This window comes from Blautia sp. OF03-13, assembly GCF_003460685.1.
Lineage (GTDB): Bacteria > Bacillota > Clostridia > Lachnospirales > Lachnospiraceae > Fusicatenibacter > Fusicatenibacter saccharivorans.
Window position 1 is genome coordinate 230,686 of the sequence record NZ_QTVR01000001.1, and the last position, 57,671, is coordinate 288,356.

Sequence of the window (57,671 nt, forward strand, 5' to 3'; positions counted from 1 at the left end):
AACGTTGTAACCCTGCATTCTGCGCTTTCTGGCTACGATGTCCAGTGCAGTGTACGGACGCGGATGGCCTACGTGAAGTCCCTGTCCTGACGGATACGGAAACTCAACGAGTGCGTAGTATTTCGGTTTTGTATAATCATCTGTGGCGGCAAAGGCTTTTTCATCCTGCCAGATCTTCTGCCACTTTTTTTCAATGTCCTGTGGCTCATATCTTTTACTCATAGGTAACCTCCTGCATGTTCAAGTTCAAAGTTCTTTTTTCTCACACCGCCGCATAGGACAGCATGCACATTTGAACATATAGCTGTATTCTATCACTCTTTCCCTGTTTTTACAATTTATTTTTTCCTATATCCTCCGTTTTTCTTCAAAAACCGCAGAAAAATCCGGTTTCCGGGCGAATTCTGCTCCCGAAACCGGATTTTCTCTGTTTTATCACACTATCTTATAAAGCTTTATTCTTCTGCTTTTTCAACCTTCGAAGCTCTTGCCTCAATCTCTTTTGCCTGGATATCGGACGGAGCCTGCTCATATCTCGCAAACTCATAGGAGAAATCACCGCTTCCGCCTGTCATGGAGCGGAGTGTTGTGCCGTATCCGTAGATCTCAAGTTCCGGAACATCAGCCTCGATAATCGTATGGCCCTTGTGATCCGGATTCATGCCGAGCACACGGCCGCGGCGTTTGTTGAGATCGCCCATGATATCGCCGGTGTATTTATCGTCTACAGTGATCTTCATCGAAACGATCGGCTCAAGGAGAACCGGGGATGCTTCCATAAAGCCTTTCTTGAACGCCTGGATCGCTGCGGTCTTGAATGCCATCTCGGAGGAGTCTACCGGATGATAAGAACCATCATACAGAACGGCTTTGACGCCGACTACCGGATAAGCAGCCAGAGGGCCTTTCTGTACGGCTTCCTGGATACCTTTTTCAACAGCCGGGAAGTAGTTCTTCGGAACGGCGCCGCCGACAACTTCCTGCTCGAAAACGTATGGTTTCTGGAGATCTCCGGAAGCGGAGAAGCGCATTTTTACATGACCGTACTGGCCGTGGCCGCCGGACTGTTTTTTGTATTTTGCTTCTACATCCGAATTTTTGCGGATCGTCTCGCGGAAGGCTACCTCGGACGGGACAGCTCTACTTCTACTTTGTAGCGCTCCAGCAGCTTGCTGACGATAATATCGATGTGCTGGTCGCCCATGCCGTACAGCAATGTCTGATGGTTTGCAGAATCATTGACTGCCTTCATAGTCAGGTCTTCCTGCATCATCTTGGCAAAGGCCTGGGAGATCTTATCTACATCGGCTTTGTTCTTCGGTTTATATCGTTTTGCGGTGTACGGAGTCGAAACATCCGGTTTTCCGTAGCGGACCTGATTGTTCTTTGTCGCAAGGGAATCGCCGGTTCTTGCATCGCCGAGTTTTGCGATGGCACCGATATCTCCTGCATGAAGCTCCGGTACTTCGATCGGCTTGGAGCCTTCGAGCACGTACAGCTTGCTCAGTTTTTCTTCGGATTCCTGATCTACATTATAGAGCACATCATCGCTTTTAATAACGCCGGAGCAAACCTTAATCATTGAATATTTTCCAAGGAACGGATCCACGATCGTCTTGAAAATGGTCGCGCTCTTCGGTTTCGCGAAGTCGTAATTTGCCTCGAAAATTTCGTTCGTATTGAGATTGATGCCGGCACACGGACGGGTGGACGGATCCGGGAAGTATCCGCAGATATCATCAAGAAGGTTCGATACGCCCTGCAGATTGACCGGGGAGCCCATGCATACCGGAACGATGGTGCCGTCTCCTACGTTCATGGCAAGCGCTGCGGAAATCTCTGCTACCGAGAACTCTTCTCCGCCAAAGTAGCGGTCCATAAACTCTTCACTTGTTTCTGCCACGGATTCCATCAGGGTTTCACGGTACTTCTCCAGATATTCTACGGAGTAATCCGGAATCGGGCATTCTTCTTTTTTATCTTTTTCGATATATCTGCGGCCTTTGTTCTTTACAATATTGATATATCCTACAAATTTACCGTTTTCACGCAGAGGCATATGAAGCGGTGCGATTCGTTTTCCGTACAGTTCGGTGAGCTGCTCAACGACTTCTCGGTAGCTGACATCGTCCTGATCCATTTCCGTTACGAAGATCATACGCGGAAGATTGTATTTCTCGCAGAGTTCCCATGCTTTCTGGGTTCCGACCTGCACGCCGGCCTTTCCGGATACCACGATTACAGCGGCATCTGCTGCGGAAGCGGCTTCCTGTGCTTCTCCTACGAAATCAAACATTCCAGGAGTATCCAGAACATTGATCTTATTTTTTCCCCATACGACCGGGACAAGCGTTGTGGAAATAGAGCATTTGCGCTTGATTTCTTCTTTGTCAAAATCGCTGACGGTATTTCCGTCCGTCACTTTTCCGAGACGGTTTGTCATACCGGAAAGATAAGCCATAGCTTCGGTCAGACTTGTCTTTCCGGAGCCGCTGTGCCCCAGCAGCACCACATTTCTGATTCGGTCAGTTCTAAAAACGTCCATATGTAATACCTCCCATGTAAGTAAATTTGCAGATTGCAAGGCCGCTCTTATTCGCCTTTCTGCTTTTTATCAAGATTCACGTCTTCCGTTCCTCTTATCATAGTCACTATTCTACTAAAGTTTTTGCTTTTTTGCAAGTATATTATTCATATTTCACAATATATTTCTGAATTTTTAAATTTTATATGTATTTTAGCTGGTTATTCTGCCTTTCTTCCGCTTTTCTGTCTGGCTTTTCTGTGGAATCTGCCGGATTTTGCAAAACAAGCAAAATTGCTGCCTTTCAAAAATACTTTGTCACTTTAAAGCAAGAAATCTTTGACATTTGATTTCAGATGCTTTACAATGTCTTTTATACGATTTACCTACGAAAATTGTCAGAAAGGACTACTTGAATTATGTGTGATACATCCGAAAAAATCTGTATCGGCTTTATCGGCCTTGGCCTCATCGGCGGCTCCATTGCAAAAACCCTCAGAAAGGTTCACCCGGAGTATAAACTGATGGCCTACTGCCGCACCAAAGCGACGATCGAAGAGGCAATTCAGGAAGGCGTGATTGATATCGCGCTGGAAGAACGGGACGACCGCTTTGCCGACTGTGACTATATCTTCTTATGTGCTCCTGTCAGCACCAACATCTCCTATCTTCCGTTCGTGAAAGGCATCGCAAAACCGGGCTGTATCATCACAGACGTCGGAAGTGTAAAAGGAGAAATCCATCAGGCGGTTGAGACCCTCGGCATGACGCACCAGTTTATCGGCGGCCATCCGATGGCAGGCTCCGAAAAGACGGGATATTCCAGCGCCACCGATTACCTGCTGGAAAATGCTTACTATATGATTACACCCGGACCAGATGTTGAGATCGCGACAGTTTCCGCTTTCGTTGATCTTGTCCAGTCCTTAAAGGCGATCCCGATGGTTTTAACATACGAAGAGCACGACTACATCACCGCAGGTGTCAGTCATCTGCCGCATATCGTTGCCGCTACCCTGGTCAATGCACTCGCATCCCTGGACACACCGGAAGAGCAGATGAAAACCGTTGCTGCAGGCGGCTTCAAGGACATCACCCGCATCGCTTCCTCCTCCCCGGAGGTATGGCAGCAGATCTGTCTCTCAAACCAGAAGCAGCTCTCGAATGTGCTGGATTCCTATATCCGCCTTCTCGTCCAGGCAAAATACCTGGTTGACAACAAAAAAGGCCACGAGCTCTACAATATGTTTGAAAGTTCCCGCGAATACCGGAATTCCATGGAAGATTCTTCCTATGGACCGACAAAGAAAGAATACGTCGTTTACTGCGACCTGCTCGATGAAGCCGGCGGAATCGCAGCCGTTACAACAATTCTTGCCATCAACCAGATCAGTATTAAAAATATCGGCATTACGCATAACCGCGAGTTCGAAGAGGGTGCTCTCCGCATTGAATTTTATGAAGAGCAGGCAGGCATTCTTGCCCGGAAGGTCTTAAAAGACCATGGCTATACCATTCATATCCGCAATTAAAAGCGCGTATATCTTGACAGGAGGAAGTTACGTTATGCAGTTCCAGAAAGCAGTACGTCCTCTGCGCGGAGAAATCTCCGTGCCGGGCGATAAATCCATTTCCCACCGCGCCGTCATGTTCGGTGCCATTTCAGAGGGAACCACAGAAGTTACAAACTTTTTACAGGGTGCCGACTGTCTCTCCACCATCTCCTGCTTCCGCAGTATGGGCATTGAGATCGAGAACACACCGGAGCGCATCCTCGTTCATGGAAAAGGCCTGCACGGGCTTTCGGCTCCGTCCGCCGTTCTCGACTGCGGAAACAGCGGAACAACGACACGCCTGATCTCCGGCATTCTTGCCGGCCAGAACTTTTCCAGTACACTGACCGGTGACGCCTCCATTCAGAAACGGCCGATGGGACGCATCATCAATCCGCTGACCCAGATGGGCGCTTCCATCCGCAGTATTCCGGAAAACGGCTGTGCGCCGCTTGCAATCAACAGCCATCCGCTCCACGCCATCTCCTATCTTTCGCCGGTCGCATCCGCACAGGTCAAATCGTGTGTCCTGCTTGCCGGACTGTATGCTGACGGAAAAACAAGCGTTACCGAACCGGCTCTTTCCAGAAACCATACGGAGCTGATGCTGAAATTCTTCGGCGCCGACGTTGCCTCCGAAGGGCTGACCGCATCGGTTCTGCCGGACCCGGATCTCCATGGAAATCTCGTCCGTGTGCCGGGAGATATTTCCTCCGCCGCCTACTTCATCGCCGCCGCGCTGATAGTTCCAGGCTCTGAGGTGCTCCTGAAAAATGTCGGCATCAACCCGACCCGCGACGGTATGCTCCGCGTCTGCCGCGCCATGGGTGCTGACATCACACTTCTGAATGAGCAGAACTCCGGCGGAGAACCGGTTGCAGACCTTCTCGTGCGCTATACGCCGTCTCTTTCCGGCACTGTCATCGAGGGCGAACTGATCCCGACCCTGATCGATGAAATCCCGATCATCGCGGTTCTTGCCGCCACAGCGAACGGTACAACCGTGATCCGGAATGCGGAGGAGCTGAAAGTCAAAGAATCGAACCGTCTTGATATCATGGTAAACGAACTCACCGCGATGGGTGTTTCCCTGGAAGGCACGGACGACGGCATGATCATTGAGGGCGGAAAACCGTTCCACGGCGCCCAAATCGACAGCCGCCTCGACCACCGCATTGCGATGTCGTTTGCAATCGCTTCGCTTGCCGCAGAGACACCGACGGAAATCCTGCGCGCCGGCTGTGTGGATATCTCGTATCCGACATTCTACCAAGATCTGGCACGGCTGCAGGCATAAAAAACGTTTAAACAAAAATGGATTGTGAAGATCATTTCCTCACAATCCATTTTTTTGCTTTTACCCTGTTCTTCCGGCCGTTCCAACCGTTTCTCCCTGCCGTACCCGCGTTTCGATTCCAAGCCGCGAATAATTCCAGATCCGTTTTTCCGGCACTGCGCTTCCCTTCTGTGCCAGAACGATCACTGTCGAACCACCGAAGGCAAAATAGCCTTTCTCTTCGCCGCGCTGTACACGTCTCGCCGCTCCGGCATTTTCATTGACAATCTTTCCGACCATCATCGCGCCGACCTCCATCTGCAGCAGTGTGCCGAAATTTGCGGACTGCAGCAACGTGTAGGTTCTCGTATTTTCTTTATAGATCGGGCAAAAATCATTCGCCGCCGGATTGACCGTGTGGAGTACGCCCTCAATCCGCCGTTCCGTCGAGCAGACGCCGTCATCAACAAAGAGATACCGGTGATAATCGTCCACGGAAAGCCGAAACAGAAATAACGTTCCGCCCTCATACCGTTTTGCCAGCTTCCTGTCGCGCAGAAGCTGTTCCAGCGTATATTCTGTGTTCTTGATCTCAAACTTCCCGTTCTCATGAATCGGATAAACCGTAAGCCGCGCATCACACGGGCTGATAAAATCCTGCGGCGCATTGGAAAACGGACGTGCATCCATTTTCAGCTTCCGCACAAAGAAATCATTGAACGAGATAAACTGCTTTGCGGTACATTCCTTCAGTGAAATATGATTTTTCTTTACAAACGGTGCAACCAGCGGCACCGATAAGCGGCTGTCCAGAAAGCAGCCTGCCGCACGAGATACAAATGACTGAACCAGCGGCTGCATCGCGGCTCTTCCGGCGGCATGGCTGTACATCATGTGTAGAAAACGGTCCTGCAGATCATTTTCCTCGCGGATCAAATCAAGCTTTGGATAATTTTTCCCCTGTTTTCGGTAAGGATAAGCGCAGAGTCTCAAACCGTTCTTCCTCCCTTCCAGATCAGAAGTCCGCGGAGCACAGCCACTCCAACGACCGCTACCAGCACAGCAAGCTCTTTATTCGTCGGCTTGCGGAAGCGGAAATCCGTGATAAACAGAACGCCGACCGCCAGCACCAGCAGATGCAGCCAGATCAGAAAGTATCCGCGGCAGAGCGGTGCAAAGACGAACAGCAGCGGCAGAGCTACTGACATCGAGGTAATCGGCAGTCCCTGGTAATATTTCCGGTTCTCCGAAGTTTCATTCTGACGCTTCTCTTCCATCACGTTAAAATATCCCAGACGGATCACGCCCGCAAGACCGTAGAAAACAAGAATCGGAATGCTGTAAAAATGTGTCATGCCAAGCTCATAGCAGAGCACGATCGGAAAGACGCCGAAACAAACCACATCGCAGAGCGAATCGATCTGAATGCCGAACCGCTTTTCATCTTCGGTCCTGTTTTTCTTCGTCCGCGCAATTTTTCCATCGAACATATCGCACAGTCCGGAAAAAGCAAGACAAAAAATCGCCCAGTTAAAGTGTCCCCGCGTTGCAAGAAAAATGCCGCTGATGGACGATGCAAAGCTGATATATGTTAATATTACGGTATAATCATAGAACCCTATCATATGTAGTTCCCCCTCTTTTTTCTCTTTTCGTATTCCCGATCGTAAGCTGTGCGACGATGGTAAAGACTGCACTCACCAGCAGTTCCCCGTAGTAGCCGAGCCCTCTGGAAAGCACCATTGCCGGAAGAAGCAGCGTGCTTCCAAAGACCGGCGGGAAAATTTTCAGGAACAGTGTCTCGCTGATTCCCATTCCTCCCGGAAGCGGCAGCATGTCAACCGATACGGAAATGACCGCCTGCAGCAGCACAATGGTGATAAAGGAAATGCCTGATAAATGGAAGGCGCGGTATACAAACCATGTTGCTGCAAATAAAGCAAACCTCTGTGCAAAGGTAATCGCAAGGACATTGACCAGCACCATTTTGTGGGTGCCAAGATACGCTGCCGTATTCTGGTAGACTTCCATGGAAGCTTCCAGTTTTTTCAGGCGGCTTTCTTTTCGTTTCATCAAATGCAGTTTTTCCACGATTTTCAGTCCCAAAACCAGAATTGTCCGCGCAAGCGCCGGATGAAAAACCAGAATAAGCATGGCTGTGACACAGAAGACATTCAGACCGATTCCCAGATAGAAAACCGGAAGGATTTCCGTCAGATACCGGTGCAGGAAGCCCTGTCCGAACAGAACAAGCCCAAGTCCCACCACGACCAGCACCGCTTTGTAGGTGATCGTGACGATCATCAGAATCACCGTTGATACCGGAAGAGATATTTTCTCCTTTTTCATATAGTAAAGCTGCATCGGCTGGCCGCCGCTTGCGGACGGTGTGATACAGCTGAAAAAGAATCCGACGGAAGAAAACAGAAAACATGTCCGCTTCTTCACCGGAATCTGGAAGGAATGCATCATGTACCAGATGATGATCGATTCTCCCCAGATAAAAAACACGACACAGAACAGTCCCGGCAACAGCCACCGCACATCTGCCCGCCGCATTGCTTCCATCATTGCGCCAAGGTCTTCGCCGTGGAAAACACCGTATATCGTCAACGCAAAAATCACAACGAGAAAAACGGTATTCACGATCATTTTTTTCTTACTCTGCACGGCGTTTCCACCTCCTTCGTTCCAATATCATGCCATACCATGCACCAAGATGCGTGCGTCCCGCGATCTGCCACGTCACTTCTGCCAGAAGCGCTCCGCCAATCACATCTGCAATCACATGCTGCTTTGTTGTCAGCGTAGAGACAAACACGGCAAGTGCCGCCCAGAAAGAGAACCGCTGATACCAGCGCGGAATCTCCCGTCTGCTGCGGACTGCGATATAGCAGAACCAGCTGTTCAGGCAGTGAATCGATGGGAACAAATTGTCCGCCGCATCCATCTGGTAGAGCAACGCAAGCATCTGATTCCAGAATCCCTGTTCCGGGATCGACGGCCTTACGTTCGTTGTCGGCAGCAGCAGATAAAATGCCATACAGACAAGCCGCGCCAGAACATCTGCTGCAAAGAACCGCCAGACAAATTCTTTCTCTCTGCTTGCGGCAATCAGATAATTTACAATCCAGACCAGATAACAGCCAAAATAAATCACGATCGTCCACGGGATCACCGGGATCTGCTGGTCCAGCACCGTTTCTATATTGTAATGTTTCCACGAACTGGTAAACGGCCGCGTTCCAAAATAAGCGATAAAATTCGCTGTCAGCGTCAGAATTAGCGGCAGGATACCATAGTATGGAAACTTTCTTCTCTCGTCTCTCTTCAAAATCCGTCCTCCCTTGTCTCAAACACGTATCAGTATACGCAAAAACATTCCCTGACACAACCCAGTTCCGCTCGTTTTCAGAAACCTTAATAAAATCTTCTGTTTTTCGGCAGGGAAAAAGAAAGATTTAGAAGATTCGCTGGACAAAAAGCGACCATATAGGGCTTCGCTGGTGTTCCTATATGGTCGTTTTCTTTCAGCATCGTATTTTTGTCATAAACGAATTTTTTATTCAATCATCATGGCATCGCCGAAGGAGAAAAAGCGGTATTTTTCTCTCACAGCCTCTTCATAAGCTGCCATAATATGCTCTTTTCCAGCCAGTGCTGATACCAGCATCACCAGTGTGGACTCCGGCAGATGGAAATTGGTGATCAGTCCGTCGATCATCTTGAAGCGGTAACCCGGATAGATAAAGATCTCGGTCCAGCCGCTTCCGGCTTTTAAAATGCCGTCCTCACCGGTTGCCGACTCCAGAGTACGGCAGCTCGTTGTTCCGACTGCGATCACACGGCCGCCTGCTGCTTTCGTATCGTTGATCAGTTTTGCCTGATCTTCTTCTACCACATAGAACTCAGAGTGCATGTGATGCTGGGTGACATCCTCCACTTTCACCGGACGGAAGGTGCCAAGGCCGACATGCAGGGTTACATGGGCGATCTTTACACCGGCATCCTGTACCTGCTGCAGAAGCTCTTTTGTAAAGTGCAGTCCTGCGGTCGGAGCGGCTGCGCTTCCCTCGTGTTTCGCGTATACCGTCTGATAGCGGTTCTTGTCCTGCAGTTTGTGTGTGATATACGGCGGCAGCGGCATTTCACCAAGCTGATCCAGAATTTCTTCAAAAATGCCTTCATAGTGGAACTGGATCAGGCGGTTTCCTTCATCCACGATATCGACTACTTCGCCTGTCAGAATTCCGTCTCCAAAGGATATTACGGTTCCGACCTTGCATTTTTTGCCCGGTTTTACCAGCGTTTCCCAGATGTCATTTTCTTTTCTCTTTAAAAGAAGAATCTCAATTGCCGCATCCGTTCCGACCTTGGAACCATAAAGACGCGCCGGAATTACCTTCGTATCATTGATAACCAGACAGTCGCCTGGTTTCAGATACTGCAGAATATCACGAAAATGACCATGCTTATATTCACCTGTCGTTTTATCCAGATGCATCAGGCGGGAAGCGCTGCGGTCTTCCAATGGATCCTGTGCAATCAGTTCTTTTGGCAGATCATAATAAAAATCTGATGTTTTCATTTGTTTCCTCCATTCTATGGCAGCCGGCATGATTCGCCGGATTTGCTCTGTTCATTCAACTTTTTTTGCCCAACGGATCCATTATAGCATTTTCCGTACTTTCTGACAAGGAATTCTCTCGAATCCCAATCATCTCCTGTGTGGTCTACTCGATCACTGCCCGGCTTCCTACACCATCCCGGCTTCGATTTTTCGTCACAATGATTTTTTTCTCAATCCGCTCTTTTAACTTGGGCACATGAGAAATAATTCCGACCAGACAGTTTCCATCCGCCAGACCTTCCAGTGCTTTCACCGCCTGATTCAGGGACTCTTCATCGAGAGAACCAAAACCTTCGTCCACAAACATGGAATCTAACCGGATTCCTCCTGCATACGACTGAATTTCATCTGACAGGCCAAGTGCCAGCGAAAGCGATGCCTGAAACGATTCGCCGCCGGAGAGCGTGCGGACACTCCGCTCCGTTCCGTTATAATGGTCAATCACATTCAGTTCCAATCCGGCTTTTTCTTTCTTATTCGTGCCGTCTTCCTGCCGTTTCAGCTCATACTGTCCCTGGCTCATCGTCAGGAAACGCACATTGGCTTTTCGCAGAATCCGGTCAAAATACGCCATCTGCACATACGTTTCCAGTTCAATCTTTTGCTTTCCGCTCACATTTCCACATGCGGTATCCGCAAGCGCATTGACCCATTTGTACTCTTCTTCCACGGTCTGCATCTGACTTTGCTGATTCCGAATGGCATCATATGTGTTCTGATTCGTATTTGCCGCGTGATACTGCTCGTTATAACGCTGATCCAGAACCTGTTTCTGTTCGGAAAGTCCCCTTAAATCTTCCTGTAATTCTATTTCTGACGGGAGTGGCTGTTCCTGTGAATCCGCTGTTTCTAACGCCTGAATCGCCGTAAGCGCCGCCTGTACTTCCGTCAGTTTTTTCTGTATGGCATCCAGTTCCTCTTTTGCTGTTTTCTGTGCTTCTTCCAGCCGTTCTTTCTGTGCTTCCCAGGCTGCAATATGTTCCAGAAGTTCTGTTTCTTCTTTTCCCGCAAGCTGCGCCTCTTTTTCCCGGATCTTTTCCAGCAGTGCTTTTCTTTCAGCCTTTTGTTCCGTTTCCCGCAGCTCTTTTTTGCGAATTTCCTGTTCTCTTTGCTCCGTTTTCTGTGTTTCTTCCTGGATTTCCTGTCGGATCTTTTTCAGTTCCTCCTGTTCTGCAAGAATACATTGTTTCTGTTCTGTCAGTTCTTTTCGCTTTTGTTTCAGCCAGTGCTGTTCCCATACAGACCGAATCCACAGCTCTCTTTCCGCATCTGCAAGTTTTTCTGCGATTTCCGATCCCGTAAATTCATTTATCTGTTTTTTCACCGTTTCTGCACTTACCAGATCCTTCAGCTGCTCCTTCCCATCTCCAGGCCTGCCTTCGGATTTCGCTCCTGTTTTCTGCTGATCCTGTTCTGCCCAGATCGCTCTCTGCTCTTCCAGATTTTCCAGCAGTTTCTCTTCTTGTTCCTTCCATCTCTTCCGATCGCTTTGCAGTACTTCAAGACGGCTCCGCACCTTCTGCAGCCGCTCATGATCCTCTTTCCGCTCAGCTTCCGCTTTTTTCTGCCGTGCGATACATTCTGCACGGCGGCTCACCTTTGCCCGCGTGGCAGCAATCTCTCCCTCACACTGTTTCTGTCTGTTTTTCCGGAAGGAAATCACCTGGCAATCTGATCAGCCAGGGAGTTTCTGTCCTCGCTCTCCCCCGGACCCTTTCTTTGCGCAGGATTCTTTTTCTCCATAAAAGCAGTCGTTTTTTGTGCCTCCGCAATTTCTTTTTCCAACTGTTCTTCCAGTGCTCTTTTGGTTCCTTCTGCCCGGCCAAGCTGTGTCTGTTCCGCTGCAATGGTCTTTTTTATGCTTTCCAGTCTTTTCTGCCGTTCTGTCTGTCTTTTTTCCAGTTCCGCATATTCCATCTGACGTACTTTCTGTGTTTCTTCTTCCTTCCGAAGCTGCTCTGCCTTCTCGACCGCTTCCTGTTGAAATAAAACATCCGGCATCTGTGAAAGTCGCTTCTGTTCGTGTTCTTTCTGACTCTCGGGCAGTTCTCTTAACAGCCATTCCGTTAGCTGTGCACGTTTTTCCTTTACCTGTCTGCGGCAGCTGCCCGCAGCCTCGCTTTGTCCCGCAGCTGCTTCCTCCTGCATCCGAAGTTCTTCTTTCTTGTGATCCAGCGTTTCTTTATCTGGCGTATGTTCTGCTCGTCTGGCAGGCTGCGGATGATGAATAGCGCCGCAGACCGGGCATGGTTCTCCCTCTGTCAGTTTTTCTGCCAGAATTCCCGCCTGTGCATCCAGAAATAAAGATTCCATCGCCTGATATGTTTCCCGTAAAGCATCTCTCTTTTTGATTTCACGCTGGTATGCACCTTGCTTTTCTTCCAGTTCTTTGCGTCCCTGCTCCCAGCTTTCCAGCAGATTTTCCAGCGTTTCCAGCTTCTGGTGGTATTTTTCCTGCAGCAGCGCGGCTCCGTCTCTTTCGGCCAGATGTTCTGCCGTTGTCGCGATATCCGCCTGTAAGTTCTCTTCTTCCTTTCGCAGTTGTGTCACCTGCGCGGCAATCTGCGTCCTTTCAGCCGTCGTTCTCTCCAGCTGTTTTTTCGTTTCTTCTAAAGTGTGGATTTTCTGTTCCAGATTTTTCTTTTCATCCAGCAGTTTTTCGCAGACCTGATCCTGCCCGGCCAGCCTTTCTGCCTCTTCGGCTGCCCTGGCCGCTGTCTCCTCTGTTTCTTTTATTTTTTTACAAAGAACGCTTTCCTCTTCTTTGTTTGCCGTTTCCTCTTTGACTGCGCCTGCAATTGTCTCGCAGTATGCTTCCATCTGCTGTATCTGCTCTGCGGCATACGCTTCTTTTTGTTCCGTCCGTGCAAGTTTCACCTCCGCATCAGAGAGACGTTCTTCCCGTGCTTTCTTCTGTTCCAGGACTTTTTTTGCACGCTCCTGCTCTGTCTGAAGCTGTTCTTTTGCTTCTGTTGCTGCCTGCAGTTCCTTTTGCAGCTGTGTCATTGCACTTTGCTCCTGCTGCACTTTTCGCAGCAGTTCCAGACACACTTTTTCTTCCCGAATCTGCTCTTCCAACTGCTTACAAATCTCTGCCTCTTTCTCTGCCTGCTCACTTCTCTTTTTCTTTTCTTCTTCCTTCGGAAGCAGAGTCTCCCATTCTTTTTCTTTCTGCTCTTTCTCTTTTTGTCTCGTCTGTCGCTCTTTTATTTTTCCCAAAAGCTGGTTTTTCTTTTCGATCTCTTCATTTAGCGTACTCTGCTCGTCTTGCAACGCCTTTAATTTCTCATCGTCCCATTCGATGCAGCGTGCAAGCAGTTCCATACCGCGCATAACCTGGCCGTCGAATTTATTTTTCTTCAGCCGGTCAAACTCTGTTTTCCATTCTGCCTCTTCCGGGCAGACAACATTTTCCAGATACTGGCTGATGCTGCGTTTCTTTTCATCGTATATTTTCCAGCGCTCCTTTGCTGCTTCCCGCAGGCGCTTCTGCAGCTCCTGATAAATCTCTGTGTGAAACATTTTCCGGAAAATTTCACTCCGATCCGCTGTTCCTGTCAGCAGAAGCTTCTGGAAATCTCCCTGCGCAATCATCGCAATCTGTCGGAACTGACGCTGATCCAGCCCGAGAAGTTCTGTCACTTTCTTTGTCACTTCCGAAGTTTTCGTAACCGGCTGCCGCTCATCCGGAAAAATCAGTTCTGCATTCGCTTTCTCCATCGTCATGCCCTGTCCGCGGTCCTTCGGGCGCAGATATTCCGGGTTTCTCTTTACCGTATAGTCCTTTCCCTGATACGTAAACGTAAGCTCTACGAAGGTACGCACCTCCGGTTTTGCATACTTACTGCGGAACATTTCGCCTTTCCGAATTTCACCGCTCGCTTCCCCGTAAAGCGCAAACGTGATGGCATCAAAAATCGTTGTTTTTCCAGCGCCGGTGTCCCCCGTAATCAGATACAGACCGCCGCCCAGCCGGTCAAAATCAAGTTCTATCCGGTCCGCATACGGTCCGAATGCACTGATGACTAATTTCTTTGGTTTCATGCCTTCATCCCCCGTAACAATTCTTCCACCAGCGCTTTCTGCTGTGCGGTCATGCTCTGATTATTCTGTAATTCATAAAATTCCCGGAACAGTTCCAGTTCTGATTTTTCCTCCACTCGTTCCGCCGTGCCAATGTCTGCAGCAGACCGGGTTCTTTTGTTATCGTACTCCAGGCGCATCAGGTTCGGATAGATCGTTCGGAGTTTTGCCATTCCATCCGGCACATCTTCTTCATCCGTCAACGTCACCAGAAGGTAATCCTCGCAGTCGCTGTTCTTATAAAATGTTTTTGCCGTGACTTCCAGATACGTCCCCCGGATTTTCCTGAGATCGTGCAAGGGCTTTAATGGAATTGTTCTAAGCTCCACCGTTCCTTTTTCTTTTAATTCGATCACCGTAATCGATTTTTCCTGTCCTGCTTCCGAAAAAGAATATTTCAGCGGCGAACCGCAATAGCGAACCGTATCTCTTTCCACCTTCTGTGGGCTGTGGATGTGCCCCAGTGCAGCATAATCAAACTTTTCAAACAATTCTGCCGGAATCTGATCCAAGTCGCCAACCTGCAGTTCTTCTGCATCACATCGTTTTGCCCCGGTTACGAACTGGTGGGCCAGAATCACATTTCGATCCTGTTCATCAACCAGATCCTGTTCCAGTGCAATCCGAACTGCATCCGCTGTACACATTACTTCTTCCGCACGCTCCGGCAGGGCATGGCGCACCACCGCAGGCCGTAAAAACGGAAGCAGATGAATCCACACCGTGCCATACGCATCCTGCAGCGGAATTTTCTCTATCGTTCCATTGTATACCTTTGAAAAATAGATCCCGCTTTTTCCCATCAGGCTGGATCCAAATGCCAGACGCTCGGCGGAATCATGGTTTCCACTGATAATAAAAGTGGGAATCCGATTGGTGGAAAGCTCTGTCAGAAACGCGTCAAAAACCTGAACCGCTTCTGCACTTGGAATCGTACTGTCGTAAATATCTCCGGAAAGCAGTACGCCATCTGGTCTCTCTCTTTTTGCAGCATGCAGAATCTGCGACAAAATGTACTTCTGATCCTCGATCATCGAAAATTCATTGACTCGCTTTCCGATGTGGAGATCGGATAAGTGGAATAATTTCATAAGCGCCTCCCTGTCATTTTCCATGGTATTGTAATCTGCCGGGCCCGCCACTGGCAGCCCCCTCCGAACGTAAAACAACAAAAGCCCCTGCTTTCGCAGGAGCTCTCTCTTTCGTAGCGAGAGGGGGATTCGAACCCTCGACACCGCGGGTATGAACCGCGTGCTCTAGCCAACTGAGCTATCTCGCCATACTATATTTTTAGAAGTATGGGGCCTACAGGGCTCGAACCTGTGACCCTCTGCTTGTAAGGCAGATGCTCTCCCAGCTGAGCTAAGACCCCATATCTGTTTTCTAGCAGTTCTTACGTCCTGCTGACAATATGTATATTAGCACGTTTTGTTCTGTTTGTCAACGATATTTTTTGAAATTTTTCAAATTTTTTCTTTTGTTTCTACAATACCAGCGATTTCATGTCCTTCCGGCATACGCTGTCTTTAACTATCCATTCTTCTAACAGATCTTTCAGGGCATTTGCACTGACCGGTGCATAAGCACTTGGCTTTACCACCGCAGTATTTCCTGCCGCAATGGCATCTACCAGCGGTTCTAACGTCAGCAGAACAGGGTAATTCCACGGGCTCATAATCAGCACATTGCCATAAGGAGAAGGGCTTTGATAACTTTTTGCAGCGAACTGCGCCAGCGGTGTTCTGACATGTTTTGGTCTGCAAAGCCGCCCTAAGTGCTGCTTCATCCAGCGGATTTCCCCCTGCACCAGTCCAATCTCACACATCACACTCTCCGTCTTGCTCTTTCCAAGATCCGTATGCAGCGCTTTGCAGAGGATCTGCTCCTGTTTTTGCAAGGCCATTTCCAATCTGCTCAAAGCCTCCATCCGCACATACAAACGCCCATTTAATGCGGTACGAACCGAAACAATACGATCCGCATTTACAATCGTTGTCTTTGATGCACGCTTCATACATTTTCTTGTTATTTTCTCTTCCAGCTGATACAGTCTGCTTTTAATTTCATAAAACTCATTTGACGTATAAGCAAACACCTTGTTTTCCACTGCCTAGAAATATAAAATATCTTCTGTTCTTATGGAAACACATTCTTTCTTTTCTGTGTATCCCCGGATAGATTCCCCTTTGCTTCTTACATACTCTTTTATTTCTGCAAATTCTTTCGTAAAATTTACATATTCGAGTATAACGCCCTCTTTTTCCGGGTCATCGATCTCTCTTTCTGCAATATTCATAACTGTCTCTTTTCTCATTTTTTATTCATTCTATAGTCGAAGGATATATTTACTTCCCATCTTTCTCCGGAAGAGCTGTCATGCACAAAAAAATAATTCCAAATACCACAACACATCCCACCATAAGCATCACCATCTGATTTACACTTACTACAGACCCCTGGAACTTCGGGTTACAATCCAGTGTATCACGAATCGCAGTAATCATTTCTTCTGGCAGCTGATTGTTCTCCATCTCTTCGAAGATTCCACGGAGCATATGATTTTTCAGCAGGGAAGTTCCGTAGGTACTTGGCAGATACGACAGTACTTTCTGCAGGCCGCTGCCGAAATTTGAAATCGGCATGTAAGCTCCGCATAAAAATCCATACCCGGCACTTACGATCGTTCCCACTGCGGATAACTGACCCTGGGTTGTCAGTGGAAAACTGACGATGCTTGACAACGTGCTTCCAAAGAGTACCAGTAAAATTTCATCGAGAAGAACCCAGAGTACATCTACAGCGCTCATATACCAGCCCATTTTGTACATATAGCCAAAGCATAATACAAGCGCAAGCCCATTCACCAGCAGGGAATTGACTACAGTAGATAAAAAATACCCAAGATAAAGCTGTGCTTTGCTGATTGGCGATACATTAAAATCTTTCCTTGTTCCGTTTGCCCGGTCCTGTACCATCGTAAGATTCACGCAGAATGTCACAGTCACACAGCTGACTGCCAGAAGAGCCGCGGCAAGCTGTGCGGCCACCGTTCCATCGATCAGTTTGTCTGAGATTGTAATCATGTCCGGGATCGCGGACACAAAGGAATCTCTGTATACGTTTGCCAGAAATGTAGCATACAGCAAAATCAGAATTCCCGGAGTAATTAAAGCCGAAAAAAACATTCCTCTGTCTTTAAAAAACAATTTTCTGTTTCGACTTATAAGTGCAAATACTGCCTTCATCTGTGCTCACCTCCCAATGTTTTTCCGGTTACAGCAAGAAATACATCATCCATTCTGCCCTTTACCACTTCATAATCACGGAATATTTCCTGATGTTCCACGATCAGCCGGGTAGCCTCTGCGGTATTTTTTACTTTTAACTGATAGCCATCCCGGATCTTTTTATACTCTCTGCCCAGTGTTTTGATTTCTTCTTCTGTCACACCATAAACAGACATAGTGTCCTGCACATACTCATTTTTCAGCTCAAAAGGAGTTTCTTCTGCCACGATGCTTCCTTTATCCAGAATCACCACATAACCGGCATTTGCAGCTTCTTCCATGTAGTGCGTAGTCAGAAAAACTGTCAGCTTTTCTTCCACTCGAAGTTTTTCAATGATATCCCAGATCAAAAGCCGCGTCTGTGGGTCAAGTCCTGTCGTTGGTTCATCTAAAATCAGAAGTTCGGGCCGATGCAGCAAGGCTCTTGCAATATCAATTCTTCTTCTCTGTCCGCCGGACAGTTTTCCGACCGGCCGGTTCAGATAATCTCCGAAATCAAAAATCTCCACCAGTTCCCGCAATCTTTTTTCAAACGCTTTTCCTGTTATTCCATAAAGCGCTGCTCTGTTTTTCAGATTTTCCCTGACGGTAAGTGGCTTGTCCAGCACACTGTCCTGAAATACCACGCCAAGCATTGTTCCAACTTTCCTTCCGATCTTATCCAGATCTGTGCCCTGGATCTGAACCGTTCCGCTGTCTTTGCGAAGCTGCCCGCAGATGATCGAAATCGTTGTGCTCTTCCCTGCCCCGTTTACACCAAGGAATGCAAAGAGCTCTCCTTTTTTCACCTGAAAACTCAGATCATTGACTGCTTTTACATCACCAAAGCTTTTCTTTAAATGAGTGATTTTAATCATATCTGTTTCCATTACGCCTGCCCTCTCCTTTGATTTCTTTGCTGTTCCACATAAAAAATATCAGACAATTTCAATTGATACAAAACGTGATTTTTATATCCACATACCGATGTTTGTCCAAATACAGCTTCCCGAACATTCTGCACCCAGGATGCTTCCCTGTTGTGGCAATATACCATAACATGTTCTTCCTGCTTTGGATCAATCTGTTCCACCTCACATGTCATCCATCTCACCCCCAGTTATTCCTATTTCTTTTATATATGATTTTACAGCATTCGTCCAGTCTGCATGATGTAAAATGCAGAAATTCGCGGGTAAGATGCCAATTTCTGTTGTCTGCTCGTCTGGCGCATAGGAATTCATAAAAATAAGTGGAAAGCCATGTCAATGGACATGCAACTTTCCACTTATTCATTTTCATAAATTTTTTAATCACTTGAAACTCCACGTCATGAATTCCCGCTTATCTTAATACTTCATCTTTGATCTGTTGTCCTTCCATCTTTTCAACATTCCTCTTCTCAAAATGAGTTATGAATACGAAATCCTAAAATAGTCTAAATATTCCTTATACCGATCCTGCGCTGTCAGACAGGTATCCATCAGATAACCTTTTTCATTGTTCCATTCTTTCAGACCACGATAATAAAACATCTTCAGATCCTCTTCGATCATGAACGGAACGATATTGTACTTCAGGCATTCCTTGAACATAAGCAATCGGCCTACACATAATTTCTTCTCATCTTCAACAACTAATAATCTCAATTTATTTTTCTCCATTTTCTTAACAGGAATTTTACGCCCTCTATTGTATAATGCAAACATCGAAAGGTCAATAAACGGACTTTGAACATTGAAAGGAGTATTTTAATGAAATCTGAACAAGCAACACAGATTCTTTTACTTGCAGCCGGTCTGGTGTTTTTCCTTGTCGGGATCTTCCGCGGAGAAGCAGCGGTTGTTCTTAGCAAGGCAATAAAATTATGTATGGAGTGTGTAGGAATTGGATAAGAAAATGAAATCAAACAAAAACTTTCTGGCCCGCTTCCGCGGATGGATTCAGGCAGTTGCTACACTGCTGACCAACATTCACATCCCGAATCTGTTTAAAGGGAAAATTTATCAGGGAAATGTAAAAACGATGTGCGTCCCGGGACTAAACTGTTACTCTTGTCCTGCCGCCACAGGTGCCTGTCCGATTGGAGCTTTTCAAGCCGTGGTCGGTTCTTCAAAATTCAAATTTACCTACTACATCACCGGATTTTTCATCCTGTTAGGTGTTCTGTTAGGGCGGTTTATCTGTGGATTCCTCTGTCCGTTTGGATGGTTCCAGGATCTGCTGCATAAGATTCCGGGCAAGAAACTTTCCACCGCAAAACTGAAGCCTCTGCGGTATCTGAAATATGTGATTCTGGTCGTCTTTGTTATACTACTTCCGGCATTTGTAACCAATTCACTTGGTATGGGAGATCCTTTCTTCTGCAAATACATTTGCCCACAGGGCGTACTTGAAGGCGCAATTCCGCTGGCACTTGCCAACTCAGGAATCCGTGCCACACTCGGACATTTATTTACATTTAAGTTCACAATCCTTGCGCTTTTCATCATCCTGAGCATCTTGTTTTACCGTCCATTTTGTAAATGGATCTGCCCGCTGGGTGCTATTTACTCACTGTTTAACAAGGTATCTTTTCTTAAGATTCAGGTTGATCATGAGAAATGTGTTGGCTGCCAGAAATGTAGTCGTGTCTGTAAGATGGATGTCAATGTAGTAGACACACCAAACCATCCGGAGTGTATCCGATGCGGAGAATGTATGAAAGCCTGTCCGACTGATGCAATCTGCTATCATTACGGATTTTCAACTAAGAAACAGGCTGAAAATAAAAACTAATAAAACGTAATTTAAAGGAGATTTAAAATCATGAAAAACAAAACACTTAGAACAAACTCAATGAAATTAAAAACGGTAATTGCTGCATCCCTTGCCATTTCTGTACTTTTTGCGTTTACAGGCTGCGGAAATTCCTCCTCAACAGACAATACAAACACAAAACAGGAATCTTCTTCCACAACAGAAACGGGCAGCGCAGACGAGCTGAACGAAAAACGGAATGACCTTTACCAGCAGGAAAACCAGCTTTTTGTTGATCACAAAGATGCATGGGACAAAGCCTTTGGTCTTATGAACAAGAACGCTGCCGGTGATGCCATGAGCGAAAACTATGCTGATTCCCTCGCAAGCACAGTGGAATCTAACAAAGACTCTTTCTCTGAAGAAGAATATGAAACTCTGTGCAAAGACATCGAGACAATCCGCGGAATTGAAGAAGAAATTGCCAAGCTTGAGAAGGAGATTGCTGCATCCGATTCCTCTGACAGCTCTTCCTCCAAATCAGACGAATCCACAGCTGTATTCAAAGGTTTCAAAGGAAAAGATCTGGATGGAAACGATGTAGATGACAGTCTTTTCGCTAAAAATAAAGTTACCGTTGTAAATTTCTGGTTCAGTGGATGCAAGCCATGTGTCGGAGAGCTCTCTAAGCTGAATGAATTAAATGAGAAACTCAAAGAAATGGGTGGCGAAGTTGTTGGTATCAACATGGATACTTTAGACAACAATGAAGCCGGAATCAAAGAGGCAAAAGAAATCCTGAAAGCTCAGGGCGCTTCCTACAAGAACCTGACTTTCGATTCTAATTCAACAGTTGGAAACTATGCTGGAAAAGGAAACATCATGGCATTTCCTACAACCGTTCTTGTAGATAAAGACGGAAATATCGTTGGGGAACCTTTCATGGGTGGCATTGACGATCAGTCAAACTACGATCAGCTGATGAAGCAGATTCAGTCCGTACTGGACCAGAAATAATTACATAAATATCCTAGTTAGGGGGCAGTTACTGTTTGCAGTAACTGCCCCCTAACATCATTGAGAATTTCACTGCACTGCTCAATGCTCCTGAAATCAGTTCTGACTTACTTCCGGCAAAACGGGAACCTGTTTCAGTCACAAGAGATAAATAAGATTGCACTGAACATCTCAATTATTCTCTTCCAAATCTTCCCAAGGTTTCAGACCCATTTCCTCCCAGGTGACACCATACGGTGCATCTCCGGAGGTGTAACCGGCAATAAAGAAAAATCTGTCATCTTGCAAGATTTCTTCTTTAGCCAGATTATCACTTGTTTCTTTTTTCCGTCTTGCTCGCCTCTGCTGCTTCTTTTGTATCGCAACAGCTGCTTTTTCTTCTGGAGTTTTCTTATGTTTTTTTGCCATAAGTGTTTCCAGTGTAATTCCATTCTGAATGTCTCTCAGGATACGTTCTTCATAACTCTTTTCACGCTTTTCTACAATTTTATAACTTTCTTATAATATCTTTTATTTCACCAATCTATGAATTACTTTTATCAGTAATTCCATATCAACAGGCTTAGCAACATGTTCATCCATTCCTGCTTCTTTTGCTTTTATTCTGTCCTCCGTGAAGGCATTTGCTGTCATTGCAATGATCGGTATTGTCTTTGCATCCTCTCTGTTCAGAGACCTGATTGTCTTTGCAGCTTCATAACCATTCATTACCGGCATCATAATGTCCATAAGAATGACATCAAATTCACCGGGTTCACTTTTTCTGAACAGCTCAACCGCTTCCTGCCCATTCCATGCTTTGGTCACGTCAGCGCCCTCATTCTGAAGCATAAATTCAGCGATTTCCATATTCAGCTCATTATCTTCCGCCAGCAGAATATGCAATCCCTTTATAGATTTTTCGGATACCTCCTTCTGTTCTTCACGTTTATCCGCATCCGGATCTATTTTAAATGGAACCCGGATCACAAATGTCGTCCCTACGCCTTTTTCACTTTCAAAAGTAATGGTTCCACCCATTTTCTCGACCAGCTTCCTTGCAATGGCCATTCCCAGTCCGGTTCCGACAAACTTTGTGCGGCTTCCCGTATATTCCTGTGCAAATGGTTCAAAAATATGTTTCTGGAACTCCTCAGTCATTCCGATTCCTGTATCCCGGCAGATAAATTCCATTGTCGTCATTCCTGGCTGTTCGGATGGGACTTCCATGCAGCTAAGATAAATATGTCCATTTTCTCTGTTATATTTCACTGCATTGGACAGGATATTCATCATCACACGTTTTACATACCCCGGACTTCCAATAAGATCACGGTATATGATTTCTTTTTTCTCCCATACAATCCGGATATTCTGTTCTGCAGCAATCTGTTCAATTACAACAAGCACTTCCTCAGAAATTTTGCTCAGATTAAATGGACTCTCTTCCAGAACAACTTCACCCGACTCCAGCTTACTCATGTCCAGAACATCATTTACCAGTTCCAGCAACAGATTGGATGCCGCTTTAACCTTTGTTCTGTATTCCTTCTGCTTCTCCATATCATCTGCATAATGGTCTGCCATATTAATCAAACCGTAGATTCCATTAATCGGAGTCCTGATATCGTGGCTCATACGATGAAGGAACTCTGTTTTTGCCTCATTGGCGGCTTCTGCCTTTTTTGCTGCTGTCAGAAGTTCTGCTTTATATTTTTCATCTTTTTCAAATTCTTGTTTCCGGTGCGCCAGATTGGTTCTGTATGTCCAGAACCAGAATATGCCGAACATCAGAAAATAAAGAAAAATAACACCTATAACACTTAATGGAAGATTACGAAACACTTCCGTATCCGGAAGATATGCGTAGATATAATAATCACGCTGCTTCAGCATGATTCCATAACATCCAATTCCTTCCTTTCTAAAATGATAGATATGCTGACTGTCTGTATGCTTTTTCATTGCCTGAACAACTTCGTTGTCGGCTGTATTCTGTCCCAACAGACTCTCATCATTGCTGGCAACAACGATCCCATCGTCTGCAACAATAATCGTTCCATCTTTCTGGATGCTATAACCATTTAAAAGCCCCTGTATCGTCAGTGTATAGTTTCTGGCAAATTCAGGAGATGTGTAGTAATAGATTGCAACGATACCCAGTGCATCTTTTCTGGCACAGGCTGCAATGTCAATAAAGGATCCATCTTCCCTGGTAAACCGTTCCGAATAGCTTCTTTCTTCATATCCGGCAAAATTCATGATAATTTCTTTTTGCAGATACTCCGTAATCTCATTAGCCAGAGACTCATCCGTGCTGTATTCACAGTCCGTCTTTCCTTCTGCATCCAGTACAATGATACCATCCACCCATAGAGTCTGCAGGTTTTCCTTCAGGAAATCCCGGCTTAGCTGACCGCCGTTTTCTATTTCCATTTTAATATTTGTACTCATCTGTCTAGCACTTTCAATGGCACGGAGGAGGCTTTTTGATTCCGAAGATTCATTAAAATGGGTGTAGGTGGAGCACTGCACTTTCACATAGTTTACAATCTCCACCATTCTTTTCTCTGCTTCGGCTTTTTCTGCGTGGAAGAAATAAAACAGAGAGGCTACAGCCACACAGACTCCAATCAGACCGCCGAACAGCTGGATCCGTTTTTCTTTTTTCTTTCTCTTAATATCCAAGATCATCCACCTCCAGATACTTCTGGGGATCATCCAGATATTTTTCAATGATTTTCAGAGATGTGCCATCCTGACGCATTTCTTCCAGCGTCTGGCTCATCTGCTCACAGATTCCTCTGTCATCCTCTTTTGCAAAAGCAACACCTATTCCAGTGATCATCAAAGGTTCTTCCAGGATACGAAAGCTTGCGTCATAATCCTTCATATACTGGACAACAGATTCCTCGTGTGCTGCAACTGCATCTACATATCCTTTTCCCAGAAATGTATAGATCAGCTCCCTGTGTCCCAGGCTGATCAGATTGCCCAGCTTTGGGATTCTCTCATCCGTCCGGTTCAGAAAGATACCTTCCGGTTTGGTTGTGGACTGAACAGCCAGGTTCTTACCCTCCAGATCACTCAGTTTATAGATATCACTATTCTCATTTACAGCAACCACCTGACGGCTTGCTACATATGGTCCCGCCCAGCGGTAATCATCAAGACGCCCTTCCATGGAAAAGCAGCCCATGATACAGTCAATCTCTCCGCTCTCCACCAGTTCTTTTTTCTTCTCCCAGTTGATCCGGACAACGTCCACCTGATATCCCATTCTTTTGAAAGCTTCTGTAGCCAGTTCTACATCGATTCCCGTCGGTACACCATCCTCATTCAGATAATTGTATGGTGGATAGTTGTCACTGCCGAGGGTAATAACAGGCCTTTCGGTTTCTTCTTTCGTGTTATCTGTGTTTTACACCCTGCCAGGGTGACTGCTAAAATTCCCGCAAGCAGAATGCCTGCAATCACTCTTTTTCCTTTCATTTTCTGTCCATCCCTAACTATCCTTTTTGATTCTTCTATGTCCGGTTACTTTCCATTCGTCACTGTACAGTGACCTGCGGTTCGGTACCCCCCCCCGCCGGATTTTATGCTTCTAATCGTCTTTTCCAGCACCTTCATCTCAACCGGTTTTGAAACATGTGCATTCATGCCAGCCGCAAGGGAATGCTGAATGTCTTCTGAGAATGCATTGGCAGTCATGGCAATAATCGGTATCGTCTTTGCCAGTTCATGGGAACTTCTGCGGATTGCCCTCGTCGCCTCATAGCCATTCATAACAGGCATCTGCACATCCATCAGGATCATGTCATAATCACCTGGAGCAGACTGTTCAAATGCTTTCAAAATCTCTTCGCCATTTTCACAGATGGTACATTCCGCACCTTCAATCTTTAACAGTTCCGTCAGGATCTCCGCGTTCAGCTCATTATCCTCTGCACACAGGAATCTCATTCCTTGAAGGATATTACCATCCTGTTTATCTGTTTCTTCTTGTGCCGCCAGAGCAACTGTTCTATCCTCTGCAATTTTCAGATCCATGAGAACCTCAAAACAGCTTCCCTGTCCCAATTCACTCTCCACATCAATGGTACCTCCCATTGCCTCAACCAGATTCTTAGTAATCGCCATTCCAAGTCCGGTTCCCTGTATTTTATTTGTAATGGAACTTTCCGCACGGGTAAACGCATCAAAAATTGTATCCTTGAAATCTGCCGACATTCCCATACCATTATCGCTAACTAAGAAACGGTACTTTGCATAGACAGATGACTTTGTCTCACATTCTTCTACAAAGAACTGAATTTCCCCACCTTCCTGGGTATACTTCACTGCATTGGAAAGCAGGTTGCTGAAAATCTGTATCAGGTGAACCTGATCCCCATTCACCCACTCATGCTGAATATTTTCTTTTATGATTGTAAGGGTCTGCTGCTTTTCATATATTTGAGTATGAAATATAGTGTTAAGTTCCTGTACAAGATCCAGAATAGAAAAGTCAGAATATTTGAAGACTGTTTTTCCTGCCTCAATCTTGCTCATATCCAGAACGTCATTGATAATTCCCAACAGATGCTGCGATGAAATATCTATTTTATCTGCATACTCTATAACTTTTGCTTTATTACCTGCATCATGTCTGATCAAAGATGTGATACCAATGATTGCATTCATAGGTGTGCGAATATCATGTGACATATTAGACAGGAAATCCGTTTTCGCCTTATTTGCATTTTCAGCTGTCTGTAAAGCCTCTGTTGCAACGTTCTTTGCCTTTTTCAGTTTTTGATTGACTACTTCCATTTCCTTCATTGTTTGTAAATGAAGTTCATTATTTCTTTTTTCATATTCTGCTTTTTGATCTGCAAGACTAAGTCTGGAAATACTGTAGAATAATCCGGCAAAAAGTAAAAGTATAAAACCTGCCATGAGTATTGTTGTAAACAACACCGTTTTCTGGTAATCCATCAGCACATTGTCCACAACTCCCTTGGCCACAATGCACACCAAAATGGTGTTGTTGCTTTCTATCGGGCAATACCCCAGATAATAGGGGTTCTGTTTTCTCAAAAGTGCAACTCCGGATTCTCTGTTATCAAACTTCTTTTTGAACAAATCCGCCTCTTCTTCTGTAATAGCCTGTTCCCCTTTTAAATGTTTTAACAAAGAATAATTACGCAGGTATTTATCTCCACTCTGGTTCGTATACGTAATATTTCCGTCATGATCCAGCATGAACAAATATGCTTTTCCATGATAACCTTTCAATTTTAACATGGAATCCAGTTTCGAATGATCATACACAGTTCCAATTGCCGTATAAGTTTCTCCATTGATCGTGTATTCCTGACATGGAATCGCAACCAGATAACCGTCTTTTTTCTTCTGATCATAATCAAGACGCACCAGTTTTCCAATATTGTATCCGTTCTTTAAGTCCAGCAGAAGTTTACTTGGCATATCAATCCGCATTTTTGTTCCACCTGCTGATATTGCCTGACCATTTTCCTGAAGGAATATAAGAGTACTTTCCGATTCTTTTTCCCATGCTTCAAAGAAATTTTTGTTCGTATCCGTTTCAAGAGACAGTTCCCTCTCATGAAGTAAGAATTCCTCAACCAACTGCAGCTGGCTGTAGTATCCACTCACCTGAAGATCATAGGTCTGCTGTATCTGTTCAACAACAGCTCCCATACTGCTTTTTCCATTTTCGCTGATATACTTATTAGACTTACTTATAAGATACTTGATACAAACTAAGCTTAAAAGAATCATAAGTAGTATAAGCAACAGCCTTGTTATTTTTTTTCTTTTATTTACCGCTTGTTCTATCTCCACTTTTACTGTTCAACCTCTATATAGTCTTCCGGTGCTGACGGCTGCTGTCCTTTTGACATTGCTTCGATCCATGCACTTGATAATGTTGTATCTTTAAGCTGCTCAATCTCACATTTCGGATTTATTTTTTTCAAAACGGACATTGTGGTGTCTGTAAGAAGAATCGAGTATTCCTTTTCTTTGTCTATTTTCTTATCATTAACTGTTAAGTCCTTTAACGAAAATCCACTTTCCTCTTGATTGACGATCATTTTCATACCGGATGCAATTGGTAATTCGTATTTATTGGTTACGTAAAAATTCTCATCCGCATCGGCGAGATAATTTTCCACGAGTTCACAAACCTGTTTACCATTGATTTTTGTAAAATATAATGCTGTATCTGAACTCTTCGCTGTCATCATGCCAACCCGGCTGCTGGTGCATTCTCCTTTGTACATAGAGGAAGTGAAATAATAATATGGTGCCAGAGCCAGCTGTGCATCATTTTCTTCTCTGATCGTAGTTAAAATGGAAGATGCTGCATCACGGCCACTTCTATCGTTCAGTGAAATGGAATATTCATTTTCAAAATTCATCATTGCTTTTTCTTCTGGATCTTTACGATTCATTACACTGCGAAAAGTATCATAAGCCTGTGTTTCATCCATTTCCCCTGACAGTAATCCGTGAACAGCCTCAAGACTTGCATCAAATGATTTTTGGGCGGAATATCGGATATAAACAGCATTATGATTAATTTCCTCTTCCAGTCCAGGCACATCCTGCATCATGGTTGGAACATCTGTATTCAATGAAATAACACCGCTTCCATCCGCAATCAGCTTTTGCCCCTCTTCTGAAATCATACAATCCAGCACATCCAGTGCAGTATCCAGTTTCTCCCGGTCTTTTTCCAGGTTTTTGTTAAATGCAATGTTTAAGGACGGAGTCATATACACATAGGATTCATCCGATGTCTGTGAAAAGTAAGGAATACGGGTCAGCTCCGCATCCATCTGTTTCTGCAGCTGCTGCATAACCGTCGGATGTCCATGAAACATTGCTGATTTTCCCTCGACAAACATCTGGATTCCTGTATCGACGTCAATATTGATATCTTCTTTACCAAAGTGCGAGTCCTTAAGAAACTGACTGGTTTCTGAAAAAATACGTTTCCATAATGTATCATCAAACTTCACTTCATCCGCTGCAGTCTCTGCACCGTTTCGCCATTCAATACCATCCAGGCTTGTAAACTCACCGATTGCTGCAGCCTGGATGATTTCATTATTAGACCAGTCTTCACCAAGATCCATGGAATACGGTTTTATGCCATTATCATAAAACTGCTGACAGGCCTGTACATATTCCTCATAATTTTCTGGAATCTTTACGCCATACTGATCAAACAGTGTTTTGTTGGCAATGATCGTCTGCGGAATACCACAGATTGGCAGCCACTGGATTTCATCCTCCTCATTCTTATAATATTGCACCGCATAAGAATAATACTTGGAAACAACATCATAAGAAGCAAAATCCATAAGATAAGGCTGTAAGTCCTGTGCATCTGTTCCAGAAAATCGACGTACTGTTATAATATCCGGTAATTCATCATGTTCTTTAAAATAACTGTATAAATCGGTATCATTGTTACCTATAATAAATTCAATATCCTGATCTGGAAACTGTTCATGGATATAGGGTGCAATATTTTTCATCAAACGATTTTCCCACAGATAAACGGTAAGATGATCATCATTTATAGATACTTCTTTCTTTGACTGTCCACATCCAGACAAGACAGCAGTTGCTGCAAGCACACCTGACACCACTGCTGTCAGACAACGTTTTGCCTTTTTCATACTTTTATTTTCCTCATTTTTTCCTGATAAAATCCTTATTGTTACGTCTATGAAATAACACCGTAAAAAAGCACCGTCAGACAGACAGTGCACCTCATTTTATGCAACTGGCTGCCATTTTACAGGCCCTGTAGCTTTGCGTCCCAGACTTTCATCTGGTTTGCCAATTTCCTTATTATAGCTTTAATCTTATGCAAAAAACTGATTTTATTATACTTTAGTGTTCTACTATACGCAAGAAAAAGATTAACATTTTAACGTTCAAAAGCAAAAAAAGAACAGCCGATACATATACCCGAACTGTTCTCCTACTATTAAGTACGTTACATTATTTTACAACAAAACTTCCAGAAATATGATATCTATCATATTTTCTGGAAGTCCTGTCTTTGAGCAAGTGGCAAACTCGGTTAAAAAAGCTTTCAATCCTTGTTTCAATCCCTCTGAGTTCATCATACAATCTGTCGTTTCACCCCTTATTTTCTGACATTTCTGTGGAAATATACTTTTTTCTTCCTCCTTCATTGCGAATCTTTCCGGGAAATGCTATAATAGCCAAAGTTGAAAGCGCGAAATCCGAAGCATTTGCAAGCTGCTCCGGAAAAAAAGACCATCCCCCGGACAAAAAGAGAGGGGATATGTCCATCCTACGGGACATAAGAAAGGAGTTATTCTATGCCTTATGATGACGTACAAAAATTTTCAGAGGCAGCCGTAAACAAAGCAAAGCTGCTGAAAGAACACCCGGGGAAATACTTTCTCCGTGCAGTCATGGCCGGTTTCTTTATCGTGGTTGCCATGATTTTCTCCAACGTGGTAGGCAATACGTTCCAGAGTACAGATCCTGCCTGGGGAAAACTGCTTGGCGGTATTGTGTTTGCCATTGCGGTTCTGCTGATCGTTTTTATCGGTGCAGAGCTTTTCACCGGAAACAATCTTGTTATGGCATTTGGGGCCTATGACAAAAAAGTCTCCTGGGCACAGGTTGGAAAAGTATGGCTGGTAAGCTACATCGGAAACTTTGTCGGATGCCTGATTCTCTCCGTAATTTTCGTACTGGCAGGTGCTTCCGGTACTGCCGATTATTACGCAGGATTTATTGGAAATAAACTTTCCATTCCTGCCGGAGAAATGTTTTTCCGTGCCATTCTCTGCAACTTCTTCGTCTGCCTCGCCGTTGCCTGCGGCATGAAATGCAAAAATGAAGTTGCCAAATTTTTCATGATTATACTTTGCATCGCCGGATTCGTTGTTGCCGGTTTTGAACACTGCGTTGCCAATATGGCCACCTTTGTTACCGCTGCACTTCTGGTCCCAGGCGGCATTTCTCTGACTGCCGCATTGAAAAGTATGGTCATTGTAACTATAGGAAACGCAATAGGAGGCGGTGTGCTCCTTACCTGGCCGCTTCGAATGATGAGTGCAGATAAATGACAAAATCTTTATACATTGCGGAAAAACCGAGCGTTGCTCAGGAGTTCGCAAAAGCGTTAAAACAGAATATGCAGCGCAGGGATGGATACTTAGAGTCGGATCAGTCCGTCGTAACCTGGTGCGTCGGTCACCTGGTTACGATGAGTTATCCGGAAAAATATGATCCTGCGTTAAAAAGGTGGAGTCTCGAGACCCTGCCTTTTTTGCCTGAAAACTTCAAATATGAAGTTATCCCGGAAGTAAAAAAGCAGTTCACCATTGTGAGTAACCTGCTCCACCGGGAGGATATTGAAACCATTTATGTCTGTACCGACTCCGGGCGGGAGGGAGAATACATCTATCGTCTCGTCGCGCAGATGGCCGGTATCAAAGACAAGAAACAGAAGCGTGTCTGGATCGACTCGCAGACAGAAGAAGAAATCCTGCGCGGTATCCGCGAAGCGAAGGACGAAAGTGAATACGACAATCTTTCGGCATCCGCTTATCTCCGCGCCAAAGAAGATTACCTGATGGGCATTAATTTTTCCCGTCTTCTCTCGCTCAAATACGGAAGCGCTGTCGCATCGTATCTCGGCACTAAATATCAGTCTATTTCCGTCGGCCGTGTTATGACATGTGTGCTCGGCATGGTCGTACGCCGGGAGCGCGAAATCCGCAGCTTTGTGAAAACACCATTCTACCGTGTCATCGCCGGTCTTTCCTTAAATGGACGCAATTTTGAGGGGGAATGGCGCGCCGTAAAAGGCAGCCGCTACTTCAACTCTCCGCTTCTCTATAAGGAGAACGGCTTCCAGAAAAAAGAGGACGCACAGAAACTGATCGAGGAATTAAGCATGCAGAATCCTCTGATCCCGCATGTCCTGAAAATGGAGCGAAAAAAGGAAAATAAAAATGCGCCACTGCTTTACAACCTTGCGGAGCTGCAAAATGACTGTGCCCGCTTTTTCAAAATCAGTCCGGATGAAACGCTGAAAGTTGTTCAGGAGCTTTACGAGAAAAAGCTGGTTACCTATCCGCGAACCGATGCCCGTGTGCTTTCTTCTGCCGTTGCCAGGGAAATCAGCAAAAACCTGCGCGGCCTGCAGCAGTACGGCATCTGCAGCGGCCTTGCAAATGAAATTTTGCAGGGTGAAAGCTGGAAAAAGATTGGTTCCACCCGCTATACAAACGATAAACAGATTACCGATCACTATGCGATCATTCCGACCGGACAGGGCCTTAACAATCTGCGGAACCTCTCGGAACTCTCCGCAAAAGTTTATGAGACGATTGTCCGCCGTTTTCTCGGTATCTTCTATCCGCCGGCGGTCTATCAGAAAGTTGCTCTTGTCACCGAAATCGGCGGCGAGCAGTTTTTCTCCAACTTCCGTGTTCTCGTGCAGGAGGGCTATTTAAAAGCCATGCAGTATTCTTTCTTCCGTAAGAAAGAGGAGGACGACGAGGGCAGAAAGGAGGACGAGACGACTTGCGATCCCTCTTTTCTTGCAGCGCTGTCCCAGCTGCAGAAAGGCAGCGAGCTGAATCTTCTCGGCCTTTCTATCAAGGAAGGAGAAACCTCTCCGCCAAAACGCTACACCTCCGGTTCGATGATCCTTGCAATGGAAAATGCCGGACAGCTCATTGAAGACGAGGAGCTGCGCGAGCAGATTAAGGGAAGCGGCATCGGAACGAGTGCGACGCGTGCTGAGATTCTGAAAAAGCTTGTCTTTATCAAATATCTTGCTCTGAACAAAAAGACGCAGGTTATCACCCCGACACAGCTTGGCGAAATGATCTACGACGTCGTACACCAGTCGATCCGCCCGCTTCTGAATCCGGAGCTGACGGCAAGCTGGGAAAAGGGACTTACCTATGTAGCGGAAGGCTCCATTACCTCCGAGGAATATATGGGAAAACTGGAAACTTTGTTACACGCCACACGGTAAATGTGAAGCAGCTGCGGAATCAGTTCCAGCTAAAGAGCAGCTTTGATGCGTCCGCGCCGTATTACAGAAAAGCCTCTTCCACGCGCTCCCGTACCGGGAAACGTACCGCTGCAGAAGACTCCTCTGCAAAGTCCTATTCCACCGCCAGAAAAAAGGGCGCACAGAACTCCTGAAATGTGGTAAGATAAACAGGAACTAAAACAAGAAAGGATGAATCACGCATGAAAGATGCAACCATTTCTGAACTTTATGATTTAACCCAGACCATTGCCGCAAAAATCTTTGAAGGCAAAACGTATCCATGGGAAGTGCTTCCGCTCATTAAAGATTTTATTCTTGAACTCGGCGAAACACTCGATCCGGCAGAATACGAAAAACGCGGCGAAAATGTCTGGATCGCAAAAGATGCCGTGATCGCACCGACCGCTTCCATTAACGGCCCATGCATCATTGGAAAAGGCGCTGAGATCCGTCAGTGTGCCTTTATCCGCGGAAACGCCATCGTCGGCGAAGGCGCTGTCGTTGGAAACTCCACCGAACTGAAAAATGTCATTCTCTTTAATAAAGTACAGGTTCCGCATTACAACTATGTCGGCGACTCTGTTCTTGGATACAAAGCCCATATGGGTGCCGGTTCCATTACTTCCAATGTAAAATCCGATAAGAAGCTCGTTGTTGTCAAAGGCGCAGATGAACAGATCGAAACCGGACTGAAAAAATTCGGTGCGATGCTCGGCGATGAAGTTGAGGTCGGCTGTAACAGCGTATTGAACCCGGGAACGGTTGTCGGAAGAAATTCCAACATTTATCCACTCTCCTGTGTTCGCGGTGTGATCCCGTCAGGTCATATTTTTAAGAATGCGAAAGAAATTGTCAAAAAAATCTGATAATTAAAAAAATTCTCTTTTATCGAGAGAAAACCAAACCGATTGATTTAAAAGACCGCCGGAAATTTTATCGTTTTCCGGTGGTCTTTGCAATTTTTTATCAAAATATGCTGGACGAATGACCAATTTTGTGAGACAATAACCATAGGTCTGTGAACAGGCTGGAAACAGTCCGTTCGAAAGACAAAAGCTCAAATAAGTACATATTTGAAAGGAGTTTAACAATGACTTATTCACACGAAGTAGAATGATGTGTCCGGTTGCCCAGGGCGTGCATCACGGTGCAGCTCCGATTCCGGAGGAAGCAAAATGGGTAAAAGCAAAAGAAATCAAAGACATTTCCGGATTCACTCACGGTATTGGCTGGTGCGCACCGCAGCAGGGTACCTGCAAGCTGACTCTGAACGTAAAAGAGGGCGTTATCCAGGAAGCTCTCGTTGAGACCATCGGATGTTCAGGAATGACTCATTCTGCAGCTATGGCATCTGAGATTCTGCCAGGACTTACCATCCTTGAGGCACTGAATACTGACCTTGTGTGTGATGCTATCAATACTGCTATGAGAGAGCTCTTCCTGCAGATCGTTTACGGAAGAAGCCAGAGTGCATTCTCCGAGGACGGACTGGTTGTAGGCGCAGGCCTGGAAGACCTTGGTAAAGGACTTCGTTCCCAGGTTGGTACCATGTACGGAACTCTTGCAAAAGGACCTCGTTATCTGGAGATGACCGACGGTTATGTAACAGGTATCGCTCTGGATGCAGATGATGAGATTATCGGTTACAAATTCATCAACTTCGGAAAGATGATGGACTTCATCAAAGCCGGCGATGATGCAAACACAGCTTTCGAAAAAGCAAGCGGACAGTACGGACGTGTTGCTGATGCTGTTAAGATCGTTGACCCGAGAAAAGAGTAATCAGATAATTTAGGAGGATAGGAAAATGGCTTTATTTGAATCATATGAAAGAAGAGAGAAACAGATTCTGGCTAAGCTTGCTGAGTACGGAATCAACTCCATCGAAGAAGCTGCAGAAGTTACAAAAGCTGCTGGCCTTGATGTATACAAAATGATCGAAGGCATTCAGCCAATCTGCTTCGAGAATGCAAAATGGGCTTACACTGTAGGCGCAGCAATCGCAATCAAAAAAGGATGCCGCAAAGCTTCTGAAGCTGCTGCAGCAATCGGTGAGGGACTTCAGTCCTTCTGTATCCCGGGTTCTGTAGCAGATCAGCGTAAAGTTGGTCTTGGCCATGGTAACCTTGGTAAAATGCTTCTGGAAGAGGATACCGAGTGCTTCGCATTCCTGGCTGGACATGAGTCCTTCGCAGCTGCTGAGGGTGCTATCGGTATCGCTGAAAAAGCAAACAAAGTACGTCAGAAACCTCTGCGTGTTATCCTGAACGGTCTTGGAAAAGACGCTGCTCAGATCATCGCTCGTATCAACGGCTTTACTTATGTAGAGACTGAGTATGACTACTACACCGGAGAACTGAAAGAAGTATTCAGAAAAGCATACTCCGATGGACCGCGTGCGAAAGTTAACTGCTACGGCGCTAACGACGTTCGTGAAGGCGTTGCTATCATGTGGAAAGAGAACGTTGACGTTTCCATCACCGGAAACTCCACCAACCCGACTCGTTTCCAGCATCCAGTTGCAGGTACCTACAAAAAAGAGCGTATCGAAGCTGGTAAAAAATACTTCTCCGTTGCTTCCGGCGGTGGTACAGGACGTACTCTTCACCCGGACAACATGGCAGCAGGTCCTGCTTCCTACGGTATGACCGATACAATGGGACGTATGCATTCTGACGCTCAGTTTGCAGGTTCTTCTTCTGTACCGGCTCACGTAGAGATGATGGGTCTGATCGGCGCAGGAAACAACCCGATGGTTGGTATGACTGTTGCTGTTGCTGTAGCTGTTGAAGAGGCAGCAAAAGCTGGCAAATTCTAAAGTTATCCAATACTTGCGTAAATAGAATTATTTGAGCAGAAAAGAAGCGCCGCGGGATTTTCCGTATGGCGCTTCTTTTTTGCTGCTTTCGATACCCTGCAAAATTGGGCGTGCAGATTGCAGGAACGATGTTTCAAACACATGCTATGTTATTTTGATCCATGCACAAAAAACGCCTCTGAATCCAAAACGTTTCAGAGCGTTTTTTATATCATTCTAAGCATTATTTTGCAGCGATAAACTTCTTTGCAACCAGTGTCTCTGCACAAAGTACTGCTCCGCCTGCTGCGCCGCGGACCGTGTTGTGGGACAGACCTACGAATTTCCAGTCGTAGATGGAATCCTCTCTTAAACGGCCTACGTTGATTCCCATACCGTTCTCGTAGTTGACATCCAGTGTTACCTGCGGACGGTTATCTTCTGTCATGTAACGGATGAACTGTTTCGGTGCGCTTGGCAGATTCAGCTCCTGCGGAAGGCCTTTGAAGTTCTCCAGTTTTTCGATCAGCTGCTCTTTCGTCGGTTTCTTGCGGAATTTTACGAAAACAGCTGCGGTGTGTCCGTTTAATACCGGAACACGGATACACTGACAGGTGATCTTCGGCTCAGTTGCTTTTACGATCACGCCGTTTTCAATTTTACCCCAGATACGAAGCGGCTCCTGCTCGCTCTTCTCTTCTTCTCCGCCGATGAACGGGATGATGTTTCCTTCCATCTCCGGCCAGTCTTTGAAGGTTTTTCCTGCTCCGGAAATTGCCTGGTATGTGGTTGCAACCACTTCATATGGCTCGAACTCTTTCCATGCCGTTAATACCGGTGCATAGCTCTGGATTGAGCAGTTCGGTTTTACAGCGATAAAGCCTCTCTTGGTTCCCAGACGTTTTTTCTGAAACTCGATAACATCGAAGTGCTCCGGGTTGATTTCCGGAACTACCATCGGAACATCCGGTGTCCAGCGGTGTGCGCTGTTGTTGGAAACAACCGGTGTCTCGGTCTTTGCATATGCTTCCTCAATCGCTTTGATCTCATCTTTCGACATATCAACAGCGGAAAATACAAAATCTACGGTAGATGCCACATGCTCTACATCATTTACATTCATCACAACGAGCTTTTTCACTGCTTCCGGCATTGGAGTATCCATTTTCCAGCGTCCGCCGACTGCTTCCTCATATGTTTTTCCGGCACTTCTCGGACTTGCTGCCAGGGTCACAACTTCAAACCACGGATGGTTCTCCAGCAGAGAAATAAATCTCTGTCCTACCATACCGGTTGCTCCTAAAATTCCTACTCTCAATTTCTGCTCCATTGGTTTCATCTCCTTGTTCTTCTGTGGCGTACATTTGTGCGTCTCATGTCATACTATACCAATTTTTTCAAAATTGCAACTGTTTTTTCAATTTTCCTGTAAATATTTTTTATTCTGCTCGATGACAGCCAGCATCGCATCTGCTCCCGGCGCACCGATCGTGTTGCGTCGTTCTACGCAGTTCTTCATGCTGATGGCATCATAAATATCATCCTCGAAGACCGGGCTGATCGCTTTGTACTCTTCGAGTTTCATATCATCAAGGGAGATTCCTTTGTCAATGCAGTACAGAACGAGACGGCCGACAATGCCATGTGCATCGCGGAACGGAACGCCTTTTCCAACAAGGTAATCGGCTGCGTCCGTTGCATTCGTGAAACCGTTCTTTGCACTGTTCTCCATGCGGTCTTTTTTGAAGTGCATGGTAGAAACCATGCCATTGAACAGAGCCAGGCATCCTTTTACGGTGTCGATGGCATCGAAGGTCAGCTCTTTATCCTCCTGCATATCTTTGTTGTACGCCAGCGGGATTCCCTTCATGGTGGTGAGCATTGACATCAGAGCTGCGTAAACGCGGCCTGTTTTTCCTCGAACAAGCTCTGCGATATCCGGATTCTTTTTCTGCGGCATGATACTGCTTCCGGTGCTGTATGCGTCGTCGATGTCCACAAACTGGTACTCATTGGTATTCCAGATGATGATCTCCTCGGAGAAGCGGGAAAGATGCATCATAATCGTAGAAAGAGCACTGAGGAGCTCGATGACATAGTCACGGTCGGATACGGAATCCATGCTGTTTAAGGTCGGGCCGTCAAAGCCGAGCAGCTCTGCGGTGTAAGCGCGGTCCAGCGGATACGTCGTTCCAGCCAGCGCACCGGAACCGAGCGGACAGTAATTCATTCTCTTGTAGATGTCTGCAAGGCGGCCTCTGTCGCGGCGGAACATTTCAAAATATGCGCCCATGTGATGTGCCAGTGTGATCGGCTGTGCTTTCTGCAGATGGGTGAATCCCGGCATATAGGTGTGAATGTTCTCTTCCATGATTTTTTCGAGTGTTACCAGCACCTCTTTGACGAGTGCATCAATCTCGGTGATCTCATCGCGGACATAAAGTTTCATATCGAGAGCTACCTGGTCATTGCGGCTTCTTCCGGTGTGCAGCTTCTTTCCGGCGTCTCCGATGCGGTCGATCAGGTTTGCCTCCACGAAGCTGTGAATATCCTCATATTCGCTGGTGATTTCCAGTTTTCCGCTCTCTACATCGGCAAGAATGCCTTCCAGTCCTTCCAGAATCTGGTTTCTCTCCTCTTCTGTCAGGATGCCCTGTTTTGCCAGCATCTTTACATGTGCCATGCTGCCTTTGATGTCCTGTTTATAGAATTTCTGATCAAAGCTGATGGATGCATTAAAATTATACACTAACTTGTCGGTCTCTTTTGTGAACCGTCCGCCCCATAACTGTGCCATTTTCATTCCTCTTTTCCTGTAAGTTTTTTAAATTATCATGCATTATTATACAAGCATCCAACCTCCCTTTGCAAGTCAAATCACCTACTTTCCCGAATTTCGGCGTTTTGTGTAGTTTTTTTCCAGCCAGCCCAAGATGCCGTACAATCCTGCCGCAACGAGGCAGAGGATCAGGATGGACAGGATTACCCAGTCAAGTCTGAACAGATTTGCCCACCTTTTTGCGGCAGAGACGCTCGTCAGCCGCCCGATTTGCCGCTATCCAGAGCTCTTCAGAGACGATAGCAGGAATTTTCCCCGCATAGACGTACTGCCCGCCCGGCGGTGTAGGGAGCGTTTTTCCGGTGTTAAAATCGTAATGCTTCTTGTTCATGACTACGGTGCCTTTATTCATGGGATTCCGCACCATGCGGATAATGTCTGTTCCAGAGAATGGTTTTCCGGCGCGGCTGCGGACGCCCTCCGCTGCCAGAACCGCCGCAATTTTCCGTCCGCCGAGACCGTCTGCACAGAGTTCGTACATACGGCGCTTCACTGCGGCCTCCTCCGGGATGATCTCAATCGCTCCGTCTGCCGTCCGCCGGTAACCATAACTTTTTGAGGTCAGCACCGGCTTTCCATTATTCTGCTGCCGTTTCTGGTGCGCCAGATTCATCTTCTTGCTCAGCTCCCGGCTGTACTCCTCCGCCAGAATCGCCTTAATGCCGGTCAGAAGCGCGTCTTCCGGCGAATAGAATGTGTTCTCCAGATAAAAATACAGCCGCTTTCCGGCGCAGTTTAAGCGGTCTGCGAACAGATACCAGTCCCGCGTGTTCCGCATCAGGCGGTCCTGTGACTTGATTACGACGACATCAAACCGGTTCTGCTCGAGATCCTCGTACAGGCGGTTATATTCCCATCTGCCCTTCCGGCTCGTACCGGAGCGGCTCTCCACGTAGGCATCCACAAGCCTCCATCCTCTTGCCCGGATTGCCTCTTCCGCCTCCGCCGCCTGCCTTACCAGCGCATCCTTCTGGTTTTCCTCCTCGGTGCTGCACCTTGCATAATAAACCGCACGCAGTTTCTCCTCTTCCATCTCCTGTCTCACTTTCCAGATGCTTCTCTTTACTATATAGAAAAAAGGACCGGAAAGTTCCGACCCTCTTTTTGTAATTTCTTTTTAAGGATTGCACCGTCCGCACGGCTCATAGCCTTCGGCGATCAGATCCTCGCGCGGTCCCTGATATGTCGCCTTGTTTTCATCCTTAATCGAGTTGACGCTGGAGCATGACGGCAGGTGGAATTTCATGCTGGATGTGTTCATGACATATTCCTGCTGATCCGTCATCGTTCCGCTGCTTTCGCTTAACGTGCTGTCTCCCGTTGCATAATTAATCGAGATGCCCGGCTGATTGTTGTATGCGAAGATATGGAAGGAAATGCCCTCGCCGTCATCTTCCATGGAAAGTGCCTCCATCTCCACACCGTCCGCTACAAGGTCGTCCCCGGTAAAAATTGGTGTAACGCGGTACAGCACATGGTTTCCGGTCTCTTTGACGTAGTCGGCAACCATGTTTTCAAACGGCAGCATGCCCTCGACATTCAGATAACGTGTTCCAGTGATCAGATTCTTCTCGTTTGCATTCTCACCGGTCAGCTGGTATCCGATCAGATGGCAGCGGTTGTACAGATATTTACCTTCCACCTGATCGTATTTTACCGTATGCCAGCCCGTCGGCTTTACCTGGCCGATCGCGCCGCGCTTCTCCGTCGGCATCAGATCCTGGCCGATATTCGCCTCTGCCACGCCGCACCGTCCCAGGCTGTCCAGATCGCTGTAATGCTCGTACGACTCGGTCGTCTTTTCCTCATCGGTAAAATCCGGCTCATTTCCGTTTAAAACGACATACGGTTCACCGGAAAACTCCGGAACATCAAGAACTGAAACAGCCGTCGGTGCCTGATCGGTAATCTGGGATTCCGTCATCGTATAAGCGGCCGTAACCTCCGAACCGGAATCTGCTCTCTCCGTCGAGAGAAGATCCTGCGCCTCACAGCCGGTCAGTATCAGAACAAGAAGCGCCGCCAGCAGCAGAAGCTGTTTTCTTGGTTTTTTCATTTCTCATATACCTCTTTCGTTATTTTCTCATGGGAATAGCCTGCAAACTCCTCCTCGGACACTTTATTCCATTTGGAAAGATCCAGGTCGAATTTCCGGTCAGACGGATAATGCCGGTTCCACCAGAAAACGATGATTTTCTCTATCTTCGCTTCCACAGCCTGCAGTCCCGTATTCTCCACAAAGCAGTATTCTCCTTCACCTGCCTGCTCCAGAAAATCTGCCGCCGCCTGAAGTGTTACCTTCCCACTCTCCTTCTGCTCCGCGAACAGCTTTTCCGAAGCCGGATTCATCCAGAGCGTTTTCCCCTCACACAGTTCGCAGATTTTTTCCGTTACCACGCGGTCCCGCGAAACGCGTCGTCCGCCAAACTGCATTCCTCTTCGTTCTTCCAGACATACGATTCCAATCATCTGTCATCCTCCCTTCTCTTGCGTGTGCATATCTGAACACCTGACTGCCGTAGATAATCAGATAGCCAAGCCCCTCTCTTGCCCCGATAAACTCTCCGATTACAACACCGACGAGGCACAGGCCGATGTTGACCTTCCACACGGCGAGCAGCCCCGGAAGCGACCACGGCAGCACGACGCGGAACAGCATATCCTTCTTCGTTCCGCCGAGTGTTGCAATCAGGCGGAGCATATCCGGCTCCACACCCTGAAAGCTGCTGTAAATGCTGATCACCGAGCCGAATATCGCAACGGAAATGCCGGCCGTGATGATCGTTTTCACGTTTGCCCCCATCCACACAATGAGAAGCGGGGCGAGCGCCGATTTCGGCAGGCTGTTCAGGACTACCAGGTACGGCTCCATCACCGCAGAAAAGCGCGGAAAGAGCCACAAAAGCACAGCGAACGCCATGCCAAGTGCCGAGACGAGCAGAAAGCTGATTCCCGTCTCATACACCGTGATCCCGATATGGCGCAGAAGGTTCTGCTCCGTCAGCAGGGTCACGAACGTTTTTCCCACCCGCACAGGGCTGGAAAAGATAAACGGATCGATCCATCTCAGATCCGCCGCCACCTCCCATAATACCAGAAAACTGACGAGAAGCAAAGCCCGAAACACCCGCACCTGCTCCCGTTCTCTTTTTTTCTGCCGGAGATACGCCCTCTGAAAGCTGCTCTCCGGCGTTTTTGCCTGCTCACGCATTTTCATTCAGCTCCTTCCAGATGGCATTGAAATACGTTTTAAATTCCGGCGCACTGCGCGCTTTCATCGGCGTGCGCTCCTCCATCGCAAACCGGATCGGAATCTTTTTTTTCACATATGCCGGCCGTGCCGCCAGAACAATCACACGGTCCGCCATGCTGATGGCCTCCGAAATATCGTGTGTCACGAGAATTGCTGTCTTTCCCTCTTTTTTGATGATCTTTCCGATATCATCACAGACGTTCAGCCTCGTCTGGTAGTCGAGAGCGGAGAACGGCTCGTCAAGCAGCAGAAGATCCGGCTCCATCGCCAGTGTACGGATCAGTGCCGCCCTCTGCCGCATACCGCCGGAAAGTTCGGACGGACGGGCATTGGAAAAGGATTTCAGGCCGTATGTCTCCATCATCTCCCCGACTTTTTCTTTCCGCTCGGGTGTCAGCGTGCGCGAAATCTCAAGGCCCAGCAGAACGTTGCTGTAGATGGTCCGCCATTCAAACAGGTGGTCTCTCTGCAGCATATAGCCGATATGGAGATCCGCCTCCGTGATCGGCCGTCCGCGGCTCAGCAGAGTTCCCGCCTCCGGCTTTAAAAGACCGGAAATCAAGTTCAGGATCGTGCTCTTTCCGCAGCCGCTCGGTCCGACAAGAGCAACAAATTCCCCCGGGTTTACCGAAAAGGTCAGATCGCACAGCGCCGGTGTTTCTCCTTTCATGGTGTGATAGGACAGTGATATATGCTCTAATGACAGGATTTGATCATCCATTTTTTTGCATCCTCCTCTATCTATAAGATATCATATGCAGCTTGCATCCCAGCCGCGCTGAGGCTATAATAGAAAGGATTGAAAGATACCAGGAGGTTTGAAGATACATTATGGCCAATAAAAGAAATTACCAGAAGGAGCTGGATGCGAAGATTGCAGGACTTCACGGTGAAGTTCCGACCTTGCTGCTGCACAGCTGCTGTGCGCCGTGCAGCAGTTACGTGCTGGAATATCTGTCGCAGTATTTTTCCATTACGCTCTTTTACTATAATCCCAACATCTATCCGCCGACGGAGTACGAGCACCGCGTGGAGGAACAGCAGCGTCTGATCCATTCTCTTCCCGCCGTGCATCCGATTTCCTTCTGCCCCGGCCCGTACGATTCTGACCGGTTCTATGAACTGACACGCGGGATGGAAAATGTGCCGGAGGGCGGCGAGCGCTGTTTTGTCTGCTATGAAATACGGCTCCGCGAAGCGGCCGAAATGGCAAAGCAGCTCAAACTCGACTATTTTACAACAACCCTCTCCATCAGCCCGCTGAAAAACGCGGAAAAGCTGAATGAAATCGGAGAACGGCTTGCCGCCGAATACGGGATCCCATATCTCAATTCAGATTTCAAGAAACGGGGCGGCTACCAGCGTTCCATCGAACTTTCCCATGAATACGGCCTCTACCGCCAGGACTACTGCGGCTGCGTCTTTTCCCGCCGGGAACGCGACGCACGGGTGGCAGCACAGGAAAATGGCAACAGCTGATGTGCTCTTTGAAGTGCCCGGCCAAAAGCTCCGTCAGGATATGCTGTACGAACTGATTTTCCTGAAACTTGTAACAGCAAACGCCCTTTGCAGCAGATCTTTTTCCTGCAAAGGCGTTCGTATTTCTGTCATATTTCTCATGATACCAGAAAACCCGCAGAACCTTACGTCCTGCGGGTTTCTAAAGAATAAGCCGAAAATCAGATTCGAACTGACGACCCCTTCATTACGAGTGAAGTGCTCTACCGGCTGAGCTATTTCGGCCTGTGAAATTCATTTCCTGAATGACACAATCATTATTATACCGTATTTTTTTGAAATTGCAAGCATTTTTTTGAAATTTATGAATCTTTTTCTAAAATTTGTTCCGCCCCACTGATTTCCCGCCGTTTCCATCCCTGTTGTTTTCACCTCCCTGGCGCAAATTTTATGCATAAACTTTGTCCTTACTTTCAAAATTAAGGAAAACCATCCCTTTTCCTTATAAAAATTAATGTATTTTGAAAGAAAAGCATTGACAACCGCCAAAAAAGTAAGTATAGTTTTTAACTAAAGGAAGAAAGGGGCTGTTGTCATGACCATGCAATACGATAATCTGGAAGACAAGCTCAGTCAGCTTGTAGAGTATACGAAAGATTCCGGAAAGATTGATTTATCTTTATACACTGAGTACGATGTAAAACGGGGACTGCGTGATTCCACTGGTAAAGGTGTTCTCACCGGCCTGACCGAAATTTCCGATGTTATCGGCTTCGATATTGATGAGCGCACCGGCGAAAAAGTTCCGACCGATGGCCGTCTCTATTTTCAGGGCTATAACGTCGCTGATCTGATCAAAGGTATGGAAGGACGACGCTTCGGTTTTGAAGAGATTACCTATCTTCTTCTGTTCGGTTCTCTTCCGACAGAACCGCAGTTAAATGATTTCAACGAAATTTTAAGTATCTACCGCGAGCTGCCGGACACTTTTGTCCGCGACGTTGTCATGAAGGCAACCAGCAAAAACATGATGAATACTCTGCAGCGCTGTGTGCTGACCCTGTATTCCTACGACGAAAAGCCGGATGACATTTCCATTCCGAACGTCCTCCGCCAGGCTTTGAGTCTGATCGCCAAAATGCCGCTGATCGCCGTTTACGGCTACCATGCATACCGCCACTACCACGAAAACCAGAACCTGATCATCCGAAATCCGAAACCGGAGCTGTCGATGGCTGAAAACATTCTGCAGATGCTTCACCCGGATGGAGAATACACTGCTCTGGAGGCAAAGGTTCTCGATGTTGCGTTAATTCTTCACGCAGACCACGGCGGCGGAAATAACTCAACATTTACGACACACGTTGTCTCCTCCTCCGGAACCGATACCTACTCTGCTGTTGCGGCTTCTTTAAGTTCCTTAAAAGGACCGCGCCACGCGGTGCCAACTTGAAGGTTATGGAGATGTTTGAAAATATTGAAGAGAATGTTACAAACTGGGAAGACGAAAACGAACTGCGCACCTACCTGACCAAAATGCTTGATCGTGAAGCATTCGATGGAACTGGTCTTGTCTATGGTATGGGCCATGCTGTTTATACCCTGTCCGATCCACGTTGTGTGATTCTGAAAGAATATGCAAAAAAGCTTTCCGCTGAGAAGCACCGCGAGAAAGAATTTGCTCTCTATGAGTCTGTAGAACGCATTGCCGGCGAGTGTATCGCCAAAAAGCGCCGTCTGCTCAAACCAGTCTGTGCAAATGTTGATTTCTACAGCGGTTTCGTCTACGCAATGCTTGGCCTTCCAAAAGAGCTCTACACCCCGATCTTTGCTATCTCCCGTATCTCCGGCTGGTCCGCACACCGGATCGAAGAGCTTGTCAACGAAGGAAAGATCATCCGTCCGGCTTATAAATATGTCGGTCATCATCGTCCGTACGTTGCCATTGAAAGAAGAACCCCAAGAAAGACTTCCCACAGTTTTTCAAATAACTAAAAAATTATGCGAAAAGGACACCTGCCCCGTACCGTTCTGGTATCGGGCAGGTGTCCTTTTATTGCCAAGTGATCTCTCGAAAAACCCGCGGAGCGTGCTTCTCATGGTTATAAACAAAACTCTGCGTTATACCCGGATCTTTGTTCCCTTGGTATCTCGTTTTGCCAGCTTAATCTTCGCTGTCAGAGAAATCTCTTTGTCGTGATACGTGATCGTGTAATCCATCCGGCTTGCCAGCAGATACGCATGCTCTACCGCGTCGTCCTCTGCCATACGGATACCACGCACACCAACGGCTGCTTTTTTCTTCTCCGGCACTTCACTCGTAAGGAAGCGCAGGAAGACACCGTTTTTCGTCTGCAGAACCACATACTCCTGCTCCTGGCAGACCTCGGCAAGAATCAGACGGTCCTCCTCGGATGAAAGCTTCGTCGCCGCGATCGTTCGTTTTACGACATCAAACTCGGATCCATCGACAAGTTTTACCATACCGGCCGCGCTGACGAACAGCAGCTTATTGTTCTTGATATTTTCCAGTGCATCGACGTAAATCATCTGCTCCTTCTGGCTGCTGTAATTTCCAAGGTTGTCGATCGGCGTTCCCTTGTCACGGAATCTTCCATACGGGATGTCCATTACTTTGATGCTGTGCATCATGCCAAGATCCGTAAAGACGCAGATCTTATCGGTGTTTTTGCACTGGAACACATATTTGTTCTCGTTGTGCACAGCCTCTTTGTTCCGCTCGTAAGCAGACGTATCGATCGTCTTCGCATAACCGAAGCGGTCCATCAGGAAGACAACATCCATCTCCTCGACCTTCGGCTCCTCAAGAACAATCGCCTCAGCATTTTCAATCGCCGTTTTCCGCTTGTGGCCGTACTCTTTTTTTATCTGCGTCAGATCTTCCATAATAACTTCCGACATCGAGTCGTAATGATTTAAGATATCCTCGTACTTCGTAATCTTCGCCACAGTCGCCTCATGATCTTTTAAGAGTGCTTCCACTTCCAGTCCGATCAGTTTCTGCAGACGCATCTCCAGAATCGCCGTTGCCTGGCGTTCCGTAAAGCAGAGCTGTGCTGCCATACGCTCACTTGACTTTGATTTGAAGCGGATACCATCGGTCACACCCATAATCAGACACTCTTTGACCTGCTTCTGTGTCTTGCTTCCGCGCAGGATCTCAATGATCAGATCGATCACATCGCATGCCTTGATCAGACCTTCCTGCACCTCGCGACGCTCCATCTCTTTGCGGAGAAGGTTCTGGTATTTGCGGGTTGCCACTTCAAACTGGAAATCAACGTGATGCTCGATCACCTGTTTAAGGCTTAACGTCTCCGGTCTTCCATCTGCCACGGCGAGCATGTTGACACCGAACGTATCTTCCAGACGTGTTTTCTTGTACAGCAGATTCGTGATCCGCTCCACATCCGCGCCTTTTTTCAATTCGAGCACGATGCGTGTTCCTTCTTTCGAAGACTGGTTGGAAATGTCGACAATTTCCGGCGCTTTCTTGCTCTCCACAAGCCCCGCCACATCGTTCAGGAACTTTCCGATGTTCGCACCGATCATCGGGTACGGAATTTCGGTGATCACAAGATACTGCTTTCCGTTTCTGCCTTTCTCCACTTCCACTTTTCCGCGGATTTTAATTTTTCCGACACCTTTTTCGTAGATCGACAGCAGGTCATCCTGATTGACGACAATACCGCCGGTCGGGAAATCCGGTCCTTTGATGTATTTCATCAGACCTTTGACAGTGATGTCGTTGTTTTTCATGTAGGCCTTGACCGCATCCACAATCTCACACAGGTTGTGCGGCGGAATGCTTGTTGCCATACCGACAGCGATACCGTCTGCGCCATTCAACAGAAGGTTCGGCACGCGCACCGGCAGAACAGACGGCTCTTTTTCCGTCTCGTCGAAGTTCGGTACGAAATCGACAACGTCTTTGTCGAGATCCTTTAAATAGACCTCCTGTGTAATTTTCTGCAGTCTCGCCTCGGTGTATCGCATTGCAGCGGCACCGTCACCCTCAATCGACCCGAAGTTTCCGTGACCGTCCACAAGCGGCTGCCCTTTTTTGAAATCCTGTGCCATTACGACAAGAGCATCGTAAATGGAACTGTCGCCGTGCGGATGGTATTTACCCATCGTATCGCCGACGATACGCGCGCACTTTCGGAACGGCTTGTCGTACTGGATGCCGAGCTCATACATGTCATACAGAGTACGGCGCTGTACCGGCTTTAAACCGTCCCGCACGTCCGGAAGCGCTCGGGAAATGATGACGCTCATCGCATAATCAATATAAGATTTCTGCATGACCTCAGAATATTCGGTCCGTATAATCTGATCTTCTGATTTTTCTTTCATCTTCCTTTGTCCTTCCTGTTAAATATCCAGCTCTGCATCGGTTGCATGCTCATAAATAAATGCTTTCCGCGGCGGAACCTCGGTTCCCATCAGTACTTCCGTCACATCGGAGGCCATACGGGCATCCTCGATCTCCACACGCTTCAAAAGTCTCGTCTCCGGATTCAGTGTCGTCTCCCAGAGCTGCTCCGGGTCCATCTCGCCAAGACCTTTGTAGCGCTGCAGCGTAAATTTTTCTTTGTGTGTCTTTCTGTATTTTTCCAGTGCTTTGTCGTCGTACAGATACTCTTCTTTTCCGCGGGACGGCATTGCCTTGTAAAGAGGCGGCATCGCGATATAGACATGTCCCTCGTAGATCAGCTCCGGCATGAAACGGTAGAACAGTGTCAGCAGCAGCGTTGAAATATGCGCACCGTCGACATCGGCATCTGCATGATGATAATTTTATCGTAACGGAGCTTTGTGATATCGAAGTCGTTGCCGTAACCCTCGGAAAAGCCGCAGCCGAATGCATTGATCATGGATTTGATCTCGGCATTTGCCAGAACTTTATCAATAGAAGCCTTCTCTACGTTCAGAATCTTACCGCGGATCGGCAGAATTGCCTGGAAATTACGGTCACGCGCCGTCTTTGCGGAACCGCCCGCAGAATCTCCCTCGACGATAAAGATCTCGCACAGCGACGGATCCTTTTTCTCGCAGTTTGCCAGTTTGCCGTTCGTATCAAACGAATATTTCTGCTTGGTCAGCATATTCGTCTTGGCTTTTTCTTCGCTTCTGCGGATTTTGGCAGATCGCTCAGCGCAGGCAAGAACATTTTTCAGCACTTCGAGATTGCGGTCGAAATACAGCGGAATCTCCTCGCCCGTTACTTTTCCGGCGGCCTTTGCCGCATCCGGGTTGTCCAGCTTCGTTTTTGTCTGGCCCTCGAACCGCGGATCCGGGTGCTTGATCGAAATAACAGCGGTCATACCGTTTCGGATATCCGATCCCGTAAAGTTATTGTCTTTTTCTTTTAAGACACCGATCTCTCTGGCATAGCTGTTCATAATCGTCGTAAAGGTCGATTTGAAACCGGAAATATGAGTACCGCCCTCAGCGTTGTAGATATTATTACAGAAGCCGAGCACGTTTTCCTGGAATTCGTTGATATACTGGAACGCACATTCTACGGTAATGCCCTCAGATTCCCCTTTGAAATAAATCGGATCGTGGATTGCCTCTTTGTTCTTATTCAGATCACGCACAAAACCAACAATGCCGTCCGGCTCGTGATACGTCAGGTGCTCCTCTTTTCCATCGCGCAGATCGGAAAAATAAATGGTAAGCGCCGGATTCAGATATGCAGTCTCATGGAGACGACTTTTGACCTCTGTTGCGGAAAAACGTGTTTTCTCAAAGATTTCCGGATCCGGCAGGAAGTTGATGCGGGTTCCGCTGTTCTTCGTTTTTCCGATCTTCGGCAGCAGCCCATCCTCATCGAGTTCCTGTACGGCAACACCTCGTTCGTAGCGGTCGTGGTAAACCCAGCCGCCGAGGCTGACCTGTACGTCAAGATAGGTGGAAAGCGCATTGACAACCGAAGAACCGACACCGTGCAGACCGCCGCTTGTCTTGTACGCATTGTTGTCGAATTTACCGCCGGCGTGCAGGGTTGTAAAAACGAGACGCTCCGCCGGAACGCCTTTTTCATGCATTCCGACCGGGATTCCGCGGCCGTTGTCGGTCACGGTCGCCGAGCCGTCTGCTTCAAGTGTTACGTGAATGGTGTCGCAGTAGCCCGCAAGATGCTCGTCCACCGCATTGTCTACAATTTCATAAATCAGATGATTCAGGCCTTTCCGCGAGGTACTTCCGATATACATACCAGGGCGCTTACGCACTGCTTCGAGACCTTCCAGCACGGAAATACTGCTGGCATCATACGTTTCTTTTTTTGGCATAACTGTTCTATCCTCACTTATGTGTTACTGTCTTTTTCTTTTAAAAATACTTCTGTCTGTCCCATTTTGGGGCACAGTATTTTATTATATCATTTTTCTTCCCGGAATAGCAAGATTTTCTTTAGAAGAAAGAATCTCCTCCGTTCATCAGCTCCTTAAAAGAAGTCACGTAGCGGTCTGCTTCCTGCTCCATCTTTGCGCGGTTTCCTTCCCCGCTTCTGTCATACACGCCCACAGCCGCAAATCCGCCCATTTTGGCGCCGCGGATTCCCGCTAGGATATCTTCATATACCACACACGTTTCCGGCGGAAGAGACAGCTTTTCAGCCGCTTTCTCGTAGATATCCGGAAAGCCCTTGCCGCGCTTTACTTCCGAGACGGTGACAAATGCTTTAAAATACTCATAAATCCCATTTCTCTTTAAGGCCGGCTCATACAGCTCCGGGCTCGATGAGGTAGCAACCGCCATGCGGATTCCTTTTTCTTTTAAATAGCGGAGATATTCTGCTGCCCCGTCTTTTAACTCCACTTCATACGTATAGGCGTCGACCGCCATCTGATGCCACTCCTGAATCAGCTCTTCCGGCGTTTCCGGAAAGCCGAACCGTCTGATCGTGTAGCGGGCAGCCTCCAGAAAGCCGAGCGGTGTAATCGCCTCCTGATAATCCGGCGGAACCTCAAGTCCTCTCTTCTTTAAAAATGCAATATCGATGTCATCCCAGACCCGCATCGAGTCGAGCAGTGTTCCGTCCAGATCAAAAATGGCTCCTTTGTACTGTTTCATTTGTCTTCTCCTTCTCCATTCTACTCTTTTTTCTTTCCTTTTAGAACGTATTTCTGTTTTTTCTTAGAACATTTGTTTGTTTCATCATACCATAACTGGCAAAAAATGCAAGTAAAATGCGAATTTCGCTACTTTTTGAAATTTTTTAAATTTTTTTCAAAAAAAACACTTGCATTTTCTCCAGACATCGTGTATTATAAGCGAGTACGGTTCGTTGGTCAAGAGGCTAAGACGTCGCCCTCTCACGGCGAAAACAGGGGTTCGATTCCCCTACGAACTGCTTTTAATCGGAGCCTGCATGGCTCCGTTTTTTGCTGTGCTGATTTTTTTCTTCCTATCATAAACGCCAGCAAAAAAGCCCGGCAGTTTTCTGCCGGACTTTTCCTTTTTTCTGACAACTCTTTTATTCTGCGTAGATCTTAACCAGTTCTTTCAGCATTGCCATCGTCTTTTCCATCCCCTCAACGGTAATGTGCTCATACGGTCCATGGCATGCATATCCGCCGGTTCCGATGTTCGGGCACGGCAGCCCCATGAAGCTTAAGCGTGCGCCGTCTGTGCCGCCGCGGATCGGAAGAACGATCGGCTCCATGCCGGCTCTTCTGGCTGCCTCTTCGGCATTCTCAATCAGATGGTAGCAAGGACGGATCTTCTCAGCCATGTTGCGGTACTGCTCTTTGATCTCCAGTTTTACCGTTCCCTCGCCGTATTTTTCATTCATTGCTTTTTCAATCCGGCGCAGATTCTCTTCTTTTGCTGCAAATTTCTCTGCATCGTGATCACGGATGATGTACTCGGACTCGGCATGTGCCACATCGCCGGACATACTGGTCAGATGATAGAAGCCTTCATATCCTTCGGTATTTCTCGGGGACTCTGCTTCCGGCAGAAGAGACTGGATCTCGCTTGCAACAGCGATTGCATTGATCATCGTGTCTTTTGCTCCGCCTGGGTGGATGTTAAATCCGGTCACCGTGAATTTCGCTCCGGCTGCATTGAAGTTTTCGAATTCGATTTCTCCCTCTGTGCCGCCGTCCACGGTATAGGCAAACTCTGCGTCAAAGCCTGGAACATCAAAAAAGTCAGGACCTTCACCGATCTCCTCATCCGGTGTAAATCCGATGGAAATCGGACCGTGCGGGATTTCTCCGGCAAGAAGGACTTCTGCCAGTGTCATAATCTCTGCCACGCCCGCCTTGTCATCAGCACCGAGCACCGTTGTTCCATCGCTTGTGATCAGTGTTCTTCCGGCCAGGGATGGAAGATGCGGGAATACTGAAACTTCCAGTGTTCTTCCGCTGTCAGCCAGCTTCAGATCCTTTCCGTCATAATTTTCATGTACGATCGGATTTACCGCATGATCTGCAAAATCAGATACCGTATCCATGTGTGCGATAAATCCCAGTTTTGTCTTTCCTTCGTATCCTTTTGTTGCCGGAATTTTTCCATAGACGTAGCATTTATCCTCTACACGGACATCCGATACGCCGAGCGCTTTCATTTCTTCTGCAAGCTGGTCTGCCAGGACTCTCTGACACTCGGAAGACGGATGGGTTCCGCTCTTCTCATTGCTCGGTGTCGGCACTTTAACATAATTCAGTAATCTTTCATATGCTTTCATTTTCTTCTTCTCCTTCTTATTTCATCAGCTTCTGGATGGTTTTGCAGAGCTCATCCACGGCGCCTTCTTTTCCCTGCCGGATATCCTCCACAACGCAGGATTTGATGTGGCTGGAAAGCAGTACCTTGTTGAAGCTGTTTAATGCAGACTGGATCGCGGATACCTGGGTCAGGATATCGACGCAGTAGCGGTCGCTCTCCACCATTTCCCGTATTCCGCGCACCTGGCCTTCAATTCTCGAAAGACGGTGGATCAGATCTTTGTATTCTTTTTCGTCCCGCACTTTTTTCCGGTCGCATTCACTGCAGTGTGTACAACATTCACCCATGAGGTTTCCTCCTTGTGTTCCGTCACTCTATATACCCCGTCTGGGTATGAATTCATGATACTCTTTTGCCCCGGCTTTGTCAATCTTCGATTTTTGCCGCAAGCGCGCCGTACAGCTTCTGGTTTACCAGACTTGCCGCGCTGCACTCCGCCTCCGGCGCGTTCGCCGACGGCTCTCCGCAGAGATCGACCGCGAGCACCTTTCTCCCCGCAAGACAGTCCTTTGCAAGGGACAGCAGCTCATCCACACGCACATTTCCCTGATCCCAGTTCGTATCAAGCTCCTCCTTTGACAGAATGTCCTTATCGACCGACAGATATACCGGAAATGTTCCCGCATGGGATGCAAAAATCTCTTTGATCTTCGCCGCTCCGCTTCCGTCGTCGAGCTCTTCCTGTGTCACAAACCAGACATGCTCCATCGCTTCTGTTTCCCGCACCGACGCCCCCGGCGGGCCGATCACACAGATTCCTTTGATGTTTTGATACGCCCCGGCAGCATCCCGGATCCAGGAACCGCAGGAGAGCACCGGAAGAAGCGCCGGCGGCTGCATATCGGTATGGTGGTCGAATACGGCTAAAAACAAATCTTCTTTTTCAAGTCCCAGCAGCAATTTGCTCATATAGTGATAATTGCCGGAATCCAGAAGGCGGATCCGCGGCAGCTCTTTCGTTTCTTTTTTTCGGCCAAGTTCCGCTTCCAGAAACTGCTCCGTCTCCGGATCGAGATAACCGTCAGTTCCCCGGAGCTCTCTCAGATCCCAGATCTTTCCCGCCTGCTCCCAGGCATATCCTTCGGACTCATAAATTCCGGAAAGGCTAAAACAAAATGGTTTCATCTTCTCTTTTACTCCTGTTATTTATTTAATGGATTCAGCTTTCTTCCCGCCGTTACAAGAAGAACGGCTGATATCAGAAGCTGCAGAACGGCACTCGCCTCCGGCAGATAATGGATCAGCGGATTCTGTCCGTAATTTCCAAGCAGATAGCAGAGCTGTTCCATCTCTCTTCCATTCCCAAGCTGGCGGCTGATGATCCCCGCAAACGAGGTAAACGGATTGAAAAGAAGAAGGTAAATTACACCTCCTACATCGATCTGCTGATAAGCTGCCGTCATCTCCTGCTGCAGCAGTCCTGCGTAGTAGGCAAGCCCCGTGCAGGCGCATATTCCTACGACCAGAAAAACGACAATGACATAGGAAAGAACGGTCGCCAGTGTGGTCCGCTTAAAAACAACCGAACAGAAAATGCCGATACTGCCGACAAAAATTCCGGTCAGAAGAAGGCCTCCCGCCATCAGAAGCAGTCCGCCAAGGCCGATACCGCCGAACACCACAACAAGGGACAGCACCGGCAGTGCCGAAACCGTCAGTATCAGAACAACGCCAAGCGATGCCTCCAGCTTTCCCGTAATGATTCTCCACGGGTTCAGGTTCGTCGTCAGCAGCACATCCAGCGTTTTTTTCTCACGCTCCAGCGAAATGCTTCCTCCCGCAACCGCCGGAACTGAAAGGACGACGAGAATAAACAGAAGATACGTCATCAGAATATAGCAGTTCATCGGAACGCTGTAACTGACCGGTGCCAGATAGCCAAGCTGGCTGCTCTCCCCGAAATAGCAGACAAACGCAACCACGGCAAGCAGCAGATTGCAGACAAAAATAATCCAGGAAATCCGCGATGACCGCGAGTTCCGCTTCATTTCTTTTTCAAATACAGGATTTAACCGCACGTTTCGTTCCCTCCTTATCCGATCGTGTTTCCGAACGTTTCTGTGTTTCGGCTCTTCTGTTCCGTTTCCCCGGTCAGATGGAAGAACAGGGACTCCAGGCTGTTGTGTTCCCGTGCAAACGAAACCACAAGGATTCCGGCATCCACCAGTTTCTGCAGCAGATACGCCTCCTCCTCCCGGCTTCCCGAAAACCAGGCCGCAATCTTGTTTTCATCCACAGAAAGGCGGCTGACCTGCGAATCCTGCCGCAATAGTTCCAGCGCCTTTGGCACCTGGTTCAGCACAGTGATGCGCAGCGGATTGGAGCTGTCGATCGCAAGCATAATGTTTTCCAGCTTTCCCTGCTGTACCATGACACCTCCGTTGATGACACCGATGCTGGTGCACAGATCTGCTAATTCCGAAAGAATATGGGAGCTGATCAGAATCGTATAATCCTCCCGCGCCAATCGCTGCAGGAGAAGCTGAAAATCCTTTCTCGAACGCGGATCCAGACCGGAATTCGGTTCATCCAGCACCAGAAGCTTCGGTTTATGGATCATCGCGCGCGCCAGACAGAGCCGCTGCTGTATGCCCCTTGAGAGCGAATCCACCATCTGCTCCTCTTTTCCCGATAGTTCGACCATCTCCAGCACTTCCCGCGCACGGACGGTTCCTGCCCGCCCGTAAATTCCATACGATGCGGCAAAAAATTCCAGATACTCTATCACGCTTAAGTTTTCATAGACGCCAAAGAAATCAGGCACAAAGCCGATCAGGCTTTTCTGCTTCAGAATATTTTTTGTCGTCCGCACGCCGTCCAGCCACAGATCGCCGCCGTCGCTCTTTAAAAGCCCTGAAATAATGCGCAGCGTCGTTGTTTTTCCCGCACCGTTCGGTCCGACAAAGCCGTAAATATCGCCTTTTTTTACTTCCATATCAAGACCGTTCAGGGCATATGTTTTTCCGTATTTTTTGGTCAGTTTCTCAATTTTCAGTATCGGCATTTGGCTCCTCCGCTAACAGGTTCTCCAGATATTGCTCCGGTGGGATCTCTTTCGCCTTTACGATCAGATTCGGTGCCTCATAGTATCCATAATTTTCATGATACTCTTCTCCCTTTTCCTCTTCGGAAAGACGGTACCGCACACGGATCTGGTTGTCCGCATTCACATACTGCGCCTCCAGCGCCGGATCACTCGCAAAATCGATCTCCCAGTCGGAAATTTCATCATACGTTCCCGTCTGAAAATTGTACAGCTCAATGATTCCATTGAAATTCCGGATCTTGGTCCCATCCTCCGTGCGGGCTTTCTCGAAAGCAAGCGAAAGAATGGTTCCCCGTTTTCCTCCCCCGCCGGTTTCTGCCGCCTGGATCTTATCTTCTAACGCCGTCATCGCATACGGCCAGAATGCAGGGTCATAGATTCCCTCGGAATCCGGCTGCATCACGCCTTTAGCATACATTCCATACAGACACCAGATGTTGTTGTTTTCAAAGACACCGTTCAGATAATACGTTACTTCTGTTTCCTCTTCCGAGATTCCGCCGGAATTCGGTCCCATTTCAAAGCTTACCGTGTTTCCGCCGTCCCATCCGCTGTACTCCTGCGCATACGGACAGTACACAACGCCGGCCTCTTTCATGTCCACAGACACTTCCTGATAGTAATACGAGATTCCATACGCTTCGTATCCGCTGTCAAGCTGGAACGTATCGTCATTGCCTGCCAGCTTTCCAAAGAAAAGGCAGTTGTCACTCCGGTTCGGCATGTGATTATAGATGACGCCGTCCAGATAATTTTTCTCTATCTCCGGCAGATCTTCTGCCGCACTCCAATTTCCGAACTCCCGCACGCTGTCCGCTTCTATTCCATCCAGCGTGATCGTCTCCCCGTTTTTGATGTCTCCAATGAGGCACAGTAACCTGGAACGGCGATCACACAGCTCTCCAGATCATAGCCTGTCTTATTTTCCACGGTTCCGCTGATCTTCTGATCCCAGAAATGAAACGTGCCTTTCAGTCCTTCGCCTTCGTCCAGCGTTTCCATCCGCTGCATGCCGAACTCATTCAGGGCAAATGCAGCCTGATTGGAAATTTCTGCCCTGTTTTTCTGTTCTCCGAAACTGATCTCCGTCTTTTCATATTCCGCATCCTCCGTTTCCGGCGATGCCGTGCTGTTGGACATATAGTCCATACGGTTGTACGTCACCAGATCGTAGGACGGATCCAGATACAGCTCATAGGAAGCATTGTACGGCGCCTGTGCACAGAAATTAATGTAATCTTTCTGGTATGTATCGTACTGCCAGATTTCTCTTACATACGTCAGCACCGGGGCCTTGAGCCTCGTGCTCTGGCCAAACAGACTGATCAGCATAACAAAGACGGCCGAGCAGGCACAGATCGCCCCCCAGAGATACTGACGTTTTCCTGTTTTTTTCAAAAAGAAATACAATCCCGGCCCTGCCAGAACCAGATAGACCAGAATCAGGCCGCCGTACAGCACCGTATTCGGACGGTTCCGGATCTTAGTGTTTTCCAGAAGATCGGAAATCGTATAGTATTTCTGATAATTCGTATTTCGTTTTGCCAGAAGGCGGCTGGTGGTCTCTTCGTCCAGAATATTTTTCAGAAAATCTACCGGCGCTTCTTTAAACGCACTGCGCTGGCTTTCCGCAAATGTCTCGTTTCCCGAAAAGGTAATCAGAAGACCTCCCTCTGCCTGCCAGAGATCAATTTCTTTCTGGATTGTCTCATCCAGTTCTTCTTTGGACTGCTCCAGAAGGATCAGCACATCCGGCGAATACGACTCCGCAAGCCCGACAAGCTCCTCTGCCCGGACAGATGCAGCTTCCACTTCATAAATCCCGTCGTTCAGCGTAACTCCATTCAGCTGCTGCCCGTAATTAGTTTCTTCTTCCACAACGCAGACTTCCACCTTGGACTGGAAGAAGCCTTCACTCGAAATCGTTTCTTCCCGACTGTACACCGTGTCCCTCTGGCTGTTCTCCAGGCGCAGGACACAAAAAGACGTATTTTCCACCAGAAGCCCTGCCGAAAAAGTCTTTGTAACGGTTCCGTTCGCCGGAATATAGATTGGAAAACGGTACGTAAAAAGGCTGTTTCTTCCATCGCCCGACCGCTTGACCCCCGGAAACAGTTTTGAGAGAATGCCTTCTCCACTGTTTCCGCGGTAAATCGATTCCGCGGCGTTTTTTATCTGAAAAACAAAGTATCCTTCAAATTCAACAGCGCTCTCATTTGTGATTGTCACACGAATCGGTACGTGATTCCCATCCTGATAGTTTCCTTCGAATCCATAAGAAAAATCAATCTGGTATTCCCCTGCGTAGCTGTTGGCAAGAAGCTGCTTTTCTTTCCCGCCGCTTCTTCCGCCATCCGACGGCGTGTTCTGATAAAGTTCTGTCCGCGTTGTCATCGCAGACACCCTCTGAACTCCCGCCAGAAGCAGAATCAGCAGCAAAATACCGGACAGACAGCAGCTTTTGCTTCTTCTTTTCCTGTTCATCGCTTTTCGTCCTCTTTCTTCCCCTTTGGCATTCCGACCGGCAGTTCCACCTCAAAGACGGTTCCCTGCAGATCACTTTTTACCCGCACCTGTCCGTGATGCAGTTCCGCAATCTGCTGTACAATCGCAAGTCCAAGTCCCGTCCCACCGGTATCGCGGCTCCTCGACTGCTCTGTCCGGTAAAATTTCTGGAAAATATGATCCAGTTCCTGTTTTGGAATGATCCGTCCGTAGTTAATGACACGCGTGACCACATATTCGCCCTCTTTTTCCATTGAGACGCGGACCTGTTTTCCCTCTTTTCCGTATTTGACAGCATTGTTCAACAGATTTCCAAAGAGCCGTGCCAGCAGCTCACCGTCCGCCTCGAGAAAAATCGCATGTTCCGCATGCAGAAATTCCACCTGAAGCTCATTTTTCACAAAAGACGGCGTCATCTCGTCGAGCATCTGCTCCATCAGCTGCACCAGATCAAGTTTTCCGAGATGCAGCTGCATCTCTTTGTGCTCCAGCTTGACGAATCCAAACAGCTCGTTCGTGAGCTGCTCCAGACGGAGTGCTTTCTGATAGGCAATATCGATATAATGATTTCTCGTCTCCTCATCCAGATCCGTCCGCGTGCGCACCCAGCCGAGATAGCCGATAATCGAAGTCAGCGGCGTACGGAGGTCATGTGCCACGGATGAGACGAGATCGTTTTTCGTATGCTCCGCGATCCGTTCCCGTTCCATAATTTCCTTGATATTCTGCTGCATCGTATTTAAGTTCTCCGCCATCACAGAAAACTCGTCATTTCCCTTTACCTCGATCGGATGATCAAAATCCCCTGCTGATATCTCCTTTACCTTTTCCAGAATCTTCCCAATGTATCGGATGGTTTCGCGCAT

Annotated in this window: 44 protein-coding genes, 4 tRNA genes, 9 pseudogenes and 1 riboswitch (2 of these 58 only partly in view); of the genes and pseudogenes, 14 read left to right on the top strand and 43 right to left on the bottom strand. The window is 47.3% G+C overall.

What is annotated here, in order from left to right; genetic code table 11:
• A pseudogene (leuS, locus tag DXA55_RS19100) lies at positions 1-222 on the bottom strand (leucine--tRNA ligase) (it extends 2,181 nt beyond the left edge of the window).
• Positions 223-455: 233 nt separating this feature from the next.
• Positions 456-2,545: pseudogene (locus DXA55_RS01035) on the bottom strand (elongation factor G).
• A gap of 398 nt (positions 2,546-2,943) precedes the next feature.
• Here DXA55_RS01035 and DXA55_RS01040 point away from each other — a divergent pair.
• Together DXA55_RS01040 and aroA are read left to right on the top strand one after the other, a co-directional pair.
• A complete protein-coding gene (locus DXA55_RS01040; protein ID WP_055265977.1) occupies positions 2,944-4,056 on the top strand; it encodes a prephenate dehydrogenase in 1,113 nt (370 codons plus the stop codon).
• Positions 4,057-4,090: 34 nt separating this feature from the next.
• Positions 4,091-5,374, top strand: a complete 1,284-nt coding sequence (aroA, locus tag DXA55_RS01045; protein ID WP_117812817.1) for a 3-phosphoshikimate 1-carboxyvinyltransferase — start codon at positions 4,091-4,093, stop codon at positions 5,372-5,374.
• Positions 5,375-5,434: 60 nt separating this feature from the next.
• Here aroA and DXA55_RS01050 read toward each other — a convergent pair whose 3' ends face one another.
• The 16 genes and pseudogenes from DXA55_RS01050 to DXA55_RS01125 all read right to left on the bottom strand — a co-directional run.
• Positions 5,435-6,346 carry a phosphatidylserine decarboxylase gene (locus tag DXA55_RS01050; protein ID WP_242991173.1) on the bottom strand — a complete coding sequence of 304 codons (912 nt, stop codon included), beginning with the start codon at positions 6,344-6,346 and terminating at the stop codon, positions 5,435-5,437.
• Positions 6,343-6,978, bottom strand: a complete 636-nt coding sequence (locus tag DXA55_RS01055; protein WP_117812818.1) for a CDP-alcohol phosphatidyltransferase family protein — start codon at positions 6,976-6,978, stop codon at positions 6,343-6,345. The genes DXA55_RS01050 and DXA55_RS01055 overlap by 4 nt, the downstream gene beginning before the upstream one ends.
• Entirely contained in the window at positions 6,962-8,023 is a 1,062-nt protein-coding gene (locus DXA55_RS01060) for a lysylphosphatidylglycerol synthase transmembrane domain-containing protein (RefSeq protein ID WP_117761566.1), read from the bottom strand. Before DXA55_RS01060 ends, DXA55_RS01055 begins: the two co-directional genes overlap by 17 nt.
• Positions 8,013-8,687: a phosphatase PAP2 family protein gene (locus DXA55_RS01065; protein ID WP_179973098.1), complete on the bottom strand. Its 675-nt coding sequence runs from the start codon at positions 8,685-8,687 to the stop codon at positions 8,013-8,015. Before DXA55_RS01065 ends, DXA55_RS01060 begins: the two co-directional genes overlap by 11 nt.
• A 228-nt stretch (positions 8,688-8,915) precedes the next feature.
• A complete protein-coding gene (gene queA, locus DXA55_RS01070; protein ID WP_022461410.1) occupies positions 8,916-9,941 on the bottom strand; it encodes a tRNA preQ1(34) S-adenosylmethionine ribosyltransferase-isomerase QueA in 1,026 nt (341 codons plus the stop codon).
• A gap of 145 nt (positions 9,942-10,086) precedes the next feature.
• Positions 10,087-10,689, bottom strand: a pseudogene (locus DXA55_RS19470) (SbcC/MukB-like Walker B domain-containing protein); the annotation flags it as partial.
• Positions 10,690-11,642: 953 nt separating this feature from the next.
• Entirely contained in the window at positions 11,643-14,027 is a 2,385-nt protein-coding gene (locus DXA55_RS01080; protein WP_117812819.1) for an AAA family ATPase, read from the bottom strand.
• Positions 14,024-15,208, bottom strand: a complete 1,185-nt coding sequence (locus DXA55_RS01085; protein ID WP_330415021.1) for an exonuclease SbcCD subunit D — start codon at positions 15,206-15,208, stop codon at positions 14,024-14,026. The genes DXA55_RS01080 and DXA55_RS01085 overlap by 4 nt, the downstream gene beginning before the upstream one ends.
• 63 nt (positions 15,209-15,271) lie before the next feature.
• Positions 15,272-15,345: transfer RNA gene (locus DXA55_RS01090), tRNA-Met, on the bottom strand.
• Between the two features lie 20 nt (positions 15,346-15,365).
• Positions 15,366-15,438 (bottom strand) — tRNA-Val (locus DXA55_RS01095).
• Positions 15,439-15,549: 111 nt separating this feature from the next.
• The gene (locus DXA55_RS01100) at positions 15,550-16,161 is read right to left on the bottom strand and encodes an aldehyde dehydrogenase family protein (RefSeq protein ID WP_158565006.1); all 612 of its coding nucleotides are present in this window, start codon (positions 16,159-16,161) and stop codon (positions 15,550-15,552) included.
• Between the two features lie 15 nt (positions 16,162-16,176).
• A complete protein-coding gene (locus tag DXA55_RS01105; RefSeq protein WP_117812821.1) occupies positions 16,177-16,380 on the bottom strand; it encodes a hypothetical protein in 204 nt (67 codons plus the stop codon).
• A gap of 31 nt (positions 16,381-16,411) precedes the next feature.
• Positions 16,412-17,311: an ABC transporter permease gene (locus tag DXA55_RS01110; RefSeq protein WP_117812822.1), complete on the bottom strand. Its 900-nt coding sequence runs from the start codon at positions 17,309-17,311 to the stop codon at positions 16,412-16,414.
• Entirely contained in the window at positions 17,308-18,222 is a 915-nt protein-coding gene (locus tag DXA55_RS01115; protein ID WP_117812823.1) for an ABC transporter ATP-binding protein, read from the bottom strand. Before DXA55_RS01115 ends, DXA55_RS01110 begins: the two co-directional genes overlap by 4 nt.
• A complete protein-coding gene (locus tag DXA55_RS01120) occupies positions 18,222-18,425 on the bottom strand; it encodes a hypothetical protein (protein ID WP_147326118.1) in 204 nt (67 codons plus the stop codon). The genes DXA55_RS01115 and DXA55_RS01120 overlap by 1 nt, the downstream gene beginning before the upstream one ends.
• A gap of 319 nt (positions 18,426-18,744) precedes the next feature.
• Positions 18,745-18,942, bottom strand: a pseudogene (locus DXA55_RS01125) (cell filamentation protein Fic); the annotation flags it as partial.
• Positions 18,943-19,086: 144 nt separating this feature from the next.
• Between DXA55_RS01125 and DXA55_RS01130 the strand changes: the two are divergent.
• Genes DXA55_RS01130 through DXA55_RS01140 form a run of 3 tightly spaced genes read left to right on the top strand, consistent with a single transcriptional unit; the run spans position 19,087 to position 21,088 of the window.
• Entirely contained in the window at positions 19,087-19,227 is a 141-nt protein-coding gene (locus tag DXA55_RS01130) for a CD1871A family CXXC motif-containing protein (protein WP_117812825.1), read from the top strand.
• The gene (locus DXA55_RS01135) at positions 19,220-20,110 is read left to right on the top strand and encodes a 4Fe-4S binding protein (RefSeq protein WP_117812826.1); all 891 of its coding nucleotides are present in this window, start codon (positions 19,220-19,222) and stop codon (positions 20,108-20,110) included. Before DXA55_RS01130 ends, DXA55_RS01135 begins: the two co-directional genes overlap by 8 nt.
• A 30-nt stretch (positions 20,111-20,140) precedes the next feature.
• On the top strand, positions 20,141-21,088 hold the full coding sequence (locus DXA55_RS01140) for a TlpA disulfide reductase family protein (RefSeq protein ID WP_055228227.1): 948 nt from the start codon (positions 20,141-20,143) through the stop codon (positions 21,086-21,088).
• Between the two features lie 171 nt (positions 21,089-21,259).
• Here DXA55_RS01140 and DXA55_RS01145 read toward each other — a convergent pair whose 3' ends face one another.
• The 6 genes and pseudogenes from DXA55_RS01145 to DXA55_RS01170 all read right to left on the bottom strand — a co-directional run bounded on the left by DXA55_RS01145 (position 21,260) and on the right by DXA55_RS01170 (position 29,286).
• The gene (locus tag DXA55_RS01145; protein ID WP_117812827.1) at positions 21,260-21,496 is read right to left on the bottom strand and encodes a hypothetical protein; all 237 of its coding nucleotides are present in this window, start codon (positions 21,494-21,496) and stop codon (positions 21,260-21,262) included.
• A 102-nt stretch (positions 21,497-21,598) separates the two neighbouring features.
• On the bottom strand, positions 21,599-23,761 hold the full coding sequence (locus DXA55_RS01150) for an ATP-binding protein (RefSeq protein ID WP_117812828.1): 2,163 nt from the start codon (positions 23,759-23,761) through the stop codon (positions 21,599-21,601).
• Positions 23,745-24,559, bottom strand: a pseudogene (locus DXA55_RS01155) (substrate-binding periplasmic protein). Before DXA55_RS01155 ends, DXA55_RS01150 begins: the two are co-directional and overlap by 17 nt.
• Positions 24,560-24,604: 45 nt before the next feature.
• Positions 24,605-26,770 carry an ATP-binding protein gene (locus DXA55_RS01160; RefSeq protein WP_117812829.1) on the bottom strand — a complete coding sequence of 722 codons (2,166 nt, stop codon included), beginning with the start codon at positions 26,768-26,770 and terminating at the stop codon, positions 24,605-24,607.
• A 146-nt stretch (positions 26,771-26,916) separates the two neighbouring features.
• On the bottom strand, positions 26,917-28,761 hold the full coding sequence (locus tag DXA55_RS01165; RefSeq protein ID WP_117812830.1) for an ABC transporter substrate-binding protein: 1,845 nt from the start codon (positions 28,759-28,761) through the stop codon (positions 26,917-26,919).
• A 99-nt stretch (positions 28,762-28,860) separates the two neighbouring features.
• A riboswitch (cyclic di-GMP riboswitch) is annotated at positions 28,861-28,936 on the bottom strand.
• 158 nt (positions 28,937-29,094) lie between these two features.
• Complete coding sequence (locus DXA55_RS01170) at positions 29,095-29,286, bottom strand: hypothetical protein (RefSeq protein ID WP_055267586.1); 192 nt, start codon at positions 29,284-29,286, stop codon at positions 29,095-29,097.
• A 150-nt stretch (positions 29,287-29,436) separates the two neighbouring features.
• Here DXA55_RS01170 and DXA55_RS01175 point away from each other — a divergent pair, with 150 nt between their 5' ends.
• The 6 genes and pseudogenes from DXA55_RS01175 to DXA55_RS19475 all read left to right on the top strand — a co-directional run bounded on the left by DXA55_RS01175 (position 29,437) and on the right by DXA55_RS19475 (position 35,117).
• Positions 29,437-30,195 (top strand): formate/nitrite transporter family protein, encoded by a 759-nt coding sequence (locus DXA55_RS01175; protein ID WP_117812831.1) that lies wholly within the window; start codon positions 29,437-29,439, stop codon positions 30,193-30,195.
• A pseudogene (locus DXA55_RS01180) lies at positions 30,192-32,293 on the top strand (DNA topoisomerase). Before DXA55_RS01175 ends, DXA55_RS01180 begins: the two are co-directional and overlap by 4 nt.
• Before the next feature lie 48 nt (positions 32,294-32,341).
• A complete protein-coding gene (locus DXA55_RS01185) occupies positions 32,342-33,007 on the top strand; it encodes an acyltransferase (protein WP_055228579.1) in 666 nt (221 codons plus the stop codon).
• A 224-nt stretch (positions 33,008-33,231) separates the two neighbouring features.
• Positions 33,232-33,923 (top strand): annotated as a pseudogene (locus tag DXA55_RS01190) (iron-sulfur cluster assembly scaffold protein).
• 25 nt (positions 33,924-33,948) lie between these two features.
• On the top strand, positions 33,949-34,959 hold the full coding sequence (locus DXA55_RS01195; RefSeq protein ID WP_022463017.1) for a GGGtGRT protein: 1,011 nt from the start codon (positions 33,949-33,951) through the stop codon (positions 34,957-34,959).
• 65 nt (positions 34,960-35,024) lie between these two features.
• On the top strand, positions 35,025-35,117 hold the full coding sequence (locus DXA55_RS19475) for a DUF6783 domain-containing protein (RefSeq protein WP_416388070.1): 93 nt from the start codon (positions 35,025-35,027) through the stop codon (positions 35,115-35,117).
• A gap of 65 nt (positions 35,118-35,182) precedes the next feature.
• Here DXA55_RS19475 and asd read toward each other — a convergent pair whose 3' ends face one another.
• The 7 genes from asd to DXA55_RS01230 all read right to left on the bottom strand — a co-directional run bounded on the left by asd (position 35,183) and on the right by DXA55_RS01230 (position 41,751).
• Positions 35,183-36,268, bottom strand: a complete 1,086-nt coding sequence (gene asd / locus DXA55_RS01200; protein WP_022463016.1) for an aspartate-semialdehyde dehydrogenase — start codon at positions 36,266-36,268, stop codon at positions 35,183-35,185.
• 87 nt (positions 36,269-36,355) lie between these two features.
• Positions 36,356-37,735, bottom strand: coding sequence for an argininosuccinate lyase (gene argH / locus DXA55_RS01205; protein ID WP_117812856.1), 1,380 nt, complete (start codon positions 37,733-37,735; stop codon positions 36,356-36,358).
• A gap of 193 nt (positions 37,736-37,928) precedes the next feature.
• A complete protein-coding gene (locus DXA55_RS01210) occupies positions 37,929-38,822 on the bottom strand; it encodes a recombinase family protein (RefSeq protein WP_055228577.1) in 894 nt (297 codons plus the stop codon).
• Positions 38,823-38,894: 72 nt separating this feature from the next.
• A complete protein-coding gene (locus DXA55_RS01215; protein WP_117812833.1) occupies positions 38,895-39,833 on the bottom strand; it encodes a DNA/RNA non-specific endonuclease in 939 nt (312 codons plus the stop codon).
• Positions 39,830-40,246 (bottom strand): hypothetical protein, encoded by a 417-nt coding sequence (locus DXA55_RS01220; RefSeq protein WP_055217698.1) that lies wholly within the window; start codon positions 40,244-40,246, stop codon positions 39,830-39,832. The genes DXA55_RS01215 and DXA55_RS01220 overlap by 4 nt, the downstream gene beginning before the upstream one ends.
• Positions 40,143-40,994, bottom strand: coding sequence for an ABC transporter permease (locus tag DXA55_RS01225; protein ID WP_242998327.1), 852 nt, complete (start codon positions 40,992-40,994; stop codon positions 40,143-40,145). The genes DXA55_RS01220 and DXA55_RS01225 overlap by 104 nt, the downstream gene beginning before the upstream one ends.
• Positions 40,981-41,751 carry an ABC transporter ATP-binding protein gene (locus DXA55_RS01230; RefSeq protein ID WP_117812834.1) on the bottom strand — a complete coding sequence of 257 codons (771 nt, stop codon included), beginning with the start codon at positions 41,749-41,751 and terminating at the stop codon, positions 40,981-40,983. The genes DXA55_RS01225 and DXA55_RS01230 overlap by 14 nt, the downstream gene beginning before the upstream one ends.
• 110 nt (positions 41,752-41,861) lie before the next feature.
• Between DXA55_RS01230 and DXA55_RS01235 the strand changes: the two genes are divergently transcribed.
• Positions 41,862-42,509: an epoxyqueuosine reductase QueH gene (locus DXA55_RS01235; protein ID WP_117812835.1), complete on the top strand. Its 648-nt coding sequence runs from the start codon at positions 41,862-41,864 to the stop codon at positions 42,507-42,509.
• Between the two features lie 191 nt (positions 42,510-42,700).
• On the opposite strand, the gene DXA55_RS01240 is transcribed toward DXA55_RS01235, so the two are convergent.
• A tRNA-Thr gene (locus DXA55_RS01240) sits at positions 42,701-42,773 on the bottom strand.
• Positions 42,774-43,083: 310 nt separating this feature from the next.
• Here DXA55_RS01240 and DXA55_RS01245 point away from each other — a divergent pair.
• A pseudogene (locus DXA55_RS01245) lies at positions 43,084-44,483 on the top strand (citrate/2-methylcitrate synthase).
• A 126-nt stretch (positions 44,484-44,609) separates the two neighbouring features.
• Here DXA55_RS01245 and DXA55_RS01250 read toward each other — a convergent pair.
• The 3 genes and pseudogenes from DXA55_RS01250 to DXA55_RS01260 all read right to left on the bottom strand — a co-directional run bounded on the left by DXA55_RS01250 (position 44,610) and on the right by DXA55_RS01260 (position 49,592).
• Positions 44,610-46,865, bottom strand: a complete 2,256-nt coding sequence (locus DXA55_RS01250; protein WP_117761589.1) for a DNA gyrase/topoisomerase IV subunit A — start codon at positions 46,863-46,865, stop codon at positions 44,610-44,612.
• Between the two features lie 18 nt (positions 46,866-46,883).
• Positions 46,884-48,808 (bottom strand): annotated as a pseudogene (locus tag DXA55_RS01255) (DNA gyrase/topoisomerase IV subunit B).
• A 121-nt stretch (positions 48,809-48,929) separates the two neighbouring features.
• The gene (locus DXA55_RS01260; RefSeq protein ID WP_117812836.1) at positions 48,930-49,592 is read right to left on the bottom strand and encodes an HAD family hydrolase; all 663 of its coding nucleotides are present in this window, start codon (positions 49,590-49,592) and stop codon (positions 48,930-48,932) included.
• A 208-nt stretch (positions 49,593-49,800) separates the two neighbouring features.
• On the opposite strand from DXA55_RS01260, the gene DXA55_RS01265 reads away from it, so the two are divergent.
• A tRNA-Glu gene (locus DXA55_RS01265) sits at positions 49,801-49,872 on the top strand.
• 123 nt (positions 49,873-49,995) lie between these two features.
• Here the strand turns inward: DXA55_RS01265 and pepT are convergent.
• The 8 genes from pepT to DXA55_RS01305 all read right to left on the bottom strand — a co-directional run.
• Positions 49,996-51,213 (bottom strand): peptidase T, encoded by a 1,218-nt coding sequence (gene pepT / locus DXA55_RS01270; protein WP_117812837.1) that lies wholly within the window; start codon positions 51,211-51,213, stop codon positions 49,996-49,998.
• Between the two features lie 16 nt (positions 51,214-51,229).
• Positions 51,230-51,541, bottom strand: coding sequence for a metal-sensing transcriptional repressor (locus DXA55_RS01275; RefSeq protein WP_022463104.1), 312 nt, complete (start codon positions 51,539-51,541; stop codon positions 51,230-51,232).
• 79 nt (positions 51,542-51,620) lie between these two features.
• Positions 51,621-52,379, bottom strand: a complete 759-nt coding sequence (locus DXA55_RS01280) for an arginase family protein (RefSeq protein ID WP_117812838.1) — start codon at positions 52,377-52,379, stop codon at positions 51,621-51,623.
• A 17-nt stretch (positions 52,380-52,396) separates the two neighbouring features.
• The gene (locus DXA55_RS01285; protein WP_055217680.1) at positions 52,397-53,272 is read right to left on the bottom strand and encodes an ABC transporter permease; all 876 of its coding nucleotides are present in this window, start codon (positions 53,270-53,272) and stop codon (positions 52,397-52,399) included.
• 14 nt (positions 53,273-53,286) lie between these two features.
• The gene (locus DXA55_RS01290) at positions 53,287-54,252 is read right to left on the bottom strand and encodes an ABC transporter ATP-binding protein (protein ID WP_117812858.1); all 966 of its coding nucleotides are present in this window, start codon (positions 54,250-54,252) and stop codon (positions 53,287-53,289) included.
• Positions 54,239-55,108 (bottom strand): hypothetical protein, encoded by an 870-nt coding sequence (locus DXA55_RS01295; protein WP_117812839.1) that lies wholly within the window; start codon positions 55,106-55,108, stop codon positions 54,239-54,241. Before DXA55_RS01295 ends, DXA55_RS01290 begins: the two co-directional genes overlap by 14 nt.
• Positions 55,109-55,119: 11 nt before the next feature.
• Entirely contained in the window at positions 55,120-56,784 is a 1,665-nt protein-coding gene (locus DXA55_RS01300; RefSeq protein ID WP_117812840.1) for a hypothetical protein, read from the bottom strand.
• Positions 56,781-57,671, bottom strand: partial view of a sensor histidine kinase gene (locus DXA55_RS01305; RefSeq protein ID WP_147341978.1) — the 3' portion only. It continues 243 nt past the right edge of the window; 891 of the gene's 1,134 nt are visible here — the last part of the coding sequence; its start codon lies off the right edge, out of view; it ends in the stop codon at positions 56,781-56,783. The genes DXA55_RS01300 and DXA55_RS01305 overlap by 4 nt, the downstream gene beginning before the upstream one ends.

Excerpts from the sequence above, each read along its gene's own strand:
- DXA55_RS01040 (WP_055265977.1), top strand. The coding sequence starts at position 2,944 with ATGTGTGATACATCCGAAAAAATCTGTATCGGCTTTATCGGCCTTGGC.
- aroA (WP_117812817.1), top strand. The coding sequence starts at position 4,091 with ATGCAGTTCCAGAAAGCAGTACGTCCTCTGCGCGGAGAAATCTCCGTG.
- DXA55_RS01055 (WP_117812818.1), bottom strand. The coding sequence starts at position 6,978 with ATGATAGGGTTCTATGATTATACCGTAATATTAACATATATCAGCTTT.
- queA (WP_022461410.1), bottom strand. The coding sequence starts at position 9,941 with ATGAAAACATCAGATTTTTATTATGATCTGCCAAAAGAACTGATTGCA.
- DXA55_RS01080 (WP_117812819.1), bottom strand. The coding sequence starts at position 14,027 with ATGAAACCAAAGAAATTAGTCATCAGTGCATTCGGACCGTATGCGGAC.
- DXA55_RS01105 (WP_117812821.1), bottom strand. The coding sequence starts at position 16,380 with ATGAGAAAAGAGACAGTTATGAATATTGCAGAAAGAGAGATCGATGAC.
- DXA55_RS01110 (WP_117812822.1), bottom strand. The coding sequence starts at position 17,311 with ATGAAGGCAGTATTTGCACTTATAAGTCGAAACAGAAAATTGTTTTTT.
- DXA55_RS01115 (WP_117812823.1), bottom strand. The coding sequence starts at position 18,222 with ATGGAAACAGATATGATTAAAATCACTCATTTAAAGAAAAGCTTTGGT.
- DXA55_RS01130 (WP_117812825.1), top strand. The coding sequence starts at position 19,087 with ATGAAATCTGAACAAGCAACACAGATTCTTTTACTTGCAGCCGGTCTG.
- DXA55_RS01140 (WP_055228227.1), top strand. The coding sequence starts at position 20,141 with ATGAAAAACAAAACACTTAGAACAAACTCAATGAAATTAAAAACGGTA.
- DXA55_RS01145 (WP_117812827.1), bottom strand. The coding sequence starts at position 21,496 with ATGGCAAAAAAACATAAGAAAACTCCAGAAGAAAAAGCAGCTGTTGCG.
- DXA55_RS01150 (WP_117812828.1), bottom strand. The coding sequence starts at position 23,761 with ATGATCTTGGATATTAAGAGAAAGAAAAAAGAAAAACGGATCCAGCTG.
- DXA55_RS01160 (WP_117812829.1), bottom strand. The coding sequence starts at position 26,770 with ATGGGAGCTGTTGTTGAACAGATACAGCAGACCTATGATCTTCAGGTG.
- DXA55_RS01165 (WP_117812830.1), bottom strand. The coding sequence starts at position 28,761 with ATGAAAAAGGCAAAACGTTGTCTGACAGCAGTGGTGTCAGGTGTGCTT.
- DXA55_RS01170 (WP_055267586.1), bottom strand. The coding sequence starts at position 29,286 with ATGAAGGAGGAAGAAAAAAGTATATTTCCACAGAAATGTCAGAAAATA.
- DXA55_RS01175 (WP_117812831.1), top strand. The coding sequence starts at position 29,437 with ATGCCTTATGATGACGTACAAAAATTTTCAGAGGCAGCCGTAAACAAA.
- DXA55_RS01185 (WP_055228579.1), top strand. The coding sequence starts at position 32,342 with ATGAAAGATGCAACCATTTCTGAACTTTATGATTTAACCCAGACCATT.
- DXA55_RS01195 (WP_022463017.1), top strand. The coding sequence starts at position 33,949 with ATGGCTTTATTTGAATCATATGAAAGAAGAGAGAAACAGATTCTGGCT.
- DXA55_RS19475 (WP_416388070.1), top strand. The coding sequence starts at position 35,025 with ATGGCGCTTCTTTTTTGCTGCTTTCGATACCCTGCAAAATTGGGCGTG.
- asd (WP_022463016.1), bottom strand. The coding sequence starts at position 36,268 with ATGGAGCAGAAATTGAGAGTAGGAATTTTAGGAGCAACCGGTATGGTA.
- argH (WP_117812856.1), bottom strand. The coding sequence starts at position 37,735 with ATGGCACAGTTATGGGGCGGACGGTTCACAAAAGAGACCGACAAGTTA.
- DXA55_RS01215 (WP_117812833.1), bottom strand. The coding sequence starts at position 39,833 with ATGAAAAAACCAAGAAAACAGCTTCTGCTGCTGGCGGCGCTTCTTGTT.
- DXA55_RS01220 (WP_055217698.1), bottom strand. The coding sequence starts at position 40,246 with ATGATTGGAATCGTATGTCTGGAAGAACGAAGAGGAATGCAGTTTGGC.
- DXA55_RS01225 (WP_242998327.1), bottom strand. The coding sequence starts at position 40,994 with ATGAAAATGCGTGAGCAGGCAAAAACGCCGGAGAGCAGCTTTCAGAGG.
- DXA55_RS01230 (WP_117812834.1), bottom strand. The coding sequence starts at position 41,751 with ATGGATGATCAAATCCTGTCATTAGAGCATATATCACTGTCCTATCAC.
- DXA55_RS01235 (WP_117812835.1), top strand. The coding sequence starts at position 41,862 with ATGGCCAATAAAAGAAATTACCAGAAGGAGCTGGATGCGAAGATTGCA.
- DXA55_RS01250 (WP_117761589.1), bottom strand. The coding sequence starts at position 46,865 with ATGAAAGAAAAATCAGAAGATCAGATTATACGGACCGAATATTCTGAG.
- DXA55_RS01260 (WP_117812836.1), bottom strand. The coding sequence starts at position 49,592 with ATGAAACAGTACAAAGGAGCCATTTTTGATCTGGACGGAACACTGCTC.
- pepT (WP_117812837.1), bottom strand. The coding sequence starts at position 51,213 with ATGAAAGCATATGAAAGATTACTGAATTATGTTAAAGTGCCGACACCG.
- DXA55_RS01275 (WP_022463104.1), bottom strand. The coding sequence starts at position 51,541 with ATGGGTGAATGTTGTACACACTGCAGTGAATGCGACCGGAAAAAAGTG.
- DXA55_RS01280 (WP_117812838.1), bottom strand. The coding sequence starts at position 52,379 with ATGAAACCATTTTGTTTTAGCCTTTCCGGAATTTATGAGTCCGAAGGA.
- DXA55_RS01300 (WP_117812840.1), bottom strand. The coding sequence starts at position 56,784 with ATGAACAGGAAAAGAAGAAGCAAAAGCTGCTGTCTGTCCGGTATTTTG.